51 protein-coding genes (2 of these 51 running past the window's edge) are annotated in these 57,262 nt (G+C 71.3%); 26 read left to right on the plus strand and 25 right to left on the minus strand.

Annotated features, from left to right (window positions below):
* The 4 genes in view from IT072_RS01140 to IT072_RS01155 are tightly spaced (at most 26 nt apart) and all read left to right on the plus strand, a layout consistent with a single transcriptional unit that may run on beyond the window.
* Positions 1-173: the 3' portion of an anhydro-N-acetylmuramic acid kinase gene (locus IT072_RS01140; protein ID WP_223358969.1), read on the plus strand. It extends 1,048 nt beyond the left edge of the window; only the last 173 of its 1,221 coding nucleotides appear in the window; the start codon falls outside the window, past its left edge; its stop codon occupies positions 171-173.
* A 26-nt stretch (positions 174-199) separates the two neighbouring features.
* Positions 200-1,150, plus strand: a complete 951-nt coding sequence (gene murQ, locus IT072_RS01145; RefSeq protein WP_223358970.1) for an N-acetylmuramic acid 6-phosphate etherase — start codon at positions 200-202, stop codon at positions 1,148-1,150.
* A gap of 3 nt (positions 1,151-1,153) precedes the next feature.
* Positions 1,154-2,050 carry a MurR/RpiR family transcriptional regulator gene (locus IT072_RS01150; protein ID WP_223358971.1) on the plus strand — a complete coding sequence of 299 codons (897 nt, stop codon included), beginning with the start codon at positions 1,154-1,156 and terminating at the stop codon, positions 2,048-2,050.
* A complete protein-coding gene (locus IT072_RS01155; RefSeq protein ID WP_223358972.1) occupies positions 2,047-3,735 on the plus strand; it encodes a beta-N-acetylhexosaminidase in 1,689 nt (562 codons plus the stop codon). Before IT072_RS01150 ends, IT072_RS01155 begins: the two co-directional genes overlap by 4 nt.
* Positions 3,736-3,813: 78 nt before the next feature.
* Here IT072_RS01155 and IT072_RS01160 read toward each other — a convergent pair whose 3' ends face one another.
* Positions 3,814-4,674, minus strand: coding sequence for an aldo/keto reductase (locus IT072_RS01160; RefSeq protein WP_223358973.1), 861 nt, complete (start codon positions 4,672-4,674; stop codon positions 3,814-3,816).
* A 40-nt stretch (positions 4,675-4,714) separates the two neighbouring features.
* Positions 4,715-5,686: an aldo/keto reductase gene (locus IT072_RS01165; RefSeq protein ID WP_223358974.1), complete on the minus strand. Its 972-nt coding sequence runs from the start codon at positions 5,684-5,686 to the stop codon at positions 4,715-4,717.
* A gap of 99 nt (positions 5,687-5,785) precedes the next feature.
* On the opposite strand from IT072_RS01165, the gene IT072_RS01170 reads away from it, so the two are divergent.
* A complete protein-coding gene (locus IT072_RS01170; protein WP_223358975.1) occupies positions 5,786-6,412 on the plus strand; it encodes an MBL fold metallo-hydrolase in 627 nt (208 codons plus the stop codon).
* Positions 6,413-6,477: 65 nt separating this feature from the next.
* Here IT072_RS01170 and IT072_RS01175 read toward each other — a convergent pair whose 3' ends face one another.
* Positions 6,478-7,377, minus strand: coding sequence for an SDR family oxidoreductase (locus tag IT072_RS01175; protein ID WP_223358976.1), 900 nt, complete (start codon positions 7,375-7,377; stop codon positions 6,478-6,480).
* Between the two features lie 82 nt (positions 7,378-7,459).
* Here IT072_RS01175 and IT072_RS01180 point away from each other — a divergent pair, with 82 nt between their 5' ends.
* Positions 7,460-8,032 carry a TetR family transcriptional regulator gene (locus tag IT072_RS01180; RefSeq protein WP_223358977.1) on the plus strand — a complete coding sequence of 191 codons (573 nt, stop codon included), beginning with the start codon at positions 7,460-7,462 and terminating at the stop codon, positions 8,030-8,032.
* Between the two features lie 51 nt (positions 8,033-8,083).
* On the opposite strand, the gene IT072_RS01185 is transcribed toward IT072_RS01180, so the two are convergent.
* From IT072_RS01185 to IT072_RS01235, 11 genes are all read right to left on the minus strand, one after another.
* Entirely contained in the window at positions 8,084-8,332 is a 249-nt protein-coding gene (locus IT072_RS01185; RefSeq protein WP_223358978.1) for a glutaredoxin family protein, read from the minus strand.
* A 9-nt stretch (positions 8,333-8,341) separates the two neighbouring features.
* Positions 8,342-9,019 carry a nucleoside/nucleotide kinase family protein gene (locus IT072_RS01190; RefSeq protein ID WP_223358979.1) on the minus strand — a complete coding sequence of 226 codons (678 nt, stop codon included), beginning with the start codon at positions 9,017-9,019 and terminating at the stop codon, positions 8,342-8,344.
* Positions 9,020-9,343: 324 nt separating this feature from the next.
* Entirely contained in the window at positions 9,344-10,792 is a 1,449-nt protein-coding gene (locus IT072_RS01195; RefSeq protein ID WP_223358980.1) for a rhamnulokinase, read from the minus strand.
* Positions 10,789-12,825: a bifunctional aldolase/short-chain dehydrogenase gene (locus tag IT072_RS01200; protein ID WP_223358981.1), complete on the minus strand. Its 2,037-nt coding sequence runs from the start codon at positions 12,823-12,825 to the stop codon at positions 10,789-10,791. Before IT072_RS01200 ends, IT072_RS01195 begins: the two co-directional genes overlap by 4 nt.
* A 37-nt stretch (positions 12,826-12,862) precedes the next feature.
* On the minus strand, positions 12,863-13,684 hold the full coding sequence (locus IT072_RS01205; RefSeq protein WP_223358982.1) for an alpha/beta hydrolase: 822 nt from the start codon (positions 13,682-13,684) through the stop codon (positions 12,863-12,865).
* Positions 13,685-13,689: 5 nt separating this feature from the next.
* Complete coding sequence (gene rhaI / locus IT072_RS01210) at positions 13,690-14,853, minus strand: L-rhamnose isomerase (protein WP_223358983.1); 1,164 nt, start codon at positions 14,851-14,853, stop codon at positions 13,690-13,692.
* Positions 14,854-14,924: 71 nt separating this feature from the next.
* A complete protein-coding gene (locus tag IT072_RS01215) occupies positions 14,925-15,251 on the minus strand; it encodes an L-rhamnose mutarotase (protein ID WP_223358984.1) in 327 nt (108 codons plus the stop codon).
* 181 nt (positions 15,252-15,432) lie between these two features.
* Entirely contained in the window at positions 15,433-16,479 is a 1,047-nt protein-coding gene (locus IT072_RS01220) for a LacI family DNA-binding transcriptional regulator (RefSeq protein WP_223358985.1), read from the minus strand.
* Between the two features lie 101 nt (positions 16,480-16,580).
* Entirely contained in the window at positions 16,581-17,648 is a 1,068-nt protein-coding gene (locus tag IT072_RS01225) for a LacI family DNA-binding transcriptional regulator (RefSeq protein ID WP_223358986.1), read from the minus strand.
* Positions 17,649-17,658: 10 nt separating this feature from the next.
* Positions 17,659-19,521, minus strand: coding sequence for an alpha-L-rhamnosidase-related protein (locus tag IT072_RS01230; protein WP_223358987.1), 1,863 nt, complete (start codon positions 19,519-19,521; stop codon positions 17,659-17,661).
* A complete protein-coding gene (locus IT072_RS01235) occupies positions 19,518-22,127 on the minus strand; it encodes a glycoside hydrolase family 78 protein (protein WP_223358988.1) in 2,610 nt (869 codons plus the stop codon). The genes IT072_RS01230 and IT072_RS01235 overlap by 4 nt, the downstream gene beginning before the upstream one ends.
* 191 nt (positions 22,128-22,318) lie before the next feature.
* Here IT072_RS01235 and IT072_RS01240 point away from each other — a divergent pair, with 191 nt between their 5' ends.
* From IT072_RS01240 to IT072_RS01250, 3 genes are all read left to right on the plus strand, one after another.
* Positions 22,319-23,629, plus strand: a complete 1,311-nt coding sequence (locus tag IT072_RS01240) for an ABC transporter substrate-binding protein (protein WP_223358989.1) — start codon at positions 22,319-22,321, stop codon at positions 23,627-23,629.
* Positions 23,630-23,695: 66 nt separating this feature from the next.
* The gene (locus IT072_RS01245; RefSeq protein WP_223358990.1) at positions 23,696-24,580 is read left to right on the plus strand and encodes a carbohydrate ABC transporter permease; all 885 of its coding nucleotides are present in this window, start codon (positions 23,696-23,698) and stop codon (positions 24,578-24,580) included.
* Positions 24,581-24,583: 3 nt separating this feature from the next.
* On the plus strand, positions 24,584-25,486 hold the full coding sequence (locus IT072_RS01250; RefSeq protein ID WP_223358991.1) for a carbohydrate ABC transporter permease: 903 nt from the start codon (positions 24,584-24,586) through the stop codon (positions 25,484-25,486).
* 269 nt (positions 25,487-25,755) lie between these two features.
* Here IT072_RS01250 and IT072_RS01255 read toward each other — a convergent pair whose 3' ends face one another.
* Positions 25,756-27,054 (minus strand): MFS transporter, encoded by a 1,299-nt coding sequence (locus tag IT072_RS01255; protein WP_223360880.1) that lies wholly within the window; start codon positions 27,052-27,054, stop codon positions 25,756-25,758.
* 5 nt (positions 27,055-27,059) lie between these two features.
* On the minus strand, positions 27,060-27,491 hold the full coding sequence (locus tag IT072_RS01260; RefSeq protein ID WP_223358992.1) for a MarR family winged helix-turn-helix transcriptional regulator: 432 nt from the start codon (positions 27,489-27,491) through the stop codon (positions 27,060-27,062).
* 147 nt (positions 27,492-27,638) lie between these two features.
* Here IT072_RS01260 and IT072_RS01265 point away from each other — a divergent pair, with 147 nt between their 5' ends.
* Positions 27,639-28,493, plus strand: a complete 855-nt coding sequence (locus IT072_RS01265) for an alpha/beta hydrolase (protein ID WP_223358993.1) — start codon at positions 27,639-27,641, stop codon at positions 28,491-28,493.
* A gap of 40 nt (positions 28,494-28,533) precedes the next feature.
* Here the strand turns inward: IT072_RS01265 and IT072_RS01270 are convergent, their stop codons facing one another.
* Positions 28,534-28,989, minus strand: coding sequence for an SRPBCC family protein (locus IT072_RS01270; protein ID WP_223358994.1), 456 nt, complete (start codon positions 28,987-28,989; stop codon positions 28,534-28,536).
* Positions 28,990-29,067: 78 nt separating this feature from the next.
* Here IT072_RS01270 and IT072_RS21220 point away from each other — a divergent pair, with 78 nt between their 5' ends.
* From IT072_RS21220 to IT072_RS01305, 7 genes are all read left to right on the plus strand, one after another.
* Positions 29,068-29,679 (plus strand): TetR/AcrR family transcriptional regulator, encoded by a 612-nt coding sequence (locus tag IT072_RS21220; RefSeq protein WP_263282055.1) that lies wholly within the window; start codon positions 29,068-29,070, stop codon positions 29,677-29,679.
* A gap of 56 nt (positions 29,680-29,735) precedes the next feature.
* Complete coding sequence (locus IT072_RS01280) at positions 29,736-30,785, plus strand: lipoate--protein ligase family protein (RefSeq protein ID WP_223358995.1); 1,050 nt, start codon at positions 29,736-29,738, stop codon at positions 30,783-30,785.
* Positions 30,786-30,972: 187 nt separating this feature from the next.
* The gene (locus tag IT072_RS01285; RefSeq protein ID WP_223358996.1) at positions 30,973-34,266 is read left to right on the plus strand and encodes an HtaA domain-containing protein; all 3,294 of its coding nucleotides are present in this window, start codon (positions 30,973-30,975) and stop codon (positions 34,264-34,266) included.
* Positions 34,263-35,411 carry a heme/hemin ABC transporter substrate-binding protein gene (locus IT072_RS01290; RefSeq protein WP_223358997.1) on the plus strand — a complete coding sequence of 383 codons (1,149 nt, stop codon included), beginning with the start codon at positions 34,263-34,265 and terminating at the stop codon, positions 35,409-35,411. The genes IT072_RS01285 and IT072_RS01290 overlap by 4 nt, the downstream gene beginning before the upstream one ends.
* 77 nt (positions 35,412-35,488) lie before the next feature.
* Positions 35,489-36,526 (plus strand): FecCD family ABC transporter permease, encoded by a 1,038-nt coding sequence (locus IT072_RS01295; RefSeq protein ID WP_223358998.1) that lies wholly within the window; start codon positions 35,489-35,491, stop codon positions 36,524-36,526.
* Positions 36,523-37,365, plus strand: coding sequence for a heme ABC transporter ATP-binding protein (locus IT072_RS01300; RefSeq protein ID WP_223358999.1), 843 nt, complete (start codon positions 36,523-36,525; stop codon positions 37,363-37,365). The genes IT072_RS01295 and IT072_RS01300 overlap by 4 nt, the downstream gene beginning before the upstream one ends.
* Complete coding sequence (locus tag IT072_RS01305; protein ID WP_223359000.1) at positions 37,362-37,733, plus strand: hypothetical protein; 372 nt, start codon at positions 37,362-37,364, stop codon at positions 37,731-37,733. The genes IT072_RS01300 and IT072_RS01305 overlap by 4 nt, the downstream gene beginning before the upstream one ends.
* Here IT072_RS01305 and IT072_RS01310 read toward each other — a convergent pair.
* Positions 37,693-37,977 carry a GNAT family N-acetyltransferase gene (locus tag IT072_RS01310; protein ID WP_223359001.1) on the minus strand — a complete coding sequence of 95 codons (285 nt, stop codon included), beginning with the start codon at positions 37,975-37,977 and terminating at the stop codon, positions 37,693-37,695. The genes IT072_RS01305 and IT072_RS01310 overlap by 41 nt on opposite strands.
* Positions 37,978-38,049: 72 nt before the next feature.
* Between IT072_RS01310 and IT072_RS01315 the strand changes: the two genes are divergently transcribed.
* The 4 genes from IT072_RS01315 to IT072_RS01330 all read left to right on the plus strand — a co-directional run bounded on the left by IT072_RS01315 (position 38,050) and on the right by IT072_RS01330 (position 41,658).
* On the plus strand, positions 38,050-38,724 hold the full coding sequence (locus IT072_RS01315; protein ID WP_223359002.1) for a TetR/AcrR family transcriptional regulator: 675 nt from the start codon (positions 38,050-38,052) through the stop codon (positions 38,722-38,724).
* Positions 38,721-39,809: a zinc-binding dehydrogenase gene (locus tag IT072_RS01320; protein WP_223359003.1), complete on the plus strand. Its 1,089-nt coding sequence runs from the start codon at positions 38,721-38,723 to the stop codon at positions 39,807-39,809. Before IT072_RS01315 ends, IT072_RS01320 begins: the two co-directional genes overlap by 4 nt.
* A 52-nt stretch (positions 39,810-39,861) precedes the next feature.
* Positions 39,862-40,758 (plus strand): DNA-methyltransferase, encoded by an 897-nt coding sequence (locus tag IT072_RS01325; protein ID WP_223359004.1) that lies wholly within the window; start codon positions 39,862-39,864, stop codon positions 40,756-40,758.
* A gap of 75 nt (positions 40,759-40,833) precedes the next feature.
* Positions 40,834-41,658, plus strand: a complete 825-nt coding sequence (locus IT072_RS01330) for a phosphatase PAP2 family protein (RefSeq protein WP_223359005.1) — start codon at positions 40,834-40,836, stop codon at positions 41,656-41,658.
* A 75-nt stretch (positions 41,659-41,733) separates the two neighbouring features.
* Here IT072_RS01330 and IT072_RS01335 read toward each other — a convergent pair whose 3' ends face one another.
* On the minus strand, positions 41,734-42,783 hold the full coding sequence (locus IT072_RS01335) for a LacI family DNA-binding transcriptional regulator (protein WP_223359006.1): 1,050 nt from the start codon (positions 42,781-42,783) through the stop codon (positions 41,734-41,736).
* Positions 42,784-42,884: 101 nt separating this feature from the next.
* On the opposite strand from IT072_RS01335, the gene uriH reads away from it, so the two are divergent.
* Genes uriH through IT072_RS01350 form a run of 3 tightly spaced genes read left to right on the plus strand, consistent with a single transcriptional unit; the run spans position 42,885 to position 46,224 of the window.
* Positions 42,885-43,871: a uridine-preferring nucleoside hydrolase UriH gene (gene uriH, locus IT072_RS01340; protein ID WP_223359007.1), complete on the plus strand. Its 987-nt coding sequence runs from the start codon at positions 42,885-42,887 to the stop codon at positions 43,869-43,871.
* Positions 43,868-45,319 carry a uridine transporter UriT gene (gene uriT, locus IT072_RS01345; protein WP_442786778.1) on the plus strand — a complete coding sequence of 484 codons (1,452 nt, stop codon included), beginning with the start codon at positions 43,868-43,870 and terminating at the stop codon, positions 45,317-45,319. Before uriH ends, uriT begins: the two co-directional genes overlap by 4 nt.
* Positions 45,316-46,224 (plus strand): ribokinase, encoded by a 909-nt coding sequence (locus IT072_RS01350; protein WP_223359008.1) that lies wholly within the window; start codon positions 45,316-45,318, stop codon positions 46,222-46,224. Before uriT ends, IT072_RS01350 begins: the two co-directional genes overlap by 4 nt.
* 94 nt (positions 46,225-46,318) lie before the next feature.
* Here the strand turns inward: IT072_RS01350 and IT072_RS01355 are convergent, their stop codons facing one another.
* The 5 genes from IT072_RS01355 to IT072_RS01375 form a co-directional block, all read right to left on the minus strand.
* Positions 46,319-47,341, minus strand: a complete 1,023-nt coding sequence (locus tag IT072_RS01355; RefSeq protein ID WP_223359009.1) for a LacI family DNA-binding transcriptional regulator — start codon at positions 47,339-47,341, stop codon at positions 46,319-46,321.
* Positions 47,342-47,368: 27 nt separating this feature from the next.
* Positions 47,369-48,838: a GH1 family beta-glucosidase gene (locus IT072_RS01360; RefSeq protein ID WP_223359010.1), complete on the minus strand. Its 1,470-nt coding sequence runs from the start codon at positions 48,836-48,838 to the stop codon at positions 47,369-47,371.
* A 2-nt stretch (positions 48,839-48,840) separates the two neighbouring features.
* On the minus strand, positions 48,841-49,740 hold the full coding sequence (locus IT072_RS01365; RefSeq protein ID WP_374758277.1) for a carbohydrate ABC transporter permease: 900 nt from the start codon (positions 49,738-49,740) through the stop codon (positions 48,841-48,843).
* Positions 49,737-50,870: a carbohydrate ABC transporter permease gene (locus IT072_RS01370; RefSeq protein ID WP_223359011.1), complete on the minus strand. Its 1,134-nt coding sequence runs from the start codon at positions 50,868-50,870 to the stop codon at positions 49,737-49,739. Before IT072_RS01370 ends, IT072_RS01365 begins: the two co-directional genes overlap by 4 nt.
* A gap of 101 nt (positions 50,871-50,971) precedes the next feature.
* Complete coding sequence (locus IT072_RS01375; protein WP_223359012.1) at positions 50,972-52,297, minus strand: ABC transporter substrate-binding protein; 1,326 nt, start codon at positions 52,295-52,297, stop codon at positions 50,972-50,974.
* Positions 52,298-52,626: 329 nt separating this feature from the next.
* Here IT072_RS01375 and IT072_RS01380 point away from each other — a divergent pair, with 329 nt between their 5' ends.
* Entirely contained in the window at positions 52,627-53,946 is a 1,320-nt protein-coding gene (locus IT072_RS01380) for a cation:proton antiporter domain-containing protein (protein ID WP_223359013.1), read from the plus strand.
* Positions 53,947-53,961: 15 nt separating this feature from the next.
* On the opposite strand, the gene IT072_RS01385 is transcribed toward IT072_RS01380, so the two are convergent.
* Entirely contained in the window at positions 53,962-56,049 is a 2,088-nt protein-coding gene (locus IT072_RS01385; RefSeq protein ID WP_223359014.1) for an MDR family MFS transporter, read from the minus strand.
* Positions 56,050-56,398: 349 nt separating this feature from the next.
* On the opposite strand from IT072_RS01385, the gene IT072_RS01390 reads away from it, so the two are divergent.
* Positions 56,399-57,262: the 5' portion of an amidase domain-containing protein gene (locus tag IT072_RS01390; RefSeq protein WP_223359015.1), read on the plus strand. The gene runs 45 nt beyond the window's last position; 864 of the gene's 909 nt are visible here — the first part of the coding sequence; the start codon lies at positions 56,399-56,401; its stop codon lies off the right edge, out of view.

Below are 57,262 nucleotides of genomic sequence, written 5' to 3' on the forward strand. Positions count from 1 at the left end.
TCGGCTACCTGAGCTGGCACGGCATCCCCGCCGAGCTGCCCGGGACCCCACGCGGCCGAGCGCGAGTGCTCGGGCGGCTGAGCCTCACCCCCGACGCCGTCCCCGGCCGCCGCCTGCGCGGCGTCGCCGGGCTGACACTGGCCGCCGAATCCGCCGAGGCGGTGTCCCGGTGACCGACACCACACGAAAGGACCAACCCGTGGCTGAGCCGCATCCCCTCTCCGACCTGCGCGAGACGCTCGGGACGCTCGCGACCGAGGCGGTGAGCGAGTCCACCCGCGATCTCGACATCATGTCGATCGAGGAGCTGGTGGCGGCGATGAACGAGGCCAACGCGGAGGTGCCTGTCGCGGTCGCGCGCGAGAGCGCCAGCATCGTCGCGGCCGTCGAAGGCGTCTCGGAGCGCATGAAGCGCGGCGGTCGGCTGATCTACGCGGGCGCCGGCACTGCCGGGCGGATGGGCGTGCTCGACGCGAGCGAGATCCCGCCGACGTTCGGCGCCGCTCCCGAGCTCGTGGTCGGTCTGATGGCGGGCGGCCCGGAAGCGCTGCACACAGCGGTCGAGAACGCGGAGGACGACGACGAGGCCGGTCGCGCCGCCGTGCGCGCTGTCACCATCGGCCCGCTCGATGCGGTGGTCGGCATCTCAGCGTCGGGCCGCACGCCGTTCGTGCTCGGGGCGATCGACCAGGCGCGCCGGGCGGGTGCCTTCACCGTCGGGCTCTCCTGCAACCCGGATTCGCCCCTCGGGCGCGACGCCGAGGTCGGCATCGAGGTCGTCGTCGGCCCCGAGATCCTGACCGGCTCGACCCGGCTCAAAGCCGGGACGGCTCAGAAGCTCGTGCTCAACATGATCAGCACCATCTCGATGGTGCGGCTCGGCAAGGTCTACGGCAACCTGATGGTCGACCTCCGGGCCACCAACGCCAAGCTGCGCGCCCGGTCCGAGCGGACCGTTATGCTGGCGACGGGCACCGGCCCGCAGCAGGCTGCGGAGGCGCTCAACGCGACCGGTGGGTGGATTAAGGCGGCGATCCTCATGAGCGAGACGACCCTCGACGCGGACGCCGCTGTGCGGCTCCTCGCCGAACACGGCGGACGGCTGCGCGACGCTCTCGCGGCGGTCGATGCACGGGAATCGGTGCGGTAGAGCATGATGGCCGACGTCCTCTCCGCGGTGCGCCAGGCGGTGCCGCGGCTGAGCGCCACCGAGAGGCGCATCGCGCAGGTGGTGATGGAGCATCCCGAGCGGGTCGTCGATCTGACCATCTCCGAGCTCGCCGCCGTCTGCGACGCGTCCCAGGCCACCATCGCGCGCTTCTGCCAGAGCATCGGCTTCAGCGGCTATCGGGAGTTCCGCCTCGCCGTGGCCGCCGCCACCAGCCGCGAGCAGGCGACACGCGAGCGGTTCGACCTGACCGAGAGCGAGGTGGACCCGGCCGACAGCGTGCAGGAGGTCGTCGCCAAGATCGCCTACCAGGATGCGCTCGCCATCGAGCAGACCGCCCGCGAGCTCGACCTCGACGCGCTCGACCGCGTGGTCTCCGCCATCGTCGCCGCCGGCCGCATCGACCTCTACGGGGCCGGTGCCAGCAGCCTCACCGCGCAGGACCTGCAGCAGAAGCTCTCCCGCATCGGGCTGACCGCCTTCTGCTCGGTCGACTCCCATCTGGCTCTCGCATCGGCCGCACTGCAGAAGCCCGGCAACGTCGCCATCGGCGTCTCCCACTCCGGCGAGACGCTCGAGACCACTCACGCGCTCTCCGTCGCACACGCGGCCGGAGCGACGACGGTCGCCATCACGAGCTTCCCCGACTCCAGCATCCGCGGCGTCAGCGATCACGTGCTCACCACGCAGGCGCGCGAGAGCCTCTACCGCAGCGGCGCGATGTCGAGCCGCATCGCGCAGCTCGCGCTCGTCGACTTCCTCTTCGTGCGCGTGGCGCAGCAGATGTACGACCGGATGACGGAGTCCCTGCGGCTCACCTACGAGGCGGTGCGCAGCCAGCGGCCGGTGCGGATCGAGCGCGCGGAGCGTCCCGAGCGATGACCGCCGCGCGCACTCCGGTCGCCGACCGTCTGCTCCCGCGACCTCTGCGGGCGGAGGACCGGCCCGGCGAGTTCGTGCTCGACGAGCGGACGGTGGTCGTCGCCGACGTGGCCGGCGCACCGATCGCCTCCTGGCTGCGGGCGCAGCTGGCGGCCGCGACCGGTCTGCCCGTCGCCGGCGCGCCGGAGGCCGTGGATCCCGTGACGACGGACGGCGGGGGCGTCCGTGCGATCGCCCTCGCCGTCGATGCAGCGCTCGCCGCAGAGGAGTACCGGCTCGCGGTGGAGCCCACCGGAGTACGCATCCAGGGCGGCTCGGCCGCTGCGGTGTCCCACGGCGCGCAGTCGTTCCTGCAGCTCCTCCCGCCTGCCGTCTACCGGCGCGGCGTCGTGCCGGGGACCCGCTGGGCAGCTCCCGCCTGCATCGTCGAGGACAGCCCCGCGTTCGCCTGGCGCGGGCTGATGCTCGACGTCGCCCGCCACTTCTTGCCCAAACACGACGTGCTGCGCTTCGTCGACCTGCTGGCGATGCACCGGATGAGCGTGCTGCACCTCCACCTCACCGACGATCAGGGCTGGCGGATGGAGATCCGACGCTACCCGCGTCTCACCGAGATCGGCGCGTGGCGACGGGAGTCCCAGGTCGGCTTCGGCCCGGACGCCCCGGCCGACGGCCGCCCGCACGGCGGCTGCTACACCCAGGACGACCTCCGCGAGATCGTCGCCTACGCGGCCGCGCGGGGCATCACGGTGATCCCGGAGATCGAGTCGCCCGGCCATGTGCAGGCCGCGATCGCCGCGTATCCGGAGCTCGGTGTCGCGGGCGGGGACGAGCCGCGCGAGGTGTGGACGCGCTACGGAATCAGCCGCAACGTGCTCAACCTCGAGGAGTCGACGGTCGCGTTCTTCCGGAACGTGCTCGACGAGGTCGTCGACGTGTTCCCCTCCGAATACATCGGCATCGGCGGTGACGAGTGCCGCAAGGACCAGTGGCGCGCCGATCCGCGGACCCAGGAGCGGCTGCGCGAGATCGGAGCGGCGACCGAGGAGGAGGGCCAGAGCTGGTTCGTCCGCCGGATCGACGAGCACCTCACGTCCCGCGGCCGCCGGTCATACGGCTGGGACGAGATCCTGGAAGGCGGCCTCGCCCCGGGTGCGACCGTCGCCAGTTGGCGCGGGGAGACCGGGGCCGTGGCCGCCGCGCGCCAGGGCCACGACGTGGTGTTGTGCCCCGACCGTGTCCTGTACTTCAACTACCGGCAGTCCGATTCGCCGGAGGAGCCCATCCCGTTGGTCACGGTGACGACGGTCCGTGACGTCTTCGAGCTGGACCCGGTGCCGGCTGAGCTCACGGACGACCAGCGTGCGCGCGTGCTGGGCGCCCAGGCCAACGTGTGGACCGAGTACATCGACCAGCCGCGCGGGCTCGACTACTTCGCCTTCCCCCGCCTCGCCGCGCTGGCCGAGGCCCTGTGGAGCGCCGACCGGTCGGGCGAGCGGTCGTGGGAGGAGTTCGCGCCACGCCTCGACGCGCACCTGGCGCGCCTCGACGCGGCCGGCGTCGAGTACCGCCGTGCCGACGGCCCGCTGCCGTGGCAGCAGCGCCCCGGCATCCCCGGCGCGCCGCGCGACCGTGCGGACCGCGAGGCCGAGCTCGCCGACCTCACCGCGACCATCGTCTCCTGACCCGCGCGCCCGCGCCGCCCCGCCGCCGAGCACACGGAGAGTCCGCGCACTCGGCGGGCGGGAGCGGCGGGCGGCTCGTCAGGCGGCGTTCAGGCGCGCGAGCTCGTCGGGGGCGAGGATCACATCGACGGCGGTCACGGAGTCGCGGATCGTCTCGGGACGCGAGGAGCCCGGGATCGGGATGACGTGCGGCCCCTGCGCCAGGTGCCACGCGAGTGCCACGACCTGCGGGCTGATCCCGCGGGCCGCCGCGACGTCCTTGAACGGCTCGAAGCGGCTCCCGAGCTCGGCCGCGTTCGTGATGCCGCCGAGCGGGCTCCACGGCAGGAAGGCGATGCCGAGCTCCCCGGTCAGCTCCAGCTCGGGGGCGCTCGATCGGAACGCGGGCGAGAACTGATTCTGCACCGAGGCGAGCCGGCCGCCCAGGATGTCCTGAGCCAGCCGGATCTGCTCGGGGTTCGCGTTCGAGATCCCCGCGAGGCGGATCACCCCCTCGTCCAGCAGGTCGCGCACGGCGCCGACCGAGTCGGCGTAGGGCACCTCCGGGTCGGGCCGGTGGAACTGGTACAGCCCGATCGCGTCGCCGCCGAGTCGGGCGAGGGAGGCCTTGGCGGCCTCCTTGATGTACTCCGGGCGCCCGTTCAGTGTCCAGCTCCCGTCGCCCGGGCGCAAGTGGCCGCCCTTGGTCGCGACGAGGACGGTGGAAGCGTCGCCGCTCCACGTGCGCAGCGCTTCCGCGATGAGCTCCTCGTTGTGTCCGACCTCATCGGCGTGCAGGTGGTAGGCGTCGGCGGTGTCGATGAAGGTGACCCCGGCGTCGAGCGCGGCGTGCACGGTGCGGAGCGAGCGCTCGCGGTCCGGGCGGCCCTCGATCGACATCGGCATGCCGCCCAGCCCGATCGCGCTCACCTCGACGTCGGCGATCCTGCGTGTCTTCACTCTGTTCCTTTCGGTGTCGTTGCGGTCGAGCGCCCGGCGCTCACCAGGCGTAGTCTTCGGGGGCCGTCTTGTGGCCCGGGAAGATCTCGTCGAGACGGGCCAGCGCGGTCTCGTCCAGTTCGACGTGGAGGGCGCGGAGCCCGGCGTTCAGCTGGTCCAGGGTGCGCGGTCCGATGATCGGGCCGGTGACGCCCGGCCGGCTGAGCAGCCAGGCGAGGGCGATGTCGCCGGGCTCGTGACCGAGCTCGGCGGCGAACGCCTCGTAGGCCTCGATCGCGTCGCGGTGCTCCTCGAGCGTCTCGGCGGCGCGACCCTCCAAGCGGCGCTTGCCCTCGTTCTGCTTGCGTACCACACCGCCGAGGAGACCGCCCTGCAGCGGCGACCAGGCGATGACGCCGATGCCGTTGGCCTGCGCGGCCGGCAGCACCTCCAGCTCCACCTGCCGAGTGAGGAGGTTGTAGATGGACTGCTCGCTGACGAGGCCGAGGAGGTTGCGCTTGCGGGCCTCCGCCTGCGCGGTCGCCAGGTGCCAGCCGGCGAAGTTGCTCGACCCCGCGTAGAGGATCTTGCCCTGGGCGATCGCGGTCTCGATGGCCTGCCAGATCTCGTCCCAGGGGGTGTCCCGGTCGACATGGTGGAACTGGTAGATGTCGATGTGGTCGGTCTGCAGACGCTGCAGGCTGGCGTCGAGGGCACGGCGGATGTTGAGGGCCGAGAGGCGGCCTTCGTTGGGCCAGTCGCCCATCTCGCCGTACAGTTTCGTCGCGAGCACGGTCTTCTCGCGGCGGCCGCCGCCGAGGGCGAACCAGTCGCCGATGATCGACTCGGTCGCGCCCTTGCCGACATGCTGGCCGTAGACGTTCGCGGTGTCGAAGTAGTTGATGCCGGCCTCGTGGGCAGCATCCATGATGGTGTGCGAATCCTCCGGCGACGTCTGCGGGCCGAAGTTCATCGTGCCGAGGACGAGGCGGGATACTTTCAGGCCGGACCGGCCGAGCTGGGTGTACTCCATGCCGTCAGCATCCGCCCACCCCGGCCGGAAGTCCAACAGGAGGAGTGGATGGGATTATGCGAGCGCGTCGATGAATGCGAACGAGGCTACGATCCCAGCATGCGCGAAGTGATCCCGTCCCTGTATCGCGTCGAGTCGGCGCGCGCCGGCAACGCCTACCTCATCGAGGCGGGCGACCGGTCCGTGCTGGTCGACTCGGGGCTTCCGTCGGGAGCGCGGAGGGTGGTCGCGGAGCTGGCGGCCGCGCGCATCCCACGCCTCACGGACATCGTCCTGACCCACTACGACCCCGACCACGTCGGGGCTGCGGCTGCGGTGCAGCGCGAGACCGGGGCGCGGGTGTGGCTCGGCGAGGCGGACGTGCGCATCCTGCGCGGCGAGGCCGAGCCGCCGACCCGCGTGCGCCGCTGGATGCGGAACGCGGGATGGCTGGGCCGCCCGGCCATCCCGGCGCTCGTCGAGCTGCCGGACGCCGTGGAGACCGAGGTCGTGCCGGGACTCGTCGCGGTGCCGGCTCCCGGGCACACGCCCGGACACCATGCGTTCCTCTGGCGTGGGGTCGCGTTCATCGGCGACGCGGCCCGTGTCTCGCACGGCCGGCTCGTGCACTTCCCCGGCTTCCTGATCAGCGACCGGACGGCCGCCGACGCGACGCTGGGGGCGCTCGCCGCGCGTCGCCCGCGCCTCGTCTGCCCCGGGCACGGCGCGCCCGCCCGGCTCGCCTGAGCCGCGAGGCGGCCGATTCTCGGCCGCCTCGGCGTCCAGGGCCCCAGTTCGGGCCGCCTCGCCGGTCAGGCTCCGGGGTAGGCGCCGGCGGCGATGTCCTCGAGGAGGGTGGGACCGGTCGGCTCCCAGTCGTAGCGGGCGCGGGTGAGGGCACTGGAGGCGGGGATGTCCGCGGCGAAGAAGCCGCCGATCCAGCCGAAGTGGGCGGCCGCATCCTCGGGGGCTATGGAGGCGGTGGGGACGCCGAGCGCCGAGCCGAACGCCTCTGCGATCTCGCTCGCGGGGATGCCCTCCTCGCCCACGGCATGCACGATCGCGCCGCCCTCCGGTGCGGCCTCGAGGGCGCGCGCGATGAGGCGGCCGGCGTCGGAGTGGTGCACCGCCGGCCAGCGGTTGGAACCGTCGCCGACATAGCCGGCCACGCCCTTCTCGCGTGCGATACCCGCCAGCACGGCCGAGAAGCCGTGGTCGCCGACGCCGTGGACGGTCGGCGCGAAGCGGAGCGAGACCGGGCGGACGCCGCGCTCGGCCGACGCGAGCGCGAAGCCCTCGGCGCCGCCGCGCGGGGAGGCGGGGTCGGAGGAGCGGGGGCCGTCCTCCTCGGTCGCGACGCGGCCGGGAGCCAGCATCGCGATCCCGGATGCGAACAGGAACGGCCTGTCGGTCCCGGCCAGCTCGTCGAGCATGGTCTCGACCGCGGCGCGCTCCGTGCGCCCGGCCCCTTCATAGTCGGAGAAGTCGTGCTTGAAGGCAAGGTGGAGCACGGCGTCGGCCTCCGCCGCTCCCGCGCGGAGGCTGGCCAGGTCGTCCAGGCTGCCGGTGCGCACATGGGCGCCGGCAGCCTGGAGGGCGGCGGCCGAGGCGTCCGATCGGGCGAGCCCGACGACCTCGTGTCCGGCGGCGAGCAGCTCGGGGACGGCGGCCGAGCCGATCCAGCCCGAGGCTCCGGTGACGAAAACGCGCATGGGAGGTTCCCTTCCAGTCATGTCAGTGGCTGACATCGACGGTAGCACCGATGTCAGCCGCTGTCATCACTAGACTGTGCTCATGGGACGCTGGGAGCCGGACGCGCAGGGCCGCATGCGTCTGGCCGCGCTCGAGCTCTATCTCGATCCGGGGTTCGAGCAGACCACCGTCTCCGACATCGCGGCACGCGCGGGCGTGACGGAGCGCACCTTCTTCCGCTACTTCACCGATAAACGCGAGGTGCTCTTCGACGCGACCGGGCAGATGGAGCACGACGTGCTCGCCGTGCTCGCCGGCCTCCCCGCGGAGATCCCCGCGCTGGAGGCGGCGGAGGAGGCGCTCGCCGAGGGCACGACGATGCTGGAGGAGCGTCGGCCGTATGCGCGGCAGCGGGCGGCGGCGATCGCGGCCAACGCCAGCCTCCAGGAGCGGGAGCTGCTCAAGCTCGCCCAGCTCGGCGAGGCGGTCACGGCCGCGCTGCGCGCGCGCGGCACCGCGCATCAGGAGGCTGCGGTCGCCGCCGAAGCGGCCGTCGCGGCCTTCAAGGTCGCCTTCGCCGCGTGGGTCGCCGACGACGCGCCCGGCTCACTGGCCGAGCGCGTGCGTCAGGTGATGGGAGAGCTGCGTGCGCTCTCCGTCGTCGTCGCAGAATGACGACGGCGCGCGCCCGCCGAGGCGCGCACGCGTACAGCTGCCAGCCGGCGCCTACTGCGCCAGCGCGGCCTCGAGCTCGGGGTCCGTCGGCTCGACGAAGTGACGGCCGTCGGGGAACACGACGACGGGGATGTTGGTCCGCCCGCTGATCGCCTGCGCCCGCTCGGCCTCCTCGGGCCGCGCGACGAGGTCGATGTACTCGTAGTCGGCGCCCAGTCGGTCGAGCAGCGCCTTCGAGCGGATGCAGTCGCGGCACCAGTCCGCGCCGAACATGGTCAGCTTGTCGAACGATTCGGTCATCACGCCAGCCTAGGCGGCCACGCCTGGGAGCCGACCGTCCACGACCAGCGTCGCCCTCTCGCGCGTCGCCTCGATGAGGGCGGCGTTGACGCCGTCGACCTCCCGCGCCCACGCGAGGGCGGACTCCGGGGTGCGGCCGTGACGGGTGTGCCGATCCACGAGTCGGGCCTCGCGTTCAGCTTCCGGCGTCGCGACGAACCAGCTCTCCGCCAGGAGTGGAGGGATGCGCGACCACGGGTCCGCATCCACCAGCAGGTAGTTGCCCTCGACCACCACCAGCCGCGTCCCGGGCAGCACGCGGATCGACCCCGCGACCGGCTCGTCCACCCGCCGGTCGAACGCCGGAGCGTAGACCGGGTCGAGCCGGTCGGTCGCCAGGCGCTGCACGAGCGCCGCGAACCCCCAGGCGTCGAAGGTGTCGATCGCCCCTTTCCGGTCGCGCCGACCGAGCTGGTCGAGGGTGCCGTTGGCCAGATGGAAGCCGTCCATCGGCACGTGCTGGGCGGTCCCCGGCGTCCCGCTCAGCGCGTCGACGCGCTCCGCGACCGCGCGCGCCAGCGACGTCTTGCCCGACCCGGGGCTGCCCGCGACGCCCAGCACGGCCCGCGAACCGGCCGGTGCGAGTGCGGAAGCGCGCCGGGCGAGGGCGTCGAGGTCCAGATCGGCGGGTGGGATGTCGAGAGGCACGTCCCCATCATCGCGGTTCGCCGGACCTCCCACAGCACTACGGAACTCCTGCAGGCGTTCATGCCCGATCCCGGCCCTCCCGCCGCGCGGCGCTACGGAGGATCACGACGTCCGTCACGGGACTCCTCAGAAAACCCCGGCACCTGCCCGCACGCCTGCGATTGGCTGGACCCCGGCCGGCACACGCGTCGGCCGGGGAGATGGGCGAGCGCCGCGACGCCGATGCGCGAATCGGCGGAGCTGAACCGGGGGGATCATCCGGAGGTGGATGATCGCGGCTGCGGCGCTCCCCGTCGAACCCGGCCTACGGCGTCCTCCGCCCTCCTACCGCCCCGCCGGCTCGTACCGCACCGGTGCGTAGTGCCGGCCCACCAGCGCGCGCAGCGTCTCCAGGTCGCCGTCGAGCAGCCCCGCGGCGCGGGCCTGGATGAGGGCGTTGCCGAGGGCCGTCGCCTCGACCGGGCCGGCGAGCACGGGCACGCCGGCCCGGTCCGCCGTCGCCTGGCAGAGGAGGGCGTTGCGCGCACCTCCGCCGACGACGTGGATGGTGTCGACGGGGACGCCGGAGAGTTCGGAGGCGCGCCGCACGGAGCGGGCGAAGGCGTCGGCGAGGCTCTCGACGATGACGCGGACCATGCCGGCCGGGCTGGCGGGCGCGCGGCAGTCGTGCTCGGCGAACCAGTCGGCGATGCGGCTCGGGAGGTCGCCGGGCGCGAGGAAGCGGGGGTCGTCGGCGTCGAAGAGGTCCGTCGGCCGGGGAAGGCCCGCGGCCTCGGCGAGCAGCGTCTCCAGCGTGACGTGGAGGCCGCGGCGCTGCCACTCGCGCAGGGACTCGCTCAGCAGCCACAACCCCATCACGTTGTGGAGGTAGCGGACCCGGCCGTCGACGCCCCCCTCGTTGGTGAAGTTGGCCGCGCGCCCCTCCGGGCTGACGACGCGGTGCTCCAGCTCGACGCCGACGAGCCCCCAGGTGCCGCAGGAGATGTAGGCGGCGCGGGAGGCGTCCATCGGCACGGCCACGACGGCGGACGCGGTGTCGTGCGAGCCGACGGCTGTCACGGTCGGCCCGGCGCCGCCGAAAGGCAGGTCGGCGGCGAGGGACGGCAGCAGCGGGCCGACGGCGGAGCCCGCGTCGACGAGCGGTGCGAACACGCCGCGAGGCAGGCCGAGGCGCTCGATGAGATCGTCGTTCCAGCGGCCCTCGGCGGTGAGCAGGCCGGTGGTGGAGGCGTTGGTCCGCTCCGCCTGCTCGATGCCCGTCAGCCAATAGGTGACCAGGTCGGGCACGAGCAGAAAGCGATCCGCACCCTCCAGTGCGCCGACGTCGTGGTCGGCGGCGAGCTGATAGAGGGAGTTGAACGGCAGGAACTGAAGGCCGCCCTCCCGGTACAGCTCGTCGGGTGCGACGGCCGCGTGCACGAGCTCCACGCCGCGCTCGGAGCGCTCGTCGCGGTAGTGGTAGGGCTCACCGAGCAGCCGGCCCCGGCGCAGGAGGCCGTAGTCGACGGCCCACGAGTCCACGCCGACGGCGACGAGGCCGGGCTCGGTGCGGGCGACGGAGCCGAGCCCCTCCAGGATGCTGGTGAACAGGCCGGCGAGGTTCCAGTGCAGGGCCGGACGGTCCCCCTCCCACAGCCGCACGGGCGTGTTGACGAATCGGGCCGCCTCCGTCAGCTCGAGCGTGTCGGCGCCGACGCGGGCGTGCATGACGCGCCCGCTGGTCGCCCCGAGATCGACGGCCGCGACGGCGCCCGTGCGCGACGCGGCGGTCATCGCAGGAAGGCGGCGGCGACGCCGGCGTCTACGGGGATGTGCAGCCCCGTGGTGTGGTCGAGGTCGCTGGTGCAGAGCACGAACACGGCGTTTGCGACGTGCTCCGGCAGGACCTCGCGCTTCAGCAGGGTGCGCTGGGCATAGTACTGGCCCAGCTCCTCCTCGGGCACCCCGTAGACGGCGGCGCGCTTGGCGCCCCAGCCGCCGGCGAAGATCCCGGAGCCGCGGACCACGCCGTCGGGGTTGATGCCGTTGACCCGGATGCCGTGGTCGCCGAGTTCCGCGGCGAGGAGACGTACCTGGTGGGCCTGGTCGGCCTTCGTGGCGGAGTAGGCGATGTTGTTCGGGCCGGCGAAGAGGGAGTTCTTCGACGAGATGTAGACGATGTCACCGCCGAGCTTCTGGTCGATCAGCACCTTGGCGGCGGCGCGCGAGACGAGGAACGATCCCTTCGCCATGACGTCGTGCTGGAGGTCCCAGTCGGCCGTGGTGGTCTCCAGCAGTGGCTTGGAGATGGAGAGACCGGCGTTGTTCACGACGAGGTCGAGGCCGCCGAAGGCGAGCAGGGCGGCGTCGACGGAGGCCTGGACGGCCTCCTCGTCGGTCACGTTCGCGACGACGCCGATGGCGACGTCGGTGCCGCCGATCTCGGCGGCGGCCGCCCGGGCCTTCTCGAGGTCGAGGTCGGCGATGACGACGCACGCCCCCTCGGCGGCGAGGCGGGTGGCGATGGCCTTGCCGATGCCGGAGGCGGCGCCGGTGACCAGTGCGATCCGGCCCGCGAGCGGCTTCGGCTTCGGGAGGCGGGCCAGCTTCGCCTCCTCCAGCGCCCAATACTCGATGCGGAACTTCTCCGTCTCGTCGATCGGTGCGTAGGTGGAGAGCGCCTCGGCGCCGCGCATCACATTGATGGCGTTGACGTAGAACTCGCCGGCGACGCGGGCGGTCTGCTTGTTCGCTCCGTAGGAGAACATCCCGACGCCCGGGATGAGCACGATCGCCGGATCCGCGCCGCGGATCGCGGGGGAGTCGGGGGTGGCGTTGCGGTCGTAGTACGCCTGGTAGTCGGCGCGGTACTGCTCGTGCAGCTCCTCGAGCCGGGCGACCGACTCCTCGACCGAGGCGGTGGCCGGCAGGTCGAGGACGAGCGGCTTCACCTTGGTGCGGAGGAAATGGTCGGGGCAGGACGTGCCGAGCGCGGCGAGGCGCGGGTGCTCGCTCGACGCGAGGAAGTCGAGGACGACGTCGGAGTCGGTGAAGTGGCCCACCTGGACCCGGTCGGTGGAGGCGAGTGCGCGCAGATGGGGAGCCAGTGCGGCGGCCTTCGCCCGGCGCTCCGCCGCGGGGAGCGCCTCGTAACCGGCCAATGGGGTTCCGAACGGGTTCGGCCGGCCGTTCGCCGCGATGTACTCGGCGGCGGTGTCGATGATCCAGAGCGAGTTGGCCTCCGCCTCCTCGCTGGTCGCGCCCCACGCGGTGATGCCGTGGCCGCCGAGGATCGTGCCGATCGCCTCCGGGTTCGCGGCCTTGATCGCCGCGATGTCCAGGCCGAGCTGGAAGCCGGGGCGCCGCCAGGGCACCCAGACGACCCTGCCGCCGAAGATCGCCTTCGTCAGCTCCTCGCCGTCGGCGGCCGTCGCGATCGCGATGCCGGAGTCGGGGTGGAGGTGGTCGACGTGGGCCGCATCCACCAGGCCGTGCATGGCGGTGTCGATCGACGGAGCAGCGCCGCCCTTGCCGTGAAGGGTGTAATCGAACGCGGCGACCATCTCGTCCTCGCGTTCGACGCCCGGGTAGACGTTCCGCAGCGCGCGCAGCCGGTCCAGACGCAGCACCGCGAGGCCGGACTCCGTCAGTGTGCCGAGGTCGCCTCCGGAGCCCTTGACCCAGAGGAGCTCGACCGGCTCGCCGGTCACCGGATCGGTCTCGACGCCCTTGGCGGAGGTGTTGCCGCCGGCGTAGTTCGTGTTCTTCGGGTCGGCGCCGAGGCGGTTCGAGCGGGCGATGAGCGCCGCGACGGTCTCGTTCGTCATGATGCGTGGGTTCCTTATCGGGGAGGGACGGTCGTGGTCAGGGGAGCGCGGGGGTGGAGAGCCACGCAGTGATGCGGTCGATGCTGCGGCGTGCCGCCGCCTCGTCGGGCCGGTTGAGGTGGCCGTGGCGGCTGCCGGGCTCGAACAGCGAGAGCACGGTGACGCCGTGACGGGCGAGCGAGGCGGCGAAGGCCTCGCCCGATGCGCGGAGGGTGTCGACCTCCGAATTGAGGACGAAGACCGGCGGCAGCCCTGTCGGGTCGGCGAGGCCGGGGAAGGCGTACGGGTCCGACATCGTGGCCTCGTCGCCCGCGAAGTTCAGGTTCATCTCGCGGACGGCGTCGGGCTCGAAGCGCGGGTCGTCTGGCCCGTGCAGCGCGACGGCGGCCTCCAGCTCCGCCGAGAACGACGGCAGCTCGGGATGCACGGTCGGGTACGCGAGCAGGGCGCGCGCCGGGAGCGGGCCGCCCGCGTCGCGGAGCCGCAGCAGCGCTCCTGCCGCGAGGTCGCCGCCCGCGGACGCGCCGCCGATCGCCAGCCGGGCCGGGTCGATGCCCAGCTCGGCCGTGTGGGCGGCGACCCAACGGAACGCGGCGACGACGTCGTCCGACGGTACGGGGAAGTGAACGCCCTCCACCGCGAGCCGGTAGTCGACCGACACCACGACGAAGCCGCGTTCGGCGAGCGACCGGGACACCCAGTCGGCCTCGGGCATGTCGAGGTCGCCGCCGGCGAAGGCGCCTCCGTGGTTCCACACCAGGCCGGGGTGCACGGCGTCGCCGGCGGGCGCGTACACGCGCACCGGGATACTGCCGTGGGGACCCTCGGCCGCGAGCTGCCGGACGACGATGGCGCGCACGTCGGTCAGGCTCCCCAGCCGGCCTGGGTGCCGCCGACGCGCTCGGCCTCGATCTTCTCCTGGTAGCCCGACGCCTTGTAGGCCGCCATCGGGTCGGCCGGGAGACCGCGGCTCTCGCGCCAGGCGGCGAGGTCGGCCCGCACGTCGGTGTTGAAGGCGTCCATGAACACCGTGTTGGCGGCGAGCACGTCGTTGGCGTGCTGCGCGGCGGCCAGCGCCTCCGTGTCGACGAGGAGGGCCTTCGCCGTCGCCTCCTGCACGTTGAGCACCGAGCGGATCTGGCCCGGGATCTTGGCCTCGAGGTTGTGGCACTGGTCGAGCATGAACGCCACGTCCGGGTTGCCGTATCCGCCGCCCTGGATGACCTCGAACACGATCCGGAACAGCTGGAACGGGTCGGCCGCGCCCACGATCAGGTCGTCGTCGGCGTAGAAGCGGCTGTTGAAGTCGAACGAGCCGAGCTTGCCGAGGCGCAGGAGCTGCATGACGATGAACTCGATGTTGGTGCCCGGCGCGTGGTGGCCGGTGTCGAGGCAGACGAGGGCGCGCTCGCCGAGGGCCGAGGTCTGCGCGAAGCTGGTGCCCCAATCCGGAACATCGGTGTGGTAGAACGCCGGCTCGAAGAACTTGTACTCGAGCACGAGACGCTGGTCGTCGCCGATGCGCTCATAGATCTTCTGAAGGCTGTCGGCGAGGCGGTCCTGGCGGGCGCGCAGCGAGTCCTGACCCGGGTAGTTGGTGCCGTCGGCCAGCCAGATCTTCAGATCGCGCGAGCCGGTCTCGTTCATGACGTCGATGCACGCGAAGTGGTGGTCGATCGCCTTCTGACGGATGCGGTCGTCGTGGTGGGTCACCGAGCCGAACTTGTAGTCGTCGTCCTGGAACGTGTTCGAGTTGACCGTGCCGAGCTCGACGCCGTTGTCCTCGGCGTGCTTGCGCAGGTCCGCGTACGAGTCGACCGTGTCCCACGGGATGTGCAGGGCCACCGTCGGGGCGAGGCCGGTGTGCTTGTGCACCTGCGCGGCGTCGGAGACCTTCTCGAAAGGATCGCGGGCCGTGCCGGCGGTGCCGAACACCTTGAAGCGGGTGCCCGAGTTGCCGAACGCCCAGCTCGGCAGCTCGATCGCCTGCAGGGCGAGCTGCGAGCGGATGTCGTCGGTGAGTGTCATGGATGTCGCTTTCTCTGGGGACGGGTGCGTGACGTTCGGGGCGGATCAGCCGGGCCGGGACGCCCGCGGGCTCAGTCGAGGTGGAAGTACTCGGTCAGCCGGTTCATCGTGCTGTCGGGTGCGGCCTCCTCGGCGAAGTACTCCGCCATCCCGGCCTGCCAGCGGTCGTTGACCTCGCGGGAGCTCATCCCGGCGACCGCGGCGTCGAAGTCGTCGGTCTCGAGGTAGCCGACGACCAGCCCGTTCGCGCGGTCGATGAAGAGCGAGTAGTCGTGCCAGCCGGTCTCGCGCAGTGCGTCGAGCATCTCGGGCCAGACCGTCGCGTGGGCGGCGAGGTAGTCCTCGACGCGCTCGGGCTTCAGCCGCATGGTGAAGCACACCCGGCGGGATGCGGACACGGTGACTCCTTCGTCGTGGTCGGGTCGGGGGCGAGCCGAATCGCCCCTCTGAAACGATTCAACACTAGCGTGGGGACCGCGGCGGCACAAGACGGCCCGCTGCCGGACGCAGCGGGGTCGCGAATCGCCGCTCCGCCGGCTGCAGAGCGGCGGGATGCGACCCCTCTGCGGGGAGGGGGAGTCAGGCGGTGGGGGAGGAGGAGCGGCGCACGACGAGCTCGGGGACGAACCGCACGTGCTGATGCACGTGCGGGGCGCCGACCTCCAGGTCCTCGATCTCGCGGAAGAGCAGCTCCCCGGCGGCGTAGCCGATCTCGCGGCGCGGCTGTCGCACGGCGGACAGGGGCACCGCGGCCGTCGCGGCGAAGTCGATGTCGTCGTAGCCGATCAGGGCGATGTCCTCCGGCACCCGGAGCCCCGCGGTGACGAAGCCCTGCAGCAGGCCGAGCGCGAGGAGGTCGTTGGCGGCGAAGACCGCGGTGGGACGCTCATCCGCGGGCCGGGCGACGATGCGCTCCGCCGCGTCGCGGCCGTCCCCGGCGCTGAGGCGCTCGACCGGCAGGATGTCGAGCTGGACCTCTCCGGCGCCGGAGGCGGCGGCCTCGGCGATCGCGAGGCGGGCGCCCTCCACGCGGTCGCGGATCTGCTGCAGATCGGCCGGGCCCCCGACGAAGGCGATACGGCGGTGGCGCTCCGCGATGAGGTGGCCGACGGCGAGCCTCCCGCCTTCGACGTCGTCCACGGCGACCGAGCAGGCCTCGAGATCCGAGGCCACCCGGTCGACCAGCACGGTGGGGATGCCGTGCTCGCGCAGCCGCTCGACGACCGCCCCCGCCCCGGCGAGCGGTGCGAGGAGCACCCCGCGCACCCGCTGCTGCTCGAACGCGGCGAGCTGCCGCTGCTCCCGGTCGCCGCTGTTGCCGCTGTTGCCGAGCTGGATGGAGTAGCCGCGCTCGAGGGCGAAGCCCTCCGCGCCCACGTAGAGGTCGGTGAAGAACGGGTTGCCGACGTCCATCACGACCATGGCGATGCTGCGGCTCGCACCGGCACGCAGCTGCCGGGCCGACTCGTTACGGGTGAAGCCGAGGGCCGCGATGGCGTCTTCGACGGCGCGGCGCGTGGGCTCGGCGACGATGTCGGGACGGTTGAGCACATTGGACACGGTGCCGACGGCCACACCGGCCAGCGCGGCCACGTCTTTCACGCTCGGGCGCTTGGCGGCGGCCATCCGTGCTCCCTCCCTGCATCCCGTGGACCGATCAGCCATCGTATCGTTTCACCCCACGCCGCCGACGGGCCGGGGTGCCGGGGTACTGGGATGCCGGGGCCTCAGGGCACGGCGACGCGCTCGCGGCCCACCGTGGACTCGCGGACGACCAGGTGCGGCTGAAGGAGCACCCGGCGGTGCACATGCTCTCCCGGCCCGTCGCGCAGCTCGGCGAGCAGCAGGTCCACGGCGGCGCGGCCCATCTCTTCGCCCTGCATCGCGACGGAGGTGAGGGGGATTGCGCCGCCCCACGCCGCCGAGTTGTGGTCGCAGCCCATCACGGCGACATCCTCCGGCACGCTGACCCCGGAGTTGGTGAGCTCGTTGATGATCGCCATGGCGAGCAGGTCGGTGACGGCGAGCACGGCGTCCGGACGCGTCCCTGCGGGCATCGCGGCGAGTCGTTCGCCGGCGTCGGCGCCGCCGGTGGGGTCGAGGTCGGTCGTGGTCAGCTCGACGAGCTCGACCGTCCCTCCGGCCTCCTCGACGGCGGCGCGGGCCCCCATGCGGCGGTCGTGGACAGGCTGGTAGTCGTCCCGGGCCGCCACGAAGGCGATGCGCGTGCGGCCCTGGTCGATCAGGTGCTTGGCGGCGATGTAGCCGGCGCGCTCGTTGTCGATGAGCACGCGGCAGGAGTCCGTCAGCCGGGAGTCGAAGTTGACGACCACGACGGGGCGGCCGTGGCGGCGCACGCGGCGGATCTGGTCGTCCGACTCCTGCATCGGCGCGAGGATGATCCCGGACGCGCGGGCGCTGTCGAAGAACTGCAGGTGGTCGTCCTGCATGCCGAGGTCGTTGTTGGCGCTCGCGAGCTGGAGGCTGAACGCGTTGGACTGCGCCCGTCCCTGCGCGCCGCGGGCGACGTCGACGAAGAGCGAGTTGGTCAGGTCGATGACGACCAGCCCGATCGAGTGCGCGTCGCCCGAGCGCAGGGCCCGCGCGGTCTGGTTGAGCGTGAAGCCGAGCTGGTCGATCGCGCTCTCGACCTTGCCGCGGGTCGAGTCCGCGACCTTCTCCGGGTGGTTGAGGACGTTGGAGACCGTGGCCACGGACACCCCGGCCAGTTCGGCCACGTGGTGCATGTTGGGTGGGCCCGCGACGTCGGCCCGGGCGGAGGACTTCCGCGTCATGTCGATCATGCTAGGGCACGGCGGAGGGCGGAGCGGGTGCCGAGGTCGGTGCGGGATGCGCGGCCGTCACGTCCCAGCTCACCGTCGTCGGTCCGGGGTGCTCGCCCGCGTCGTTCACGAGCGTCGTCCCCGCCGGCACCGAGACGGTGGCGACGCCGTCGTGCACGCTCGCGACGATGTCGCCCTGCGGCGCCGGGACGGTCGCCGTCGCCCAGGCGAGTGTGCCGAGCCGGGGAGCTACGGCGAAGCGCGACCAGCCGTCGGCCAGCGGGCGCAACCCGAGCACGGCATCCGGGAGCAGGGCCGCGGGGCCGGACGACCAGGCGTGGCACAGGCTCTTGCCGAACGGCCGGTCGTACATGGCGTACGGCTCGAAGTCGTCCCCGAACTCCTCCCAGAAGCTGCGGGCGCCGGAGGCGAGCATCCCGCCCCAGAGGCGTCGGATGCGCGCGACGGCCGCGTCGGGCTCGCCGAGTTCCACGAGAGCGCGGAGCAGGAACCCGGTCATGAACGGGGTGCCCGCTCTCGGCGTGGCGAGCAGGAGGTCGCGCACCGCCCGGTCGTCCGGGCCGCTGAGGCCGGCGAGCACGGCGAGCAGGTTCGGGTACGGAGACGGCGCGGAGGCCCCGTCGACGTACTCGCGCCACGCCCCGGCGTCGGCGTCCCAGGCCGAGTCGCGCACGGTCGCGAGCGCGCGCTCGGCCAGCGCCTCCCAGCGCGCGGAGCCGCCGTGCCCGGCGGCGCGCAGGTTCGCGGCGGCCGTCCGGAGCGCCCAGACCCAGAGGATCTGCAGCGCGGTCGAGTCGCGGGCGGGATCGGTCTCCACGCCCCAGTCGATGAACACCAGGAGGTGGAAGTCGTCACCGGAGGGCCGCGGGCGGAACAGCCCGTCGTCTCCCGCATCCGTGGCGAGCCGGGACGTGAACGCGTGCAGATGCTCGGCCTCCGCGGCGAGGTACGCGGCCGCGTCGAACGAGCGCGCGAGGAATCCCGTGCCGATCAGCCACCAGAGGGAGTAGTCCGCGATGCCGTTGACGTAGCCGTGCCGCGGCCGGCCGAGCGCCGTGAGGCTGGCGGTGACGATCTCGCGGTCGCCGAAGCCGTAACCGTTCGAGAGGGTGTTGAGCGCCTGGTCGCCGATCCACGGCATCCGATCGCGCTTGATCCCGTCGAGCATGAGGCCGTGCATGCAGGCGTGGAGGGTGGCGGCGCTCACTTGCCAGACGCGGGTCAGGGTCTCGTCCGAGCAGGCGAAGGCACCGCGCCGGGGCACCGGGCGCCGGGAGGCGTCGACGACCACCGAGGCGATGTCGTCCGCGGGCGACGCGATCGCGACGAAGCGGAACCCCAGCTCGTGCTCGGTCGTCCACGAGCCGTCGGGCAGCGCGACGACGTCGTGACGCGTCTCGGCTGCCTCGGGGTCGGTGAGCCCGGCAATCGCCTCCTCGCGCGACTCGCCGGAGGAGAGCACGGGACGCGCGGCGCTGCGGACGACCGGTCGCCCGAGCACCGGGCCGTCCGCCTCCCAGAGTCCGTCGCGGAGCGTGAGCGGGACCGGCACACGCGGCTCCAGCACCCGGTGCGGCGGAGCATCCGCCGCACCCTCGACGGCGACCGCCGCGACCCATTCCGCCGCCCCGCGCGCACGCGTCTCGACGATGGATGCCGCTTCGGGAATGCAGAGCGCGGCCGGTTCGCCGGCGGGCGCCTCGATCAGCAGCACCTCCCCGCCGGCGACGCGGAACTCGGCCGCCCGGTCGACGTCCGCGAAGTTCAGCGCGTAGTCGACGTGGCGGTTGGCTGCGAAACCCTCGCGGACGAGGGTGTGCAGCATCCCGAGCTCACGCTGGTGCGGCGGGTAGTACCAGGTCATGGCACGGGCACCGGCTCGGTGATCGAGGCCGGCTCGGCGAAGCGGTACCGGCCGGGGGAGGCCGTCGTCGTCGCGCCGCTCGGGAGCACGACCTCCGCGGTGGTGCCGGTCGGGACGTCGACGACCAGGTCGAAGACGCCGTCGGTGAGCGTCCACGCCGCGGCCACCTCGCCATACGGCGTCTCGAGCGTCCGTCGCGCCCAGGTCAGGCCGCCGCCCGGCTGCGGGGCGACCCGGAAGCGCCGGAACGCGGGTTCCAGGGGCGCGATCCCGGCGATCGTGTCGTGCATCCACGCGGCGACCGACCCCAGCGCGTAGTGGTTGAACGAGGTCATCTCGCCCGGGTTGACCGTGCCGTCGGGCAGCTGGCTGTCCCAGCGCTCCCAGATCGTCGTCCCTCCGGAGAGCACGGTGTAGAGCCAGGAGGGGCACTCGCGCTCGAGCAGGAGGCGGTAGGCGGCGGCGGTCTGGCCCGCCGCGCTCAGCGCGTTCGCGATGAGCGGGGTGCCGGCAAAGCCCGTTCCGATGCGATAGCCGTTGGAGGCGACCAGGTCGCGCAGGCTCTCCCCGGCCGCGGCGAGCTCGTCCGCGTCGAAGAGATCGAAAGCGATCGCGAGCGCGTAGGCGGTCTGCGCGTGGTTGACGAGAGTGCCGCCCGGCATCATATGCTTCGCGCGGAATGCGACGCGCACCTCGTCGGCGAGCGTCGCGTAGCGGGCCGCGTCCTCGTCCCGCCCGAGCTCGGAGGCGATGCGTCCGAGGATGCGCGCGGAGTGCTCGAAGTACGCCGTCGCGACCAGGTACTTGTCCGTCGTGGCGACGGTCGGGTCCTCCGGGGGCGCGGTCGGGTCCAGCCAGTCGCCCAGCTGCTGACCGGACTCCCACAGCCGCGACGGCCCGGCCTCCCGCTCGACGAGGTCGACCCAGGCACGCGCGCTGGCGTACTGGTCGGCGAGGACCTGGCGGTCGCCGTAGTGCCGGTAGAGGTCCCAGGGGGTCAGCACGGCCGCGTCGCCCCACACGGCGCCGGGGCGGATCGGCGTCCAGTACGGGCCGCCCGGCACGACCGGCACGTACCAGGGCACGGTGCCGTCGGGCAGCTGCTCGGCGGCGACATCCTTGAGCCAGGAGGCGAGGAAGCCTGAGACGTCGAAGAGCCCGGCCGCCGTGGGAGTGAAGACCTGGATGTCGCCCGTCCAGCCGAGCCGCTCGTCCCGCTGCGGGCAGTCGGTCGGGATGTCGACGAAGTTGCTGCGCATGCTCCACAGCACGTTCTCGTGGAGCCGGTTCACCAGCGGGTTGGAGGACTCGAAGGTGCCGGTGCGCGTCATGTCCGAGTGGTAGACCCGCGCGACGACCTCGAGGTCGCGCGGGTCGCCGGTCCAGCCGGAGACCTCGGCGAAGCGGAAGCCGTGGATGGTGAAGCGCGGCTCCCAGTCGATCGGTCCGCCGTCGGCGACGTAGGCGTCGACCGATGCGGCCTGGCGCAGCGGCCGCGTGTAGAGCTCCCCGCCTTGCAGCACCTCGGCGTGACGGAGGGCGATGGTCTCCCCGGCGGTCGAGGAGGCGGAGCGGATCCGCAGGCGCCCGGCGAGGTTCTGCCCGAAGTCGAGCAGCAGCCGGCCGCCGACGAGCGGCGTGATCGAGACGGGGGTGCGCTCGGCGGTGCAGCGGACGGGCGGCCCGTCAGGAGCGACGAGGAGCGCCGTGTCGAGGGGGAGCACCTCGGCGGCGGTCCATCCGACCGCGTCGAACCCGGCGCGCGACCAGCCGGGCAGGTGCTCGGTCGCGTCGAACTTCTCGCCGTCGTACAGGCCGGAGCGGACGATGGGGGAGGGATGCGTCAGCCAGGAGCCGTCGGTCACGACGACGGTGCGCGAGCCGTCCGCGGCGGTGAGCTCGAGCTCGGCGAAGAACGCGGTGCGGTCGCCGTACAACTCGCGCACGCCTCCCTCGAATCCGATGCGGCCGCGATACCAGCCGTCGCCGAGCCAGGCGCCGATCGCGTTCGCGCCGGGCTCCACGAGGTCGGTGACGTCGTACGAGACGACGCGCAGACGGTGCTTGTATGCGGTCCAGCCGGGAGCGAGGGCGTCGTCGCCGACCCGGCGGCCATTGATCTCGGCCTCGAAGACGCCGTGGGCGGTGGCGCGCAGAACCGCGCGCGCCAGGCCGGCGGGTGCGGTGAACTCCTGGCGCAGCAGGGCGGGCCGGCCGTCGCGGTCGTCAGGCTGCGGGCCGGGCCCGATCGCGTGCGCCGTCCATTCGGCGGCGTCGAGGACGCCCGCCTCGACGAGCGCGGGCGCCGACCACTCGGACCACGGCGCGTCGTCGCCGGAGCGCACACGGACTCGCACCTCGGCCTCCTCCCGCGGGCGGAGCGGAGCGGCGGGCCACGGCACGAAGACGGAGTCGGGGGACGCGACCGCGAAGACCTCGGCACCGGCCCCGCGGGTGACCTCGATCTCGTACGCGGCCTGCGTCCAGGAGGGGTCGGGGGAGGAGGAACGCCAGCTCAGGCGCGGGGCGGCGACGCCGATCCCGAGCGTGCGGGACGGGGTCGCGGCGCGGCGCTCGAAGCGCGGTCGTTCGACGACGACGGTCATGTACTCCTCCTCGAGTGGTGGTTTCGGGCCACCTTAGAACGTTTCAAGTGGTTTCCGCCAGTCGGCCCGCATTCGGCCACCTGGCGACCGGTCGACCTGTTGACAGTGCGGGGAAGCGTGTGCTTTCATTCCCGTTGAAACGTTCTAATCACGTTCGCGACTCCGGACGCGACCCTTTTCAAGGAGGAAAAGTGATCACAGCACCTCGCCGCCACCGGCGCCTCGTCGCCATCGGCGCCGTCCTCGCCGCCGGAGCGCTCGCTCTGACCGCGTGCTCGGGCACGGGAGGCGGTGGAAGCAGCAGCGGAGGGAACTTCACCACCCTCGGCCTCACCAGCAACACCACGCCGAACGACACCCTCAAGGCGCTCAGCACCGGCACCTGCTCCGCCGCCCAGAAGGACGCGCCCATCAAGACGGACGCCGACGACCAGACCCAGCACGACCAGAAGCTCCAGCTCCTCGCGGGCCAGAACGCCCTCCCGAGCCTGTTCGTCAGCCCGGGCACGCCCGACCTCGCCAAGCAGTTCATCTCCGGCGGCAAGCTCGTGGACATCAGCGCCGAGCTGAAGAAGGACGGCCTCGACGACGCCATCCTCCCCATCGCCGCCTCCACGATGGAGAAGCTGTACGGCCAGAAGGACAGCTACGCGCTGCCCAACGAGCTCAACATCGAGGGCATCTGGTACAACAAGAAGATCTTCACGGACAACGGGATCGACGTCCCCGGCACGTGGGATGAGCTCACCGCCGCGAGCGACAAGCTCCTCGCCAAGGGCATCCAGCCCTTCGCCGGCGACGGCAAGGACGGCTGGCCGATCACCCGCCTCGTCGGCGCGTACATCCTCCGTGACCTCGGCCCCGACGCGATGCAGGCCGTGGCCGACGGCAAGGCCAAGCTGACCGACGCGGACTACGTGAAGGCGGCGGACGAGGTCTCGAAGCTCGGCAAGGCCGGGGCGTTCGGCGCCGGCGTCGCCTCGACCGACTACAACGGAGCGACGAACCAGTTCCTCACCGGCAAGGCCGCGATGTTCTACATGGGCTCGTGGATCGTGTCGAACTTCAACGACAAGACGCAGAACCAGATCGGCGCCGACAACATCGGCTTCATGCCGTTCCCGGCCGTCTCCGGAGGCAAGGGCAGCATCGACCAGACGCCCGCCAACGTCGGTCAGCCGCTGATGATGAGCAAGGCCGCCTACAACGACGGCTCCGCCGCGTGGCTCAAGTGCATCGCCCAGAACTACGGCGACGAGGTGCTCTCGAAGTCCGGTGTCGTCTCCGGCTTCAAGCTCAACACGGAGCACACCGACGTCTCGGCGCTCACCAAGGGCGTGCAGGACACCGTGAACAACTCGAAGTCGGCCGTGCTCTGGTTCGAGGCGCTGTTCAGCTCCAAGGCGACCACCGCCAGCCAGACCAACGGCGGCTCGCTCGGCAACGGCTCGCTCTCCGGCGCCGACTTCATGCAGCAGGTCCAGACCGCGCTCGGTCAGTAGCCCGCTCGGCGGGATGCGGCGGAACACCGTCCGCCGCATCCCGCCCTACGAGAAAGCACCCGCACCATGAACTCCGTGCTCGGCAGCAGACGCACCGCCCTCCTCCTGGTCGGCCCCGCGCTCCTCGTCTACACCGCGATCACGCTCGTCCCGATCGTGTGGTCGTTCGGCTACACCTTCTTCTCCGGCGGCCTCATCCAGGGCTTCACCTTCGCCGGCCTCAAGAACTTCCAGACCTTCTTCACCGACCCGAACGCGTGGAACGCGCTGCTGTTCACGGCGAAGTACGCGATCATCGTGACCATCGGCCAGGTCGTCATCGGCTACCTGCTGGCGCTGATGTACGTGTTCTTCCTGCGCCGCGCCTCCAGCTTCGTCCGCACCGTCGTGTTCTTCCCGGTCGTGCTCCCGACCGTCGCGGTGTCGCTGCTCTTCCAGCGCATGTTCCAGCTGACCCCGCAGCCCGGCCCGGCCAACGCACTGATCCAGGCCTTCGGCGGCACCGGCACCGACTTTCTCGGGCACGCCGACAGCGCGTTCTGGGTGCTGATCATCATGGACATCTGGCGCTCGATGGGCTTCTACGCCGTGCTGCTCTTCGCCGGCCTGGTCGACATCCCCGACGAGATCATCGAGTCGGCGCGCCTCGACGGCGCGGGCCGCTGGTCCCTCGTGCGCAACATCATCCTGCCGCTGTCGGCGCCGGTGCTGCTCTCGTCGATCATCTTCTCCATCAACGGCACGCTGAAAGTGTTCGACTCCGTCGTCGCCCTGACGAACGGAGGCCCGGGCAGCGCGACCACGCCGCTGACCCTGTACATGTTCCAGACCTCGTTCACGTACGGCGACTACGGCTACGGCTCCACCATCGCGTTGATGCTGACCATCCTGTGCCTCATCGTGACCGTCTTCATCTTCCGCGGCTCCCGGCGCGACCTGACGAAGGGCTGACCCATGACCGCCGTCACCGACCTCGACCACGGCGTCGCGCTGAAGCGCGGGCCCGCAGGAGCCCCCGGCCGTTCGGGCCGCCGCTTCCTCGGCCGCCTGCCGATGAACATCCTCATCGGCCTGCTGCTGATCGTGGAGATCTACCCGCTGGTGTGGATCCTCCTCGGTTCGTTCAAGACGCAGGACGAGTTCCTCAACGACCCCTTCTGGACGCTGCCCAGCTCGTGGGACCTGAGCAACTACGTCAGCGCGTTCACGACGGGCAACCTGGGCCAGTACATCCTGAACAGCGTCCTCACCGTGTTCCCGGCGCTGTTCCTCATGCTGGCGCTCGGCGTCGCCGCCGCGTTCGCCCTCGAGATCCTGGTGTGGAAGGGGCGGGGCACCATCCTGCTGCTGTTCCTGGCCGGGATCATGGTGCCCGGGCAGATGGTGCTGCTGCCGTTGTTCTCCATCTACTTCAACCTGCAGCTGACCGGGACGCTCTGGCCGCTCATCATCACGTACACCGCGTCGGGTCTGCCGCTGACCGTGTTCATGGTGGCGACCTACTTCCGGGCGGTGCCGCGCGAACTGTTCGAGGCGGCCACTCTCGACGGTGCCGGAATGCTCCGGCAGTTCTGGTCCATCGGCGTGCCGATCGTGCGCAACGCGATCTTCACCGTCGGCCTCGTGCAGTTCTTCTTCCTCTGGAACGACCTGCTCATCGCGCTGACCTTCACCAACAGCGAGAGCCTGCGCACCATCCAGGTGGGCCTGCTCAACTTCACGGGGCAGTACGGGGCCATCCAGTACGGGCCGCTGTTCGCCGCGATCTGCGTCAGCATCTTCGGCACCCTGCTGCTGTACCTCTTCCTCAACCAGCGCGTGATGAAGGGCCTCGCGGCGGGCTCGGTCAAAGGCTGAGGGGCGCCCACCGACGAGTCGACGTGCCGCGGCAGCAATTCCGGAGACGAGCCCTACTGAGTACCGAATCTCCGGAGCTGCGGAGGAATTTACGGCGCGTCGGCGCGGAAGTCCGGAGTTCCGGAGTCTCGTCGGGTGCAGGCGGCGGCGCTGGGCAACGACGGAGTTCTCTGCCGCCACTCCGCTCAGTTCTCCGTCGGAACGGAGGATCGGGCAGCTTCGGCCTCCTTCTCCGGAATAGGTCGGGGGGCCGGGCGGGGCTCGGCGGGTCAGGAGGTGCGCGTGGCGGTGGCCTCGGTGTCCGCGAGCTCCTCGCGGAGCTGCTCGCGGGGGTTGAGCACGACGCGGGGGCGCACGCCGGTGAAGCGCACGCGGAGGCCGCGATACCTGACGAGGTAGAAGACGCCGACGAGGGCGGCGGCGAATCCGCTCGCCGCGCCGACGCCCATCGCCCATCGTGGGCCGAACGTGTCGGCGACCCAGCCGACGATCGGCGCGCCCACCGGCGTCCCGCCCATGAAGATCGCCATGTAGATGGCCATCACCCGGCCGCGCAGCACGGGATCCGTGGTCATCTGCACCGTGCCGTTCGCGGTCGTCATGAGGGTCTGCGACGAGACGCCCACGAGGATGAGCGCGATCGCGAAGAGCCAGTAGGTCGGCATGACGGCGGCGAGGGCGCATCCCGCACCGAACAGGGCCGCACCGGCGAAGAGCAGGGCGACGCGCGGGCGCTCGCGCCGCGCCGAGAGCAGAGCGCCGACGACCGAGCCGATCGCCATGACCGACGACAGGATGCCGTACTCGCCCGCCCCCTGGTGGAACACCGTCACGGACATGGTCGAGATGAAGATCGGGAAGTTGAGGCCGAACGTGCCGATGAGGAAGACCATCACCAGGATCACGAGGATGTCCGGGCGGTTGCGCACGTAGCGGAAGCCGTCGACGAGGCCGCCGCGCGTCCGCTTGGCCCGCTCCGTGCGGTAGAGCTGCTCGCGACGCAGGGTCATCAGCGAGAGGAGGACGGCGCCGAAGGTCGCGGCGTTGATGAGGAACACCCATCCCGCCCCCACTGCGGCCGTCAGCAGACCGGCGACGGCGGGACCGAGGAGCCGCGCCGCGTTGAACGACGCCGAGTTGAGGGCGACCGCGTTGGAGAGGTTGGGGCCCGCGACGAGCTCGGAGACGAAGGTCTGCCGGGCGGGCGCGTCGAACGCCGCGACCACGCCGAGCAGCAGTGCGAACACGTACACGTGCCACAGCTCCACCACGCCGGTGACGGTCAGCAGGCCGAGACCGAGGCCGAGCACTCCCATCGCGCCCTGCGTCGCCATGAGGAGCTTGCGCCGGTCGAGGTGGTCGGCCGCCCACCCCGTGATGGGGAGGAGGAGGAGCTGCGGGCCGAACTGCAGCGCCATCACGAACCCGACGGCGGCGGCGTTGTTGTGGGTGAGCTGGGTGAGGACGATCCAGTCCTGCGCCGTGCGCTGCATCCACGTGCCGACATTGGAGACCAGCGCGCCGGCGGCCCAGATGCGGTAGTTGACGCCGGCCAAGGAGCGGAACATGGCGCTCACGAGTCGGCGACCTCGCGCATGATCGCGGCGGCCTCCACCAGCACGGCGCGCTGCTCGGCGGTGAGGCCGCGGAGGCGCTGGTGCAGCCAGGCGTCGCGCCGGCGGCGCGTCTCGGCGACGAGCCCGCGCCCGGCCTCGGTCGGGACGACAACGACCTTGCGTCCGTCCTCGGCGTCGGCCGTGCGCGCGACGTAGCCCGCCTGCTCCAGGTGGTTGACGATGCGGTTCATCGAGGGCGGCTTGACGCGCTCGTGCTCGCTGAGCCTGCCGATCGTCCCGGAGCCCTCGCGCACGAGGAAGGCGAGCGTGGAGGTCTGGGAGTCGCTGAGCTCGTCGTCCTCCTTCTCGGCGCGCAGCCGACGTGAGAGACGCGCGACCGCGATGCGCAGTGCGCTGCTGAGGTCGTGCGTCGTGATGCGGGAAGCCACAAATACTTAGCCTAGCAATTTAGACTTGCTAAACAAAATGCCTCGCTGCGCCGAGGTTCACGTGGTTGCGGCCATCCGGCTCGAATGGGCGCAACCACGTGAACCTCAGTCGTCTGCCGGCGTCTATTTGTGGGTCAGAATGATCCCGTGCAGCACACCTTCACCGACGACGACGGCATCCGCATCCACTACGACGCGTATCCGGCCGTCGGTCCGGCGCGGGCCGCCGTGCAGATCGCCCACGGTGTCGGGGAGCATGCGGCCCGTTACCGGCCGCTCGCAGAGCGGCTGGCCGCCGCCGGATACGCGGTCTACGCCGACGACCATCTCGGCCACGGGCGCACGGGCATGGAGCAGTGGGGCGGCGACGCGACGAAACTCGGAAGGCTCGGTCCCGGGGGCCTCCGCGCGGCGATCCGGGACGTGCGCGCCTTCAGTCATCTCGTCCGGGCCGAGAACCCGGCTGTGCCGCTGGTCTACCTCGGACACAGCTGGGGCTCGCTGATGGGCCAGATCATCCTGAACCGGCACAGCGACGAGTACGACGCCGCCGTGCTCTCGGGCACGGCGTACCGGATGGTCGGGTCGATGAACAGCGGCGACCTCAACAAGCGGCACGCCCACCTGGGCACCACCGGGGCGGAATGGCTGAGCCGCGACCCGCGGGTCGCCGAGGAGTTCGTGGACGACCCGCTCACCACCCTGACTCCGCTGCAGAAGCTGTTCGGGCTGACGGACGCCGCGCGGATGCTGGGGCGCCCGGCGCGCGGGCTGGCCCGCGACCTCCCGCTGCTCATCCAGGTGGGGAGCGACGACCCGCTCGGCGGGGAGGCCTCCGCCCGCCGCCTCGAGCGGGCGTACCGCACGCGGTCCGGGCTCAGCGACGTCACCACGATCGTCTACCCCGGCGCCCGCCACGAGATCTACAACGAGACCAACCGCGACGAGGTCGTCGCCGACCTCCTCGCCTGGCTCGACCCCCGCCTTCCCGCGCGCGCCTGACCGGCACCTCGCGCTCGGACGGCCTCCGGCTCGTCGTGGTTCATCGGGACGCGCGGGCGCGGTGGTATGCGTCGAGGATCGGCGGCAGACCGGTCGTGAGCATCTTCTTCCGCACGCTGCCCAGCAGGCGCGCCATCGCGAACCCGCCGATGCCCGTGAAGCCCGAATGGCTCCAGGTGAATCGTGTCCCGCCCGGTGTCTCCTCGAGGAGGTAGCGCACGTCGGTGACCGCATCGCTACCCTCGTCGCCCCGCCAGGTGTAGTGCATCGCGTGTGGCGCGTCGACGCTGACGATCTCGCAGTAGACGGTCCCCGCCCACCCGATGGTCGGCTTCCCGACGAACCGGAATCGGGTGCCCGGCTCCGGCACGAAGCCCTCGGGCCGTCCGCCCTGCCCGGTGGTGGTCCACTGGGCGACCTGCGCCGGATCGGTCAGCACTGCCCACACCTCCTCGATCGGATACGCGTACTCGCGGACGATCTCGTATTCGGCCATCTGCCTCACCTTCTCGTTCGAGAACAATCTACCTATCGGTAGGTAGATTGTCTACCTCCGGGCAGGTAGACTGTCGCGGTGCCAGAAGCGAAGCGCGATCCCCGGAGGCGTGGAGCCGCCACGCGCGAGCGAGCCCAGCAGGTCGCCCTCCGGCTCTTCACCGAGCAGGGCTATGAAGCGACGTCCCTGCGACAGATCGCAGACGAGCTCGGGATCAACAAGGCGTCGCTCTACTACCACTTCGATGGCAAGGAGGCGATTCTCCAGTCGGTGCTCGACCAGCGCGGGGATGAAGCGGAGGGCCTCCTCGACTGGGCGCGCCGGCAGCCCCCGTCGCCGGGTCTGCTCCGAGAAGCGGTCTCCCGCTGGGTCGACTCGTTCACCACGGACAAGCTGCAGGGCATCCGGTTCCTCGCCGCCAATCCGAATCTGCTGTCGGGCTTCCATGGTCGTGTCGCGCCTCCGCGGGTCGGCGTCGGCCTGTCGGAGCTCGCGGAGCACCTGATCGATCTGCTCCCGACGCCGTCCGCCGCGGATTCCGTGATGCTCCGGATGGCCCTTCTCTCCATCAACGCCGCCGTCCAGGCGTCGGCCGGAACGGGCGTTCCCGACGAGGCCGTCGTCGCCGCCGCCCGCCGGACCGCGGACGTCATCACTGCCTCCCTCACCGCACCTGCCGCGACGGTGTAGCCGGTCCGGAGCGACGTGCTGCGGTTCCGTCGACCCGGCGGTTCTAGGGTGGTGGTATGCATGGTGAGTACAAGGTCCCGGGTGGCAAGCTCGTCGTCGTCGACCTGGAGGTCGTGGATGGCCGGATCAGCGGGTTCCGCCTGGCGGGCGACTTCTTCCTGGAGCCCGACACGGCGCTGGAGGCGATCGACGCGGCGGTGAACGGCCTACCGGCCGAGTCGGACGCGAAGACCATCGCGTCGGCCGTCAAGGACGCTCTTCCCGAGGGTGCCATCCTGCTCGGCTTCTCGCCCGACGCCGTCGCCGTCGCCATCCGCCGCGCCCTGGCCAAGGCGACCAGCTGGCGCGACTATCCGTGGGAGATCGTGCACGCCAAGGCCGTCTCGCCGTTGATGCACCTGGCGCTCGACGAGGTCCTCACGACCGAGGTCGGCGACGGACGCCGCGGTCCCACGCTGCGCATCTGGGAGTGGGACGAGCCCGCCGTGGTGATCGGCAGCTTCCAGTCGGTGAAGAACGAGGTCGACCCCGAGAACGCCGAGAAGTACGGCATCCAGGTGGTGCGGCGGATCACGGGCGGCGGCGCGATGTTCATGGAGGCCGGCTCGGTGGTCACGTACTCGATCTACGCGCCCGCCGACCTGGTGCAGGGGATGAGCTTCGCCGACAGCTACGCGTTCCTCGACGAATGGGCGATCATCGCCCTCAAGTCGCTGGGCATCGACGCGGTGTACCAGCCGCTCAACGACATCACGAGCCCGTCCGGAAAGATCGGCGGTGCGGCGCAGAAGCGGCTCGGCTCGGGTGCGGTGCTGCACCACGTCACCATGAGCTACGACATGGACGGCCAGAAGATGACGGAGGTGCTCCGCATCGGTCGAGAGAAGATCAGCGACAAGGGCATCACCAGCGCCGCCAAGCGCGTCGACCCGCTCCGGAGCCAGACGGGCCTCAGCCGCGCCGAGATCATCGAGCGGATGAAGCAGACGTTCGCGGGTCTGTACGGCGCGACGGAGGGCGACATCACGGACGCGGAGTACGCGGAGGCGGAGCGCCTGGTCGAGGAGAAGTTCGGCAAGGACGAGTGGCTGTACCGGGTGCCGTAGGCGCGCATCCACCTGACGAAGAGCCCGTATGCCGCTTCCGGCATACGGGTTTTTTCGTGCGGGCTCTTGCATTCATCCCTGAACGTTCTGTTAGGTTAGCCAAGGCTTAGTTAGCTGAGCCTTACCTAAACCTCACCGTCAGAGATCGCTGCGGATCGGCCCGTGCCGACCGTCGCTCAGGAGTGCCATGACAGCGTCCCGAACTGCTACGCCCGCCCCCGATCCCGAGAGGCGCGCGGCGCGCCCCGCGCGCCGCATCCTCGCCGCCGCGCTCGCCGGCCTGCTCGCCGCAGCAGGCATGACGGCCGTCGGCGCCACGCCGGCTCTGGCCGCGTCGGCGTCCGTCTCGGTCGCCCCGGCCACCGGCATCGATGCCGACAACGGCACCGTCACCGTCACCGGCTCCGGGTTCACCCCCACCGGCGGCGGCGTCAACGGCGTCTACGTGGGCGTCGGGCCCAAAGCGGCGCTCGACGACTCGACCTGGTTCGTCAACGCGTCGTTCTATCAGGGCGTCAAGTGGGTCAGCACCATCGCGGCGGACGGTTCGTTCACGTCGACGCTGACCGGACTGAAGAAGGTCTTCACGGCGAACGGCCGCACCGTGGACTGCTCGACCGAGGAGTGCGGGGTCTTCACGTTCGCCGCCCACGGCTCGACGGATCGCACCCAGGACACCTACACGCCGATCGCGTTCGCGGCACCGCAGCCGGCCAGCACCTCCGTCGCGCTCACCAGCAGCGCCGCGAGCGTGCAGGAGGGCTCGCCGGTCACGCTGACCGCCACGGTGTCGCCCGCGGACGTCGCCGGAACGGTGACGTTCGCCGAGGGCTCGACCACGCTGGGCAGCCAGGCCGTCTCCGCGGGCACTGCCGCCTTCACGAGCAGCGCCCTGGGCGTGGGGACGCACAGCATCACCGCCGCGTTCGCTCCAGCCGACAGCGCGGCGTACGGAGGCTCGACCTCCTCGGCCACGACGGTCACCGTCACCGCCGCCCCCCAGCCGACCGGCCCGTCCGTGACCGTCGCGCCCAGCACCGGGATCGACCCCGCCGCGGGCACGGTGACCGTCACGGGCTCGGGCTTCTCCACCACGGGCTCCGGCTTCTACATCGGCGTCGGACCCAAGTCCGCCGTGGACAACGCCGACTGGTTCGTGAAGGCGAGCTACTACCAGGGCGTCAAGTGGGCGACCACCGCCGGCACCTACGGCGCGAAGATCAACGCCGACGGCACCATCTCGATCTCTCTGACCAACCTGAAGCGCGTCTTCACGTCGAACGGCGCGTCGGTCGACTGCGCCGCCGTCGAGTGCGGCGTCTACACGTTCGCCGCGCACGGCTCCGCCGACCGCAGCCAGGACACCTACACCCCGATCGCCTTCGCCGAGCCGAAGACGACCACCACCGAGCTCTCGGTGAACGCGACGGCCGTCCAGGCCGGCCGCACGGTCACCCTCACCGCGACCGTCTCGCCGGCCACGGCAGGCACGGTCGAGTTCTTCGACGGCACGACCTCGCTCGGCTCGAGCACCGTCACCGACGGCGTCGCCTCGCTCGGCACGACCTCGCTCGCCTCCGGGGCTCGCTCGCTCACGGCGGCCTTCACCCCCAGCGACGCGACCGTCGCCACGGCGTCGACCTCCTCGGCCAGCACGGTCACCGTGTACGGCGACTCGGACGCGCTCCCGGTGCTCGTCAGCCTCTCGGTCACGCCGGCCACCGCGGTCGAGGGCACCGAGCTCACCTACACGGCCACCCTGTCCGCGAACCTCGAGGGCGACGACCTGCCGACCGCGTTCCCCGGCTCGATCGTCTTCGGCGAGGGTGGCGGGACGTCCGGTCCCGACGCCGGCAGCAGCTATGGCACCGTCTCCGTCACCGGGAACACCGCGGTGTTCCGCACCTCGACCCTCGCGGTCGGCGAACACAAGGTGCGCGGCTGGTACACGCCGGCGGATGCGACGACGTTCGCCTCCGCTCGCTCCAACTCGATCACGGCCACGGTGACGGCCAAGCCGGTCACGCCGGGCGTCCCGACCGTGAGCGTGCCGCAGGTCCCCGCGGGCGGCGGAACCGTCACGGTGACCGGAAGCGGCTTCTCGACCGCCTCGCCCGGGATCTACCTGGCCCTCGGCCCGGCGGGCCTGCGCGGGTTCTACCAGGACTCGGCCCGGCTGATCCCGAGCCAGACGGTGTGGATCGCCGTGGGCAACCCCTCGGTGCCCTCCGGCACTACCCGCACCGCGCCGCTGAACGCGGACGGCACGTTCGCCGTGGACATCACCGTTCCCGCTCCGGACGCGATCACACCCGCCTACGCCGTCTACACCTCCAAGGCGCACGGCCAGGGCCTGGTCGACACGACCCAGGACACGAACACCCCCGTGGCGTTCGCCTCGTCCGGCACCGCGGTCACGCCGACCGTGACGGTATCGACGTCCAGCGGCACCGGCAACACGGGCGACCCGGTCGACGTCACCGTGCGGGTCACCCCCGCCGCCGAGGGCACGATCGCCATCCTCGACAACGGCAAGGTCGTCGCCAGCGGGCTCCGCCTCGTCGCGGACACGGTCGCGCCGGCGTCGGGCGTCGTCACCTTCGCCGCCCTCGCCGCTGCGAGCTCGTCGTCGGTGACCGCACGGGTGCCCGGCCTCGCCTCCGGAACGCACGCCTTCTCGGCGAGCTTCACGCCGGACGACCCCACGTTGTTCACGCCCGTGGTCTCGCCCTCCGTCGACGTCGTCATCGCCCCCGCGGCCGCCGTGACCCCGCAGGCCCCGGCCCCCGTCGCCGCGGTGCAGCCGACCTGCGTGGCGCGCGCCGTCGGCGACGCGACGCTCGACTGGGGCGTGAAGACGAGCTTCCGCAACTACATCAGCGGTGGCATCGCCAACGGATCGTGGACCCTCTCGGGAGTGACCTACGCCGGCGGCCAGTACGGCTGGAGCGGCGGAAAGGGCAGCTTCAACCCGGACGAGACGCGCGGACTCGTGCGCTATTCGGGCTCGGTCTCGTTCACGGGACACGACGGAGTGCTGAACCTGGTGCTCTCGAACCTCGCGACCCGGGTCACCAGCGCGACGCAGGCGACCCTCATCGCCGACGTCCACTCGACCGACATGAGCGGCAACCCGAGCGACTACTCGGGCGTCTCGTTCGCGACGATCGCGCTCGGCGGCGGCACGGCCTCCGGCTCGACGTTCGCGGTCGACGGCGCGGCCACCGCGCTGACCGCGGACGGCGCCAAGGCGTTCGCCGGCTTCTACAACGCGGGCGACGCGCTGGACCCGATCTCGTTCCGGTTCCCGCTCGGCGGCGAGGTGGAGTGCGACAGCACCACCGCCTCCTCGCTGGCGTCGACCGGCAGCACCGGCTCGGCCGCCGTGCCCCTGCTCGGCGGTCTGCTGATCCTCGCGGGCGTCGCCGCCGTCGCGGCCATGCGCCGCCGGTCGGTGCGCGCGGACGTGGAGGCTGTGTGACGCCCGACGGCACCTCGCCCATGGGCGGCGCTTCCCGCGCCGCCCATGGGCGTTCCCGCACCCTCCGCGCCGCGCGCGCTGTCGCCGTCGCCGTCCTCGTCGGCGTGCTGACGGGATGCGCGGCGGGCACGCCGGCGGTCTCGCCGACGAGCGCGAAACCATCGCCCTCCGCGACCGTGACCGGCGAGACGCTCCCGGACCCCCGCACCATCACCGGCCCGTCGACGGCCGCCTCCATCGCCGAGATCGTCCCCGTCGAGAAGAGCCCGAAGCCGTCGCTGCCGGTCACGGTCACCGACACGACCGGCACCTCCGTGACCGTCACCGACACCAGCCGCATCCTCGCCCTCGACATCTACGGCACCCTGGCCGAGACGGTCGTCGGGCTGGGCCTGGGCGACAAGCTCGTCGGGCGCGGCTCCTCCAACACGCTCGACGTGATGAAGGACCTCCCCCTGGTCACGCAGAACGGCCACGAGCTCAACGGCGAGGCGATCCTCGCCCTGCGGCCCACACTCGTGCTCACCGACACCACGCTCGGCCCGCGCGAGGTGCAGGACCAGCTGCGCGCCTCCGGTGTCCCCGTCGTGTTCTTCGACCCGAAGCGCAGTATCGCGACGGTCGGCGAGCAGACGCGGGCGGTCGCGCACGCGGTGGGGCTCGACGCCGTCGGCGAGAAGCTGGTGAAGCGCACGGACGAGGAGCTCGTCGCGGCCAAGGCGGACATCGCGAAGCTCGCCCCGCGCTCCGACGCGGACAGGCTGCGCGTCGCGTTCCTGTACGTGCGCGGCACCGCCGGGGTCTTCTTCCTCTTCGGCAAGGGGATGGGCGCCGACGACCTGATCTCGGGCGTCGGCGCGGTGGACGTCGCCTCGGCCGCCGGCATCACCGGCGCGAAGCCCGCGAACAGCGAGGCCCTGCTGGCGACCAACCCGGACGTCTTCCTGATGATGACGGACGGACTCGAGTCGACGGGCGGCGTCGACGGCCTCCTGAAGCGGCCCGGGGTGGCGGACACCCTCGCGGGTCAGCACCGGCGCATCGTCGACATGTCCGACGGGCAGATCCTCTCGTTCGGTCCGACCACGCCCGCGGTGCTGCGCTCGCTCGCCGACGCGCTGTACCGGCCCGGGGCGACGGGATGACCGCTCACGGCGTACGCGCCGGTCGGACCTCACGCGCGGGCCGGCCGGAGCAGCCCGATCGCTCGACCGTCGCCGCTGTGACCAGGGCGCGCGGCCGGCGGGCGCTCGTCATCGGAGCGATGGTGGTGCTGCTGCTCGCCGTCGTGCTGACGTCGTCCGCTCTCGGCCAGTTCTCGCTCTCCCCGGCCGAGATCGTCGGCTCCTTCGCGCGCCGCCTCGGCCTCGTGCCGTCGGCGCCGGCCGACGCCTATGCCGATGGCGCACTCTGGAACGTGCGGTTCCCGCGCCTCGTGCTCGGCCTCGTCGTCGGCGCCGCGCTCGGCGTCGCGGGCGCGCTGATGCAGGGCGTGTTCGCGAACCCGCTCGCAGAGCCCGCCGTGGTCGGCGTCTCCGCGGGCGCCGCGGTCGGGGCGTGCGCCGCCATCGTCTTCGGGCTGCAGACGTTCGGCGCGGCGACCGTGCCGGCGGCGGCGTTCGTCTCCGGAGTGATCACGACCGTGCTCGTCTACGTGCTGGCGCGCGCCCGCGGACGCACCCGCGTGCTCATGCTCGTGCTCACCGGCATCGCCGTCAACGCGATCGCCAATGCAGTGATCGCGCTCTTCGTGTTCCTCGCCGACACCGCGAGCCGTGAGCAGATCATGTTCTGGCAGCTCGGCTCCCTCAACGGCGCGTCCTGGTCGGCGGTGGGCGTCACCCTGCCGCTGCTGGTCGTCGGCGTCGTCTGCGCCTGTCTGATGTCGCGGCGCCTGGATGCGCTCGCGCTCGGCGACCGCAGCGCCCGCCACCTCGGGGTGCCCGTCGAGCGCGTGCGGCTGGTCTCCATCCTCCTGGTGGCCCTGCTCACCGCGGTCGCCGTCTCGTTCGCCGGGATCATCGCCTTCGTCGGCCTGATCGTGCCGCACCTGCTCCGGCTGCTGATCGGACCGGGGCACGGCGCTCTGCTGCCCGCGAGCGCCCTCGGCGGCGCACTGCTGATCTCGATCGCCGACGTGGTCGCCCGCACGGCCATCCCGTTCGCCGACCTGCCGATAGGCATGTTCACCGCCCTGGTCGGCGGCCCCGTGTTCTTCATCCTGCTGCGGAGGACCGTGGCGGCGGGGGAGAGCGCATGAGCGCGCCGGCCCCGGGGGGCGCGGCGATCACGACCGGCGGAGCGGAACTGCACGGCGTCGGTGTGACGATCGCCGGCCGTCGCATCCTCGACGGCGTCGACATCGCCGTCCGCCCGGGCGAGCTGGTGGCCCTCATCGGCCCGAACGGAGCGGGCAAGTCGACCGCGCTGGGCGTGCTCGCCGGCGACACGGCTCCTGACAGCGGCGTCGCCCTGATCGGCGGGCGGGACGCGCGCACGGTGAAGGTCGCGGAGCTCGGCCGGATGCGCGCCGTGCTGCTGCAGCAGAAGGGCGTCTCGTTCTCCTACCCCGTGCGCGAGGTCGTGGCGATGGGACGGATGCCGTGGGCGCGCACGCCGCAGAGCAGCGACGATGACGCCATCGTCGCCGACGCTCTGGAGCGCACGTCCACGGAGCACCTCGCGGATCGCGACGTGACCACGCTCTCCGGGGGTGAGCTCGCCCGCGTCTCCCTCGCCCGCGTGCTCGCCCAACGCTGCCCGATCGTGCTGCTCGACGAGCCGACGGACGCGCTCGACCTCGGCCACCAGGAGCAGGTGCTCGCCCTCGCCGCCGAGCTCGCCCGCTCCGGCTGCGCCGTGCTCGCCGTGCTGCACGACCTCAACCTGGCGGCCGCGTACGCCGACCGCGTCGTGCTGCTGAGCGACGGCCGCGTGGTCGCCGACGGCACGCCGGAGGACGTGCTCACGGCCGAGCGGGTGGCTGCGGTCTACGCCTATCCGGTCGATGTCATCCCGCACCCGGGGAGCGGGGCACCCTTGGTGCTTCCTGTGCGTCCACCGGGTGCGCGACGCCCCTCCGGTACCATCGAGGGGTGAATTGGTGGGTCGTGGGCGTCATCGTGGCGCTCGTCGTGGTGATCGTCGTGGCCGTGCGGCTCGGCTGGATCGACCTCTCCAACAAGACGCAGCGCGGCTCCGGCACCATGACCGGCGCCCTCGGCGGATCGTTCGACGAGATCTTCGCGCCGACCCGGCACGAAGCGCAGCAGGAGCTCGACCGCCAGTCGTTCCTCCCCGCGCCCGCACCCCTCCCCGGCGACGGCGAGAAGGGCGTCTGGGAGGGCGGCAAGATCACGATCGACGTCGGTGCGCAGGGCAACGGCCAGCGCGCGGCGGGCCGCGACGTCGACGACGACGGCCGGGCTACCGTCGTTGCAGGTCGGCGTACTCGGGATGCTCGCTGATCCAGCTCCGCACATAAGGGCAGGACGCGACCACCCGACGCTCTGAGTTGTCGCGCACGTCATCGAGCGCCGTCTGCACGAGCGTCGACGCCATCCCCTTCTCACGTTTCTCCGGGTCGACCTCGGTGTGCGTGAACACGATCGCGTCGTCCCGCAGGTCGTACTCGGCGACGCCGATGCGCTCGCCGTCCTTGTAGAGCGCGTAGCGCGACTCGTCCGGTTCGTTCTGCACGGTCAGGCTCATGGGGCTCACGCTACCCCGGATGGCCGCCGAGTTTTCTGGACGCGTGTCTAGAAAATGGCGTAGAGTCACGGTGTGACCCCCTCCGAGAGGACGACGCCGTCCGAACCCGCCCTCGCCGCCGTGCGCGGCGGCCTGCGTGATTCGGCCGATCCGCGTGTCCAGCGCACCCGCCAGAAGCTGTTCGACGCCGTCGAGCGGCTCTCCGCCCGGCCGGGGGAGGTGACGGTGAGCGCGATCGTCGCCGAGTCCGGAGTGAGCCGCGCCACCTTCTACACGCACTTCGCCGACATCGACGAGCTGGCGCTGCGGATGCAGGAGTCGGCCTTCGCGGCGATCGCCGCCTCCGAGCGAGACGGGCACGCGGGCGACCACACCGCCGCGATGCTCGACTCCCAGCGCCTGCTGGTCGAGCACTATGCCGACCACCGCTCGCTCTACGCCGCCGTCTACCGCCTGCCCGCGGGACGCGGCGTGCAGGCGCGGGTCGCCTGGGTCATGGCCGGGAGCATCCGGTCGCACATCCAGGACACCGGCGCGCTGCCGGCCGGGCTCGACGTCGACCTCGCCGCCACCTACATCGCGAACGCCGCGACCGGCCTGCTCGTGTCGTGGGTGCTCGGCGAGGTGGAGGCCGAGCCCGAGCAGCTCGCCGAGCACCTCCTCGAACTCATGCCCGCGTGGATGCATGCCGGGCACCCCGCCGCCGGAGACACCGGCGACATCACACCCGAAAGGAACACCCCATGAAAGCAGTCGTCGTGCGCGAGATCGGCGCAGGCTTCGAGACCGCCGAACTGCAGATCGCGACACCACGGGGCCGGGAAGTGCTGCTCGACGTCAAGGCGTCCGGGCTCTGCCACACCGACCTGACCATGTCGCGTCACGAGATGGGCACACCGCTGCCCGCCGTCTTCGGTCACGAGGTCGCGGGTATCGTCACCGAGGTCGGCCCCGATGTGACCGAGCTCGCCGTCGGCGACCACGTGGTCGGGTGCCTCGTGCAGTACTGCGGCGCGTGCGAGAGGTGTCTCTCGGGTCGCGTCTACCAGTGCCTCCACCCCGAGAAGACGCTCCGTGCCGACGACGAGCCGGCCCGGCTCAGCGAGGACGGTTCCCCGGTCTTCCAGGCGTTCGGGCTGGGCGGCTTCGCGCAGCAGGCTCTCATCCACGAGAACCAGCTGGTGAAGGTGCCCGACGAGATCCCGTTCCCGCAGGCCGCGCTGCTCGGCTGCGGCGTCGTCACCGGTGCGGGAGCCGTCATCAACACCGCGAACGTGCAGGCGGGCGACTCCGTGGTCGTCATCGGCGCGGGCGGCGTCGGGCTCAACGCGATCAACGGGGCCCTGGTCGCCGGGGCGGCCACGATCATCGCGGTCGACATCGCCGACGACAAGCTCGAGAAGGCGCGCAGCTTCGGGGCGACCCATGTCGTCAACTCGACCGCGGGCGACCCTGTCGCCGCCGTGCTCGGGATCACCGGCCGGGGCGCGGACGCGGTGTTCGACTTCGTCGGCATCAAGCAGGTCGCCGAGCAGGGCCTCCAGATGGTCGCGCCCGGCGGGGGTCTCTACCTCATCGGCGTGATCGACCCGACCTCCGAGATCGCGGTGCACCAGGTCGGCCTGATCGGCTCCCAGCGCCGCATCCAGGGCGTCTACATGGGCTCGACGACCGCCAAGCGCGACATCCCGCTCTACGCGAACCTGTACCTCCAGGGGCGCTTCGAACTCGATGCGCTGCTGTCGAAGGAGATCGCGCTCGACGAGATCGAGCAGGGGTACGAGGCCTTGAAGGACCCGAACGTGACCCGCGTCGTCGTCACCTCTCTCTGACCGGCCCGCTCCGCACGGAGCGATGGCGGCGGGGCGCTGCGAGAATGGACCCATGCTCGAGACCGTCCCCGCCGCCGGCGCGCCCGCGCCGTTGTGGCACCCCGCGGCCCCGAGCACCGTCGTGCACGCCGACAACCTCGACGTCGTCGCCGCCCTCCCGGACGAGTCGTTCCGGCTGATCTACCTCGACCCTCCCTTCAACACCGGCCGGTCGCAGGCGCGGCGCGCGATGAAGGCCGTGCGGTCGGAGCCCGGCGCGGGAGGCAGCGTGATCGGCTTCAAAGGCCGCAGCTATGAGCGCATCAAGGGCGACCTCCTCAGCTACGACGACCGGTTCGAGGACTACTGGGAGTTCCTGGAGCCGCGGCTCATCGAGGCCTGGCGGGTGCTCGCCGACGACGGGACGCTGTATCTGCACCTCGACTACCGGGAGTCGCACTACGCGAAGGTGCTGCTCGACGCGCTGTTCGGCCGTGAGAGCTTCCTCAACGAGATCGTGTGGGCTTACGACTACGGGGCCAAGTCGAAGACCCGCTGGCCGGCGAAGCACGACACCATCCTCGTGTACGTGAAGAACCCCTCCGCCTACTTCTTCGACTCCTCCGCCGTCGACCGGGAGCCGTACATGGCGCCCGGGCTGGTCACACCCGAGAAGGCGGAGCTGGGCAAACTGCCGACCGACGTGTGGTGGCACACCATCGTGTCGCCGACGGGCCGCGAGAAGACGGGCTACCCGACCCAGAAGCCCGAGGGCGTGCTGCGCCGCGTCGTGCAGGCGTCGAGCCGCGAGGGCGACTGGGTGCTCGACTTCTTCGCCGGCAGCGGCACCACCGGCGCGGTGGCCGCCGCGCTCGGCCGGCGCTTCCTCCTGGTCGACAGCAACCCCGAGGCGGTCGCCGTGATGCGGGACCGTTTCGCCGGGCACGAGCGTGAGGTGCGCTTCGTCTGAGCCGGAGCGCCTGCGCGGCGCCTTCCCGGCGACCGTCCGGAGTTTTCCGAGCCGTCTGTGGAAGGGTTGGTGACTATGCGACCCGTCCTGCGAGCCCTGCCCTTCCTGTGGGGAGCGATCGGGACCGCACTCGCCTTCACCGGCGTCTACTTCCTGTTCGTGCGCAGCTACGTCGGCCAGGTGATCGACGAGCGGGCGTTCGCCGGGGCGGACGCGTGGAAGGGCGATCTGATCGACTTCGCGCACACGTTTCTCAACGCGCTCCCGGTCGCGGCGGTGTTCATCGGCGCGGTGATCGCGCTCATCGTGGTGATCGTCCGGCGCAACTGGCTGGTGTTCGCGGTCGCCGTCGGCGCCGCCATCGGTGCGAACGTCAGCACGCAGATCCTCAAGTACTCCATCCTGTCGCGGCCGGAGAAGGGCGTGGACGCCGGGCTCGCCAACTCGTTGCCATCCGGGCACACCTCGGTGGCGGCGTCGGCGGCCCTCGTCGTCTTCCTCGTCGCGTCCCCGCGGTTCCGCCCGCTCGCGGCGGTGGTCGGGGCGGTCTTCACCATCGCAGCGGGAGCCTCCACGCTCGTCGAGCAGTGGCACCGGCCGAGCGACGTGATCGCCGGGATGCTGGTCGTCGCGTTCTGGGGCTGCATCGCCGGGCTCGTGCTCAGCGGTCTGCGCCTGCGGCCGGCCGACCCTCCGGTGCGGACGAAGCTGTGGCCGCTGGTGTGGATCGCCGTCGTCTGCGCGGTGGGTGCACTGGTCTCGCTGCTGGTCACCTACTTCTCGGCGCAGCAGGGATCGTCGCACCTCTTCATCGCGTACGCGGGCGGCGTCGCCGCGATCGTGGCGACGGGCTTCCTCCTTGCCGCGCTCGGCAACCGCGTGTACCGCGCGCTCCCGTAGCGCTGTCGATTTGGTCCAAATGTCGCGATAGCCGGGCGCCATTCCCGCGATTTGGTCCAAATGTCGCGCCGGGGATCAGGTGGAGGCGCGGATGGTGAGGGTTGCGGCGAGGGGGCCGGGAGGTGCCTCCGGGAGCGCGACCAACGGAGTCGCGTCGGCCGGCGGAGGCGCCGGCGCGACGAGTGCCAGCAGCCGGTGCGCAGCCGCGCGGCCCAGCGCATCTCCGGGGAGGGCGACGCTGGTCAGGCTCGGGGCGGTCACGGCCGAGGCCGGGAGGTCGTCGAACCCGGCGACGGCGAGGTCCTCCGGAACGCGGATCCCCGCGGACGCGCACGCGGCGAGGACCCCGTGGGCCAGCGTGTCGGCAGCCGCGACGACGGCGGTCGCACCGGCGGCACGCCAGGCGGGGAGGGCGGCGAGCGTCGCCGCGGCGGCCTCCGCGAGGTCGGGCCCGCTGCGCACGTCCGGCTCGGCGAGCAGGATCATCCCGTGCCGCTCGGCCGCCGCGCGCAGCAGCTCCCGCCGCAGCGTGTAGGTGGCGGCCGGTGTCGCGCCGTCGAGGTAGCCGATCACGCGGTGCCCGCGGGCGGCGAGGTGCCGGGCGAGGGCCTCCACGCCGGGAGCGAGGTCGTAGTTGACGGTGGCGGCGCGCTCCTCGAGGCCGGGAGCATCCAGCAGCACCAGCGGGATGCCCGGGGGGACGTCGTCCAGGAAGTCGGAGCCCGGCGCCGAGACGAGCAGCCCGGCCGGGCGCAGGGAGGAGAGGCGGCGCACGTCGGAGGCGGTCGGCTGCTCGCCGCTCGCCGCGGCGGAGAGGAGCAACTGGTAGCGCTCGCTGAGCTCCTCCTGCACGCCCTTGATCACGCGCCCGAAGAACGGATTCGGGAGGTCGGGGGCGAGGAGCACGACGATGTCGCTCGTCCCGCGGGCCAGCGCGCTCGCCGCACCGTCGACCACATAGCCGAGCTCGGCGACGGCCGCGAGCACGCGAGCGGCGTTCTCGTCGGAGATGCGGCCGCGGGCCTTGCCGTTGACCACCAGCGAGACGGTCGCGATGCTCGTGCCCGCGCGCTCCGCGACCATCGCGGCGGTCACCCGGCGCGGCGCGGGGGAGGGCGTCGACATGCTCTCGATCGTATCGGCGGCACCTCCCGGTTTGCGGCGTCAAGCGCTTTACGCTTACAGTGTCAAGCGTTTGACGTCCTCGACGAAGCGGAGGCTCCCCGATGGAGAAGATCATCCTGGACTGCGATCCGGGGCATGACGACGCGATCGCGCTCATGCTGGCCCACGGCAGTCCCCACATCGACCTGCTGGCGGTCACCACCGTCGCGGGCAACCAGACCCTCGAGAAGGTGACCCGCAACGCCCTGGCCGTGGCCCGCGTCGCGGGGATCACCGGCGTGCCGTTCGCCGCCGGCGCCGACCGGCCCCTCGTGCGTCCGGTCGAGGTCGCCCCGAGCATCCACGGCGAGTCCGGCCTCGACGGCCCGCAGCTGCCCGAGCCGGCGTTCGAGCTCGACGAGCGGCACGCGGTGCAGCTCATCATCGACACGGTCATGGCGCACGAACCGGGGACGGTCACCCTCGTCCCGACGGGTGCGCTCACCAACATCGCGCTCGCCGTGCGGCAGGAGCCGCGCATCGTCGAGCGCGTCAAGCAGGTCGTCCTCATGGGCGGCGGCGTGCACGTCGGCAACTGGAGCCCGGTCGCGGAGTTCAACATCGTGATCGATCCCGAGGCCGCCGACATCGTCTTCAGCGCCGGATGGAGAGTCGTCATGTGCGGCCTCGACGTCACGCACCAGGCGCTCGCCACCCCCGCTGTCGCGGAGCGCATCGAGCGTGTCGGCACCGCCCCCGCCCGGTTCGTGGGGGAGCTGCTCGAGTTCTTCGGCCGCACCTACGCCGATGTGCAGGGCTTCGACAGCCCGCCCGTCCACGACCCCGTCGCCGTCGCCTACGTGATCGACCCCTCGGTCGTCCGCGCCGTGCAGATGCCCATCGTGATCGAGACGCAGGGCCGCCTGACCACCGGGATGACGGTCGCCGACCTCCGCTCGGCTCCCGCCGCCGACTGCCCGACCTGGGCTGCGATGGAGCTCGACCCCGAGCGTTTCTGGGGCATGGTCGTCGACGCGCTCGAGCGCATCGGCGAGCCCGCCGCCCTCGAATCCGCGATCGCCGACCTCGCCGCGGGAGATCTCGCGTGAGCGCCACCGCCCCCACCCCGGTCGCAGCGGTCGGAGGCCCGGGGCGCCCCGTCCGCATCGCGGCCCTGACGGCGGCGTTGCTCGCCGCGTGCGTCGCCTTCCAGCTCAACGCCAGCATGATGAGTCCCGTGCTCGTCACCATGTCGCACGAGCTGAACACCGATGAAGCCACCATCGGCCTCTCGCAGACGCTCTTCTTCACGATCGCCGCGCTCTTCTCGCTGTTCCTCCCGCGCTTGAGCGACATCGTCGGCCGCAAGCGCGTGCTGCTCGGGATGCTCGTCGTCATGTTCGTCGGCAGCGTCGTCGCGGCCCTGGCCATGAACGTGGGCATGCTGTTCGCCGGTCGCCTCATCCAGGGCGTCACCGGGCCGGTCGTGCCGATCTGCCTCCTGATGCTGCGCGCCGAGATCACCGATCCGCGCAAATACGGTGCGGCGATGGGCCTCCTCACCGCGGTCAACGGCGGCATCGCCGGCATCGACGCCATCGCCGGCGGCTGGCTGGCGACGACCTTCGGCTTCCGCTCCGTGTTCTGGACGATCGCCGTCATCACCGTGATCGCCGTGGCGATGGTCGTCTTCTGGGGCGCCGAGTCGCGGCCCTCCGCGGGCGTGCGGATGGACTGGTGGGGCGTGCTCCCCCTGGTCGTCTCCATCGGTGCCCTGCTCACGGGCCTCAACGAGGCGGGCCGTCTGGCCTCGGCGAACTGGCTGCTCGTCGCGCTCTCCCTCGCCGTCGCCGTGATCGCCTTCGCGATCTTCTGGCGGGTGGAGAACCGGGTCGCCCAGCCGCTCGTGCCCACCCCGCTCCTGAAGCGCCGCGCCACCTGGGCGCTGCTCACAACCACTCTGCTCACCATGACCGGCGTGTTCGCCGTCGTGAACGGCCTGGTGACCTCCCTGGCCCAGAACGCCGACGCAGGCTTCGGGATGGCGCCCGACCTGGCCTCCCTCGCCTTCCTCACCCCGTACGCCATCGTCGGCTGGATCGTCGGTCCGCTCGCAGGCCGCCTCGCTCCGGTGCTCGGCTACCGCCGCATCCTGCGCATCGGCCTCGCAGGCACGATCGTCGCGACGGTCGCGATGGCGTTCGTGGGCGTGCACTCGCTGCCCGTGCTCATCGCGACCACTGTGGTGATCGGCATCGGCTACGCGGGCATCGGCAACATCATGCTCAACGGTCTGGGCATCGTGCTGTCGCCGGCGGAGAACCCCGGCTTCCTGCCCGGGCTCAACGCGGGCGCGTTCAACCTCGGCGCCGGGCTGAGCTTCGCGCTCCTCCCGGCCCTCCAGGTCGCGACCTCGGCCGCGCCGAGCTCGACGACCGGATACTCTGCGGGCATGATGCTCGGAGCCGCAATCACTGCCGGAGCCCTCGCCGTCTCGTTCCTCATCCCGCGCCCCGCCTCGGCCGAGGTCGTGACCGAAGCGGCGGGCGCGCGATGAGCGGCCGCATCCTCGTCGTCGGGTCGCTGAACGCGGACCTCGTCGTGCAGACCGCCGCCTTCCCGCGGCCCGGAGAGACCGTCACCGGCGGCGATCTGTCGACCGGCGCCGGTGGCAAGGGCGCCAATCAGGCTGTCGCCGCCGGGCGTCTGGGCGGTGCAGTGAGCCTCGTCGGCGCGGTCGGTGCGGATGCCCACGGCGAGCTGCTGCGCGCGTCCGTCGCGGGTGCGGGCGTCGATGTCTCCACGGTCGCGGTGCGCGACGATGCGGCGACCGGGACCGCGCTCATCACCGTGGACGCGCACGGCGAGAACACGATCGTCGTGTCGCCGGGCGCAAACGGCACACTCGCTCCGGCCGACCTCCCGGACTCCGCCGTGGCGGGGGCCGCCGTGCTCGGACTGTGCCTCGAGGTCCCGGAGGACGTGGTCGTCGACGCGGCGCAGCGCGCACGCGCGTCCGGTCTGACCGTCGTGCTGAACCCGTCGCCTTTCCGCGCGGAGGCGCGCGGGCTGCTCCCGCTGGTCGACGTGCTCCTCGTCAACGAGGGGGAGGCCGCTGCGCTGCTCGGCGTCGCGGAGGACGCGGCGCCCGGGGAGCTGCGCGACGGCTTCGCCGCGCTCGGCATCGCGCGCGCCGTGGTGACGCGCGGGGCCGACGGCTGCGTGGTCATCGACGCCGCCGCCGCCCCCGTCGCCGTCTCTGCGGTGCGGGTCGAGGCCGTGGACACCACCGGCGCCGGGGACGCCTTCATGGGCGCGCTGCTGCTGCGCCTCGCCGACGGCGACTCCCTGCTCGACGCGGCCCGCTTCGCGGTCGGCGTCGGAGCCTTCGCCGCCTCCCGCGCCGGAGCGCAGGCCTCCTACCCGACCTCCGACGCCCTGGCCGCCTTCCTCCGCCGCTGACCCCCATGCAACATTCGTGCCGAATGGTGCGATAGCGGCGCTCGATCGCACCATTCGGCACGAATGTGCGACGAAAGGGAGAGGGGGAGGGGCGCTAGGTCGACTCGCGGATGACCAGCTCGGTGGGGAGGAGGGTGACGCGCTCGACAGGCTCACCCTGGATGCGGCGCACCAGCACGCGGGCCATCGTCTCGCCGAGCCCGATGGACGGCTGGTGCACGGTAGTCAGCGGCGGCGCGGCGGTGATGCCGAAGTTGTCGTCGTCGAAGCCGACGACGGCGATGTCCTCCGGGATGCGGAGGCCCGCCTCCCGGATCGCGGAGTACGCGCCCGCGGCCATCTGGTCGTTCGCGGCGAACAGGCCGTCGATCGGCACGCCGCGGGCGAGCAGCCTCCGCATGGCCTCCTTGCCCGAGAGCGGGGAGAAGTCGCCGAGCTCGATGAGCGAGGTGTCGAGGCCGTGCGCGTCGAGAGCCCGCCGCCAGCCGGTGAGGCGGTCGAGGCCGGCGGGCATGTCCTGCGGGCCGGTGACGAGCGCGATGTTCCGGCGGCCCCGGGCGATCAGATGCTCGGTGGCGCCCGCGGATCCCGAGACGTTGTCCACGTCGACGAAGTAGGAGTCGCCCATCGCGTCGCCGACGGGCCGTCCGCCGAACACGATCGGCAGGGTCGTTCCGAGCTGTGCGTAGGAGTGGTCGCCGGAGTGGTGCGAGACGACGAGCGCGCCGTCCACGTTGCCGCCCATCAGATAGCGACGGGTCTTGTCGGGGTTCGTCTCCGACGAGATGACCATGTTGAGCGTGTACTCGGTGTCGGCGAGGCTCAGGGCGACGCCCTGCACGATGGAGGCGAAGAACGGGTCGGCGAAGACCTTTGCGGTCGACTCCGGCACGACCAGGGCGATCACCTGGGTGCGGCGGGAGGCGAGGGAGCGGGCGGCGCGGTTCGGGACGTAGTTGAGGTCGGCGATGGCGGCCGTCACCACGGCGACGACCTCCGGCGTGACCTTCGGCGAGCCGTTGACCACGCGGGAGACCGTGGCGCGCGAGACCCCCGCGCGTGCCGCCACCGCCTCCAGGGTGGGGACGGCCGCGGCGTCCGCCGGCTCGGTCCTCATCGGTCTCCTTCTCGTCCGTCGTCCATGTTAGGCGCGTGCCGGGGCGATGCCGGCTTCGGCGGCCCGCGCTGCGGCGATGACCCGGGCGAATGCGCGACCCGACTCCTTCACCGTGCGCGTCTGCGTCCCGTAGTCCACCGACACGATGCCGAAGCGCTTCTCGTAGCCCCACGCCCACTCGAAGTTGTCGAGCAGCGACCATACGAAGTAGCCGCGCACGTCGGCGCCCTCGCCGATCGCGGCGTGCACAGCGTCGATGTGGGCGAGGATGTACGCCTCGCGGTCGGTGTCGACGATGCGTCCGTCCGGGTCGGTCGCATCGTCGTAGGAGGCGCCGTTCTCGGTGATGTACAGCGGAGGGAGCGTCGGGTAGTCGGCGGTGAGGCGTACCAGGAGGCGGCGGAGGCCGTCGGGGTTGACCTCCCAGCCCATGGCGGTCGTGGGCAGGTGCCGCGACGGGAAGGTCACGAACTCGCTGCCGACGAACGGCGTCGACGTCGGCCGGTCGGTCGGGACGATCGCCGGGGGAGTGCCGGCCGGCAGCGGGTGGCCGCTGACGTTGTCGTCGTGGTAGTGGTTCACGCCCAGGAAGTCGAGCGGTTGTGCGATCACGTCGAGGTCGCCCTCCCGCACGAACTGCTCGAACCGGTGCTCGCTCAGATCCTCCAGCACGTCGGCGGGGTAGGCGCCCAGCAGCAGCGGCTCCAGGTACATGCGGTTCCACAGCCCGTCGATCCGGCGCGCGGCGTCGAGGTCGGCCGGGTCGGCGGGGTCGTTCGGGACGGCGGTGGTCAGGTTGAGGGTGATCCCGAGGCGGAGGCGCTCGGCGCGGCCCGCATCCCCGGCGGTCGTGGCAGGGAAGCCCGCCCGCTCGCGGATCGCCTGCGCCGCCAGCCCGTGCGCGAGGTGCTGGTGGTGCAGCGCGGCGAGGGCGGCGGCCGGCTCGCGGCGACCCGGCGCGTGCTCGCCCGCCGCGTAGCCGATGAGGGACGAGCAGAGCGGCTCGTTGAACGTCGTCCAATGGTCGACCCGGTCGCCGAGGGCGTCGTAGACCGCGAGCGCGTAGTCGCGGAAGCGGTAGGCCGTGTCGCGGTTCGCCCAGCCGCCGCGCTCCTCCAGGGCCTGCGGCAGATCCCAGTGGTAGAGGGTCAGCCAGGGGAGGATGCCCGCGCCGAGCAGCTCGTCCACCAGCCGGCTGTAGAAGTCGATCCCGGCCGGGTTGACGGCGCGGTCGCCCGGCCTGACCCGGGCCCAGGAGGTCGAGAAGCGGTACGACTGGAGGCCGAGCGACGCCATCAGTGCGACGTCCTCCGGCATGCGGTGGTAGTGGTCCACGGCGCGCTCCGGGGTGTCGCCCCCGGCGATGGCGTTCGGGACGCGGGCGAAGGCGTCCCAGATGGAGTCCTCCTTGCCGTCCTCGTGGGCGGCGCCCTCGATCTGCGCGGCGGCTGTGGCGGAACCCCACAGGAAGCCGTCGGGCCAGCGGTCGTCGGTCATTCTCAGCCTTTCACCGCGCCGGCCATGATGCCGGAGACCAGCTGCCGGCCGGCGAGCACGAAGAGGAGGAGCAGGGGGATGGTGGCGAGCACGGCGCCGGCGAGCACGATCGAGTAGTCGACGTACTTCGCCGACTGCAGCTGGCTCAGGGCGACCTGCAGGGTCGGGTTCTGCGGCGCGACGAGGAGGGGCCAGAGGTAGTCCGTCCACGCCGTCATGAAGGTGAAGAGGCCGAGGATCGCCATGGCCGGGCGTGCTGCGGGGACGCCGACGTGCCAGAAGGTGCGGATCATGTTCGCGCCGTCGACGCGGGCGGCCTCGATCAGTTCGTCCGGGATGACGTCGACGAGGTACTGGCGCATGAAGAACACGCCGAAGGCGGTGACCAGGGTCGGCACGATCACGGCGCCGAGAGTGCCCGTCCAGCCGAACTGCTTCATGACCATGAAGAGCGGGATGATGCCGAGCTGGGTCGGCACCGCCAGTGTCGCGATCACGAACACCATCAGGCCCTCGCGGCCGCGGAAGCGCAGCTTGGCGAACGCGTAGCCCGCCAGTGTCGAGAAGAGCACGACCGAGGCGGTGATGACAGTGGAGACGATGAGCGAGTTGCCGAGCGCCTGCCAGAACGGCACCGTGCCGAGCACCTCGCCGATGTTCTTCCAGAACTGGCCGCCCGGCAGCAGCGGCGGCCAGGTGGCGGTGAGCACGGTGCTGTCGCTGGATCCGGCGACGTACGACCACCACAGCGGGTAGGCGCCGCCGACGAAGATGACGAACAGGATGCCGTAGGTGAGGAAGCCGGGGCGGCGATCGATGCCCAGCGCTTTGCGCTTGGGTGCACGCTGGGGCGCGGGGCGCGGCGACGTGCTCGATGTCGGCCGGGAGGCGGTGGTGGTCACAGGTTCTTCTCCTCGCTGGCGGCGACCAGGGTGCGGGCGCCTTCTGCGGTGGGGGCGTCGGGGTCGGCGGAGCCGGATCCGTCTCCGGCTGCGGCTGCGGCGTCGGCGGCCCGGCTGCGCGCCAGGCGTTTCGCCGTCCGTTTCGTGTGCAGGCGCGCCTCGGTGGAGGCGATCCGCCGCGAGATCAGGAAGTTGAGCAGGCCGAACAGCACGATCAGGAGGAACAGCATCCACGCGATCGCGGAGGCTTTGCCGAAGTTCTGCCGGTTGAAGGCCATGTCCCAGAGGTAGAGCACGGTGGTCTGGTACTGCCGCTGCGGTCCTCCCGGGACCGCACTGGACGGGTTGAACAGCTTCGGCTCCGTGAAGATCTGGAGGCCGCCGATGGTCGCCGTGATGATCACGAAGATCATGGTGGGGCGGATGCTCGGCAGCGTGATCGAGAAGAACCGGCGGAACGACCCGGCGCCGTCGAGGGACGCCGACTCGTGGATGTCGCGCGGCACGGCCTGCATGGCGGCGAGCAGGATGAGCGCGTTGTAGCCCGTCCAGCGCCAGTTGACCATCGTGGCGATGGCGACGTGGGCCGGGAAGGTCTCCGTCTTCCACATCACCGGGTCGAGGCCGACGGCCTGCAGCATGTTGTTGATGAGCCCGTACTTCTCGTCGAACGCGCTCGAGAAGATCAGCGTGACGGCGACGGGGGTGACGACGTAGGGGAGCAGGACGCTCATCCGCCAGAAGGTCTTCGCGCGGATGTTCTGGTCCAGGACGGCCGCGATGAAGACGGCGGCGATGAGCTGGGGGATGGCGGAGAGCAGGAAGATGCTCACCGTGTTGAAGAGGGAGTTCCAGAAGAACGGGTCCTGCAGCTCGGCGACGTAGTTGCCGAAGCCGACCCATTCGCCGGGGCCGGTGAGGAGGTTCCACTTGTTGAGCGACACGACGAACGTGTAGATCAGCGGGAACAGCCCGACGAGCCCGAAGAGGACGAAGAACGGCGCCACGTAGAAGTACGGCGACGCCTTGACGTCGAAGCGGCTGAGCTTCTGCTTGAAGGTGAGCGCCTTGCGCGCATCCCGGTCGCGCCGGACCGCGGTGGCGGTCTCCGGGCGGGTGGCGGTGGTCATGCGGTTCTCCGATGAGGTGGGAGGGCGGTGCGGTGGTGGAGGCGGTGCGTGGTGCGGGCCCCCGCCGCCGAGGGGAGCGGCGGGGGCCCGGACGGTGCCTGCTACTTGTTGACGACCAGCTGGTTCAGCAGCTTCATCGCGTTGTCCCACGCCTGGTCACCGTTCGCCTTGCCGGAGTCGAGTTCCTGGACGGACGGGCCGAAGACCTGCGACTGGATGACCGAGTCGTCCGGTCCCTTGTACTGGGCCACGACGCCCTTGGCGCGCTGGGCGAGGATCTCACCGATCGGGGCGTTGTCGAAGAACTTCGTCAGGTCGCTCTGACCGGTCACGCCGGGGTCGGACTGCGCCGCGGTCACCGACGGGAACGTGCCGGCGGCCTGGAACGTGGCGACCTGCGACTTCGCGGTGGTCAGCCAGGCGGCGAGCTCGGCCGCCTCCTTCGGGTGCTTCGACTGCTTCGGCACGGTCAGGAACGAGCCGCCCCAGTTGGCCGCGCCGCCCGGGAACACGTTGGCGAAGTCCCAGCCGGTGTCGGCGCTGCCGCCGCCCGCCTCGACCTGGCCCTTGACGACGCCGAGCATCCAGCCCGGGCAGACGAAGGTCGCGAACGAGCCGTCCGTGAACGCCTTGCCCTTGCCCCAGTCCCACTGGGTCTGGTTGGAGGAGAGCCCGGCGGCGGCACCGGCGGCCAGCTGCCCCCAGAGCGCCTTGAGGTCGGAGTTGTCCTCGATGTTCAGCTTGCCGTCCTTGGTGTAGTAGCCCTCGGGCTGCTGGTTCACCATCGCGTTCCAGAGGAAGCCGGACTGGTCGTAGAAGGCCTTGCCGGTGGCGGCCTTGTACTGCTCGCCGACCTTGAAGTAGTCCGCCCAGGTGGCGTTGTCGCCGCCGAAGAGCTTGGCGACGGACTCGCGGTCGCTCGGCAGGCCGGCCGCGGCGAAGAGCTTGCCGTTGTAGCAGAGGCCCTCCGGCCCGATGTCCGTGCCGTAGCCGATGATGCGGCCGTCCTTGTCGGTGGCCTGCTTGAGCTTCCAGTCGACCCAGCGGTCCTTGATCTTGTCGGCGCCGTAGTCCTTCAGGTCGTTGAACTGGTCGGAGACCTGCATGACCTTGGAGAGCCAGCCCTCCTCGACGGCCTGCACATCCGGGAGGCCGCTGCCGGCCGCCTGCTTGGTCTGCCAGTCGGTCAGGGCGTTGTCACCGGTGTCGATGTTGGTCGCCTTGATCTTGATGTTGGGGTGCTCCTTCTCGTATTCCGAGTAGAGCTTGTCGAAGCCCATCGTGCCGAACGTGGTGACGGTCAGCGTGATGGGGTCCGAGCTGCTCCCGCCGTCGCTGCCGCTCGATGAGCAGCCGGCGGCGAGGAGGGCGAAGGACGCGGCGCCGGCAATGGCGGCCGCGACCTTGGTGCGTCGTGAAAGCTTCACGGATCACTCCCTTGTGGTGTGTGCTGGGTCTGATGTGGCGCCGTGAGAGCGCTCTCAGTTCGCGACCGTGAGAGCGCTCTCACGCGTTGCTGGAGAATCTAGAACGAGTCAGGAGGGGATGTCAAGCCGATCTGTGATCGCGCTCTCACGCCCGGGATTCCGGGGTTTCCTCCACCGCGGGATTCCGCGGATCTCGGTTGGTCGCGTCGCCGTGCCGTGACCTAATCGTTACCTGATCGACCTCGTGTCCCGGTGGAGGCGCGTCCCGTGATCCGACGAGACTGGACACCTCCCCGACGGTCGGGGCGGATGCCGAGGGAGGGGTCAGGATGCCCGTCATCATCCTCATCGGCTTCGCCGCGGTCGCGCTCTGGTCACTGGTCGCCCACCGCTTCGAGCGCGTCGGGATCGCAGGTCCTGCCGGCCTCGCCGCCCTCGGCGCCCTGGTCGTCATCCCCGGCGTCCCTGCGTTCACCGCAGCCATCGACAGCGACGTGTCCGAGCACGTGGTCGAGCTCATCCTGGCCGTCCTGCTGTTCGTCGACGCCTGTGAGGTCCGCGGCGGGCTGTTCGGCGGGGAGGGGCGCTCGCTCGCGCGTCTCGTCCTCATCGCCCTGCCGCTCTCGTTGGTCCTGGTCGTCCTCGTCGGCGTGTGGCTGCTGCCGCAGATCGGCGTGTTCGTGCTCATCGTCATCGCCTGCGTCCTGATGCCGACCGACTTCGCCCCGGCCACGGCCCTGCTGCGCTCGGAGCGCATCCCGGCCCGTGTGCGCCGCATCCTCAACGTCGAGAGCGGCTACAACGATGGTCTCATCTCGCCGGTGTTCGGGATCTCGCTGGCCATCGCCGTCGCGCTTCCCACTCTCATCCGCATCGCCGAGTCCGGCTCCGAGGCGTCCGGGGACGAGGCGCAGCTGGAGAAGAACATCACCGACCTCCTGCAGGCGTTCTTCGGCGCCGTGCCCGCGACGGCCATCGCCATCCTGATCGGCGTGCTCCTCGGCGGCACGCTGGGTCTCCTCACCCGCTGGGCCGCGCGCCGCGGCTGGGCCGACGCCACCGGCATCCGATTCGTCACCCTGCTGACCCCGCTGCTCGCCTTCGGGATCGCGACCGTGCACGAGCTCGCCGCCAACGGCTTCGTCGCGGCGTTCGTCGCCGGCGTCATCTACCGCGTCGCGCGCACCAGGCGCACGGAGCTCGACGCTGTCCCGCACACCGAGCTCCTGCTGGTCGAGGAGGTCAGCGCGGTCGCGGCGAACTTCGTCTGGTTCATCCTCGGCGGGATGACGACCGCGGTGATCGTGGACGGCATCGACTGGCGGCTGCTCGTCGTCGCCGTCCTGGCCCTCACCGTCTTCCGTGCGGTGCCCGTCTACATCGCGATGCTCGGCTCGTCCGTCGGCTGGAGGGATCGCACCTTCCTCGGGCTGCTGGGACCGCGCGGCACGGCGTCGATCGTGTTCGGTCTCCTGGCCTTCAATCAGCTGCCGGAATCCGTCAGTGGCGATGTGCTGAGCGTGACCGTGTTGACCGTCGTGGGCAGCATCCTGCTCCACGGCGTCGCCGCACCATTCGCCCTGCGGAGGATCGTGCCGGCGGCGGCGACGACGGCCGCCGTCCCGGAGGACGACGGCCGTCGTGGGTGAGGCGCAGGCGCCCGGCTACTCGCCGGCAGAGGTCTGCGGGCGCTGAGCCCGCAGGGACGCGGTGTCCGCGCCCGGTTCGATCAGCGCGCCGACCTCGGCGGCCGCGCGGCTGGCGAGGATGCCGACATCCTCGTCCTCCTCCTCGCGGCGCGCGGCGGCGTCCTTCTCCGCGGCGTCGTCCGCGGCCTCCTGCAGTGCGGACTTCGCGCGCAGCGGCGGGGTCTTGAAGAACCACGTCAGCACGAAGGCGATCAGCACGACCATCAGAGCCACCCAGTAGACCTCGACCGCGGACGCGTTGAAGCCCACGAGGAACGGCTTCGACAGGCGCGGGTCGGCGTCGTTCAGGAACGACGTGTCGTCGAGGTTGCCACTGCCGGCGTTCGCGCTGGTCGACTTCTTGAGGGTGCTGGACAGGCTCGGCGCGACGGAGTCGACGAAGTTCTGACGGACGGTGTCGTTCGAGAAGTCCAGCGTGACGGTCCCGTCGGGAGCGACGGACGCGTACGGGGCCTTCGCCGTGATCGCAGCACCCGCGGCCGCGGTCGCCTTCTCGACGGCTGCGGTCGTCGCCTGCTCCTGCGCGGCGGCCGGGATCTGGCCGGCCGCCACCGCGTCGGCGACAGCCTGCTTGGCGGCGTCCTGCGCCTTGGTGACGTTGGCCTGGATGCCGGACGTGGTCTTGTCGGTCAGCTCGGAGACGATCTTGTCGTAGCTCTGCTCCATGATCTTCTTGTTCTCGGGAGCCTGTGCGACCGACGGGTCGAGGGCCGCGTTCAATGCGCTGTTCAGCGTCGGCTCATCCGCGAGGGACGTCTTGACGTTGCCCGGCATGACCGTGAAGAGCAAGGAGAGCAGCACCGCGGTGCCCAGCGTCCCACCGATCTGACGGAAGAAGGTGGAGGCACTGGTCGCCACGCCCATGTCGCGCACGCCGACCGAGTTCTGGCTGGCGATGGTCAGGGTCTGCATCAGCTGGCCGAGACCGAGGCCGATCAGCAGCATGGCACCGGCGATGAACCAGTACGACCCGTCGTACTTGACGAAGGTCAGGTAGAAGAATCCGCCGCTGAGCAGCGCGGTGCCGATGATCGGGAACTGGCGGTAGTGGCCGGTGCGGGCGATGATCTGACCGGAGGCGATCGAGGAGATCATCAGGCCGAGGATCATCGGGAGCATCTGCAGACCCGACTCGGTCGGCGTCGCGCCGAGCACCAGCTGCAGGTAGAGCGGGAGGGTCAGCATGGCGCCGAACATCCCGAAGCCGACGAACACGCCGATGACGGTGGCCATCGAGAAGGTGTTCGAGCGGAACAGCTTCAGCGGGATAAGCGCGTCGTCCTTCATCGTCCTCTCGATGAGGATGAAGGCCACGACGCCGACCGCTCCGATCACGTAGCAGGCGATGGCCCCGGCGCTGTCCCAACCCCAGTCACGACCCTCTTCGGCGACGAGCAGCAGGGGGACGAGGGCGACCACGACGGCTGTCGCGCCCCACCAGTCGATCCGTGCGGAGCCGCGGGCGTGCTTGGGCAGGTGCAGGAAGCGCAGCACCATCGCCAGCGCGATGAGGCCGATCGGCACGTTGACGAGGAACACCCAGCGCCATCCGGCGATCCAGAGGATCTGGTCCGCGCCGGCGAACAGGCCGCCGACCAGCGGGCCGATGAGGCTCGAGATGCCGAAGACGGCGAGGAAGTAGCCCTGGTACTTGGCGCGCTCGCGGGGGGCGAGCATGTCGCCCATGATCGCGAGCGGCATCGACATCAGGCCGCCGGCGCCGAGGCCCTGGATGGCGCGGAACGCGGCCAGCTCGACCATCGAGGTCGAGAAGGAGGCGAGGATCGAGCCGATGATGAAGACGACGATCGCGAAGATGAACAGCGGGCGCCGGCCGAAGATGTCGGAGAGCTTGCCGTAGATCGGCGTCGCGATCGTGGAGACGATCAGGTAGGCCGTGGTCACCCACGCCTGCTGGCTCAGGCCGTGCAGGTCGTCGCCGATGGTGCGGATGGCCGTGCCGACGACCGTCTGGTCGAGGGCCGAGAGGAACATGCCGGCCATGAGACCGAAGATCACGAAGAGGATCTGTCGGTGCGACATGATCGGTTGGGGTGCGGGCGGGGCCGCTGGGGCAGTGCTGGACATTGAACTCCGAGTCGAGAGTCGAGGAGGGGACGCCCGGCGCTCGGGCGTCACACCGGTGTGAGAGTCGTGAAGATTTTTGCGGAGAGTGCAAAGTTACACCCGGTGCGCGTCTTTCGGCAACGCGCCGAGGCCCGACCGGGGCGGGTTCGCCACGGGCGAACGTCCGCCCGCGATCCCCGGGATGACGCGGATCTCCTCGGAAGCTGCGCCAGATGACACCCCCCGTCCAGGTGGCACATAGGGAGGAGGCGTAGCGTGGAAGCTACCCGAACCCGTCCCCCTCCGAATCCCCTCCGAAGGATGTATGAGTTCTCTCAGCTCCTCCCCTCGTCTCCGCCTCCGACGCGTCTCCCTCGTCGCCGTCGCAGCCGCCGCTGCGCTCCTCTTCACCGGCTGCGCGGGCGAGCCCTCCGTCGCGACCAAAGCCCTGGCCGGTGCGGCCGAGAAGTCGACCCCGCGCACCGCGAGCGTCTCCGCGGTCGAGCCCGCCGCGGGGAGCGTCTCCGGCGGGACCGTCACCCTCACCGGTTCGAACCTCCAGAATGTGGCGAGCGTGCAGATCGGCGGCCAGCCCGCCGCGGTCACCGCCACCACCGCAGACGCGGTCACGGTAGCCGTCCCGGCCGCGCAGAGCTTCGCCGCGGGTGCCGTGCCGATCGCGGTGACCGACAAGTCGGGCAAGCCGGTCGCGACCGATGGCAAGACGTACGACTACCAGGTGCAGACCCCGGTCGACAAACAGCTCGCGTACGCCATGACCTATTGGAAGAACTACAACTCGGCCGAGTGGGGCGACCTCAACTCGGTGGGAGGCGACTGCGCCAACTTCGTCAGCCAGACCCTCATCGCTCGCGGCTGGACCATGAACGCCGACTGGTACAACAAGGACGCCGCCGCCGACTGGAGCCCGGCCTGGGGGTACGTGCCCTCGATGGACCAGTACTTCAGCGAGAACGCCGCGGCCCTCGGTCTGACCGAGTACTCCTTCGACCAGCGGGACAAGATCAAGGTCGGCGACATCGTGATGTTCGACTGGAACGACAACGACTCGCTCGACCACGTGCAGATCGTCTCGGCCGTCGAGCACGTGAACGGCCAGATCAAGATCAAGATGGTCGGGCACAACGAGGACACCGACTACCGCGACCTCGACACCACCATCACGGTC

It is taken from the genome of Leifsonia sp. ZF2019, assembly GCF_019924635.1.
In the GTDB taxonomy this organism is placed as follows: Bacteria; Actinomycetota; Actinomycetes; order Actinomycetales; family Microbacteriaceae; genus Leifsonia.

Bases quoted from the DNA above. Each gene is read 5' to 3' on its own strand.
- IT072_RS01255 (WP_223360880.1), bottom strand. From the start codon at position 27,054: ATGTTCCGCTCCTTGGCCGGCGTCAACTACCGCATCTGGGCCGCCGGC.
- IT072_RS01230 (WP_223358987.1), bottom strand. From the start codon at position 19,521: ATGACCTGGTACTACCCGCCGCACCAGCGTGAGCTCGGGATGCTGCAC.
- IT072_RS01335 (WP_223359006.1), bottom strand. From the start codon at position 42,783: ATGTCGACGCCCTCCCCCGCGCCGCGCCGGGTGACCGCCGCGATGGTC.
- IT072_RS01300 (WP_223358999.1), top strand. From the start codon at position 36,523: ATGAGCGCGCCGGCCCCGGGGGGCGCGGCGATCACGACCGGCGGAGCG.
- IT072_RS01320 (WP_223359003.1), top strand. From the start codon at position 38,721: ATGAAAGCAGTCGTCGTGCGCGAGATCGGCGCAGGCTTCGAGACCGCC.
- IT072_RS01225 (WP_223358986.1), bottom strand. From the start codon at position 17,648: ATGACGCGGAAGTCCTCCGCCCGGGCCGACGTCGCGGGCCCACCCAAC.
- IT072_RS01285 (WP_223358996.1), top strand. From the start codon at position 30,973: ATGACAGCGTCCCGAACTGCTACGCCCGCCCCCGATCCCGAGAGGCGC.
- IT072_RS01155 (WP_223358972.1), top strand. From the start codon at position 2,047: ATGACCGCCGCGCGCACTCCGGTCGCCGACCGTCTGCTCCCGCGACCT.
- IT072_RS01280 (WP_223358995.1), top strand. From the start codon at position 29,736: ATGCATGGTGAGTACAAGGTCCCGGGTGGCAAGCTCGTCGTCGTCGAC.
- IT072_RS01330 (WP_223359005.1), top strand. From the start codon at position 40,834: ATGCGACCCGTCCTGCGAGCCCTGCCCTTCCTGTGGGGAGCGATCGGG.
- IT072_RS01270 (WP_223358994.1), bottom strand. From the start codon at position 28,989: ATGGCCGAATACGAGATCGTCCGCGAGTACGCGTATCCGATCGAGGAG.
- IT072_RS01165 (WP_223358974.1), bottom strand. From the start codon at position 5,686: ATGGAGTACACCCAGCTCGGCCGGTCCGGCCTGAAAGTATCCCGCCTC.
- IT072_RS01355 (WP_223359009.1), bottom strand. From the start codon at position 47,341: ATGAGGACCGAGCCGGCGGACGCCGCGGCCGTCCCCACCCTGGAGGCG.
- rhaI (WP_223358983.1), bottom strand. From the start codon at position 14,853: ATGACACTCACCGACGACATCCGCTCGCAGCTCGCCCTGCAGGCGATC.
- IT072_RS01185 (WP_223358978.1), bottom strand. From the start codon at position 8,332: ATGACCGAATCGTTCGACAAGCTGACCATGTTCGGCGCGGACTGGTGC.
- IT072_RS01245 (WP_223358990.1), top strand. From the start codon at position 23,696: ATGAACTCCGTGCTCGGCAGCAGACGCACCGCCCTCCTCCTGGTCGGC.
- IT072_RS01175 (WP_223358976.1), bottom strand. From the start codon at position 7,377: ATGCGCGTTTTCGTCACCGGAGCCTCGGGCTGGATCGGCTCGGCCGCC.
- IT072_RS01170 (WP_223358975.1), top strand. From the start codon at position 5,786: ATGCGCGAAGTGATCCCGTCCCTGTATCGCGTCGAGTCGGCGCGCGCC.
- IT072_RS01220 (WP_223358985.1), bottom strand. From the start codon at position 16,479: ATGGCCGCCGCCAAGCGCCCGAGCGTGAAAGACGTGGCCGCGCTGGCC.
- IT072_RS01325 (WP_223359004.1), top strand. From the start codon at position 39,862: ATGCTCGAGACCGTCCCCGCCGCCGGCGCGCCCGCGCCGTTGTGGCAC.
- IT072_RS01250 (WP_223358991.1), top strand. From the start codon at position 24,584: ATGACCGCCGTCACCGACCTCGACCACGGCGTCGCGCTGAAGCGCGGG.
- IT072_RS01380 (WP_223359013.1), top strand. From the start codon at position 52,627: ATGCCCGTCATCATCCTCATCGGCTTCGCCGCGGTCGCGCTCTGGTCA.
- IT072_RS01360 (WP_223359010.1), bottom strand. From the start codon at position 48,838: ATGACCGACGACCGCTGGCCCGACGGCTTCCTGTGGGGTTCCGCCACA.
- IT072_RS01385 (WP_223359014.1), bottom strand. From the start codon at position 56,049: ATGTCGCACCGACAGATCCTCTTCGTGATCTTCGGTCTCATGGCCGGC.
- uriH (WP_223359007.1), top strand. From the start codon at position 42,885: ATGGAGAAGATCATCCTGGACTGCGATCCGGGGCATGACGACGCGATC.
- IT072_RS01370 (WP_223359011.1), bottom strand. From the start codon at position 50,870: ATGACCACCGCCACCCGCCCGGAGACCGCCACCGCGGTCCGGCGCGAC.
- IT072_RS01150 (WP_223358971.1), top strand. From the start codon at position 1,154: ATGATGGCCGACGTCCTCTCCGCGGTGCGCCAGGCGGTGCCGCGGCTG.
- IT072_RS01350 (WP_223359008.1), top strand. From the start codon at position 45,316: ATGAGCGGCCGCATCCTCGTCGTCGGGTCGCTGAACGCGGACCTCGTC.
- IT072_RS01235 (WP_223358988.1), bottom strand. From the start codon at position 22,127: ATGACCGTCGTCGTCGAACGACCGCGCTTCGAGCGCCGCGCCGCGACC.
- IT072_RS01195 (WP_223358980.1), bottom strand. From the start codon at position 10,792: ATGACCGCCGCGTCGCGCACGGGCGCCGTCGCGGCCGTCGATCTCGGG.
- IT072_RS01310 (WP_223359001.1), bottom strand. From the start codon at position 37,977: ATGAGCCTGACCGTGCAGAACGAACCGGACGAGTCGCGCTACGCGCTC.
- IT072_RS01180 (WP_223358977.1), top strand. From the start codon at position 7,460: ATGGGACGCTGGGAGCCGGACGCGCAGGGCCGCATGCGTCTGGCCGCG.
- IT072_RS01200 (WP_223358981.1), bottom strand. From the start codon at position 12,825: ATGACGAACGAGACCGTCGCGGCGCTCATCGCCCGCTCGAACCGCCTC.